We start from the raw sequence: 55480 nt of genomic DNA on the forward strand, positions 1-55480 counted from the left end.
CATTTGCGAGGCCCAGTGAACGACGCCGCCCGCTTGCCCTCCGTCCAGACCGCGCGCGAATGGTGGCGTGGGGCGGCGATCTATCAGATCTATCCGCGCAGCTTCGCCGACACCAATGGCGACGGCATCGGCGACTTGCCCGGCATCGCCGCGCATCTCGACCATGTCGCCAGCCTGGGCGTCGACGCGATCTGGCTGTCGCCCTTCTTCACCTCGCCGATGCTTGATTTCGGCTATGACGTGGCCGATTATTGCGACGTCGATCCGATCTTCGGCACGCTGGCCGATTTCGACGCGTTGGTCGCCCGCGCCCATGCGCTGGGGCTCAAGGTGCTGATCGACCAGGTCTATTCGCACAGCAGCGACCGCCACCCCTGGTTCCTGGAAAGCCGCGCCGATCGCACCAACCCCAAGGCGGACTGGTATGTCTGGGCCGATGCCCGGGCCGACGGTTCGCCGCCGAACAATTGGCAGTCGGTGTTCGGCGGCCCCGCCTGGACCTGGAGCGCCTCGCGGCGGCAATATTACATGCACAATTTCCTGCCCGAGCAGCCGCAGCTCCATATGCATTTGCCGGTCGTGCAGGACGCGATGCTCGATGTGGCGAAGTTCTGGCTTGATCGTGGCGTCGATGGCTTCCGCATCGATGCGATCAACTTTTCGATGCACGACCCCGCGTTGACCGATAACCCGCCGGCGCCTCCGGGTCCGCGCACGCGCTCGTTCGATTTCCAGCTCCACGTCCACAATCAGAGCCAACCGGAAATCCCGACATTCCTCGAGCGGCTCCGCGCCTTGCTCGACCGCTACGGCGCGACCTTCACCGTCGCGGAGGTCGGCGGCCCGAGCCCCGAGGCCGAGATGCACGCCTTCACCCAGGGCGATCAGCGCCTCAATTCGGCTTATGGCTTCAATTTCCTCTACGCCGACAAGCTCACGCCCGCTCTCGTGCGCGATGCGCTTGCGCAATGGCCAGATACGCCCGGGACCGGCTGGCCAAGCTGGGCGTTCGAGAATCACGACGCGCCGCGCGCCATCTCGCGCTGGGCCGCGCCCGAGCATTACGACGCCTTCGCGCGGATGAAGCTGATGCTGCTCGTCTCGCTGCGCGGCAATGTCTTCCTCTACAATGGCGAAGAGCTGGGCCTCACTCAGGTCGACATCCCGTTTGAGGCGCTGCGCGATCCCGAAGCGATCGCCAACTGGCCGCTGACCTTGTCGCGCGATGGCGCGCGCACGCCGATGCCCTGGCGGGGAGATGCCAACGACCATGCCGGGTTCAGCTCTGGCGCGCCCTGGTTGCCGATTGGCACAGATCATCTGGCGCTGGCGGTCGATCGCCAGAATCAGGATCCGAACTCTTTGCTCAACCTGACGCGCCATCTGCTCGCGTTCCGGCACGCCAGCGAGGCATTGATGCGCGGCGATGCGCGCGTAATCGAAGCGAGCGAGACGATCCTGGCGATCGAACGGTCGGCGGACGACGAGACCATGCTGTGCGTGTTCAACCTGTCACCCCGACCGGCCGAATGGCGCCCTGCCCAACCCGATCGCTGGCATGCCGAGGAAACCGTCGGCCAAGTGACCGACTGGCGATTTGTCGGCTACGCGGCGGTAATCGCGCGGCGGATATAAGCGAGCCGGAGCGACCAACCGCTGCGCGGCCAACAGCAGTTACTAACCGCGGTCGGCCTGACGCCCAAAATAGCGTTTGGCTTCCCAATCACATCGTAATCGCTTGCTTGCTTTGCTTTTTGCGGGCGAGCGACTCGCGGCGCGCAATCATTAGCCGACGCGGACTGTCTCATAAAAAGGGCGCTTCATGCTCAAAATAAAGGGAAATAGGTGATTAACGACATCGGGTCGTGGACAGCAAAAGCGCAGAAGAGTAGATTTCCGGAATACCCCCAAAATAATAATTCGGGTCGCACCGCTGATTTTGGCAGGAGGATGAATTCCTTCATAGCCGAAGGAAGGAGTGTGACAGAATTTATCTTGCCATACGGCGCAACTCGCCGGGTAATCTCTCACCTATCGGGTAGAGCGTCGGCAATATATCAAACTTTCCAACATATCTAGATTGCATGTGAGCATCACACAATCATGATGCTGCGCGCCTTTCTCCGAAAGACGCCCCTGTACGCGTGAATACGACGCATACGAGTCGCCGAACAATTATAATCAGATCGTAATGACGCACTTCGTCTGACGAATTGCGACGGGTTCTCTGCGTCATTGCAAATTTTCAAAAAGTACAATGTCAGGAGAAAGTCATGCCTCAGATAACATTGGCCCAACGACTGAAGAGCTTCAACCTGGACCTAGGCACTGCGAATCCGGCCGACATCGACGTTCCGGCCAACCAGGAGCTGGTGCTGGACGCGTCCAACACCAAGCTCAAGGCGAACCTGAAATATCTGGAGCCGAAGAGCCTCGATGACGTGAAGAAGTGGCTCGGCAATCCGGACGACGCCCTTGCCAAGCCGACGGTTGGTGTCCGCACGATCGCCTCGGCGCTCAGCATCGCGCCATCGCGCTCGGTGGCGACATCAATGCTGCCGTCGGCGATCATTCCGGTCCAGCCCAGCTACACCCAGGCGGAATCGGACGACCTCCACTTGTTGGCAGGCGCCTATGTTTACGGCCACAGCGCGAGCGTCGATGTGAAGCAGAAGCCGGCGCTGGACGCCTGGATCGCCAACCTCAAGGTCAGGATCCCGGTGTTCGTCTTCAACAACATCAACGTGGCCGCGGGCGCGACGCTGCACGTCAATATCAGCGCACTGTTCGCCAATTACATCACCGTCGAGAATACCGGCCGGATCAAGCTGCGCGGCGGCAGCAAGACCTCGATTCACGCCGCCGGATTCACCGGCAAGGGGCGCCAGATCGTGCTGCACCCGGGCGACGTGATCCGTCGGCCGCACTGACACGAACCACCTTTAGACGATTGCATTTTTCGCGGGAAGGATTTGAAATGGCGTATAATATATTCATCAACGGCGACAATGGCACACCCGGCAGCAACGGGACGCCGGGCCATGACGGCGGCACCGGCGCCGAGGGCCAGAACGCGGTTTGCCATTGGGACGGCGACGACGCCGGCAAGCCTGGCGGCCCTGGCAACGGCGGCACCAACGGTTCGAGCGGGACTAACGGCTTTGCCGGACAGGATGGCGGTTCGCTGACTGTCTCGGTTACCGAGTTCATCACTGGCTTCAACGTCAACGGGCGTGGCGGCAATGGCGGTAATGGCGGCTCGGGCGGCAGTGGCGGGTCCGGCGGCTCAGGTGGCCCAGGCGGCAATGGCAAGGGCTGCGAGGACGACCAGGACGGCGGCATCGGCGGCGATGGCGGCAATGGCGGTCGTGGCGGTGACGGCGGCCGTGGCGGCAATGGCGGCAACGTCGTGATCAGATATTCGGCCGGCATACCGACTCCCGAATATACTGCCGATATGGGCGGCGGTCAGGGCGGCACCGGCGGCACCGCCGGCGGCGGCGGCGCGCCTGGGCCGGGTGGACGTCGCGGCGGCGACAGCAATGCCAACGCGCAAGGGCATCCGGGGAATACGGGTGCGACCGGCATGAATGGCGGGAATGGCGATCTGGGGACCGCCATCCTGTACCAGGTGCCCTGAGGCGGAGCGGACGAGCGATCGGGGACGGCATCACCGTTCCCGATCGCCACCGCGACCAACCATGCCCGATCCGATCACCCTCTTCGCCACATCGATCCGGCTGTGCCTCGGCTTGGTGTTCGTCATGTCGGGGGCATCGAAGCTGCTGCGCCAATCCTCGATCCGCCACGTGATCGCGCAATATCGGCTGCTACCTCACGATGCGGTTGCGCCGGCCGCGCTGGGACTGGCGATCGGCGAGATTGGCGTCGGACTTCTGCTGATGCTGTCGTTCCTGCCGCCGCTCGCCGCGCCGGCGATCGTATCGGCGGCGGCGCTGTTGTGCCTGTTCAGCGTGGCGGTGGCGTCAGCGCTGGTTCGGGGAATCGTCGTTCCTTGCGGATGCTCGCTGATCCTGAACGGCCATGTCGTGACCTGGGCGACCTTCGCCCGCAACCAGGCGCTGCTGGCGTTGCTGCTGGCTGATCGCCTGATCCAATCAGGAGCGGTTTCGTGACGGCATTGGCCCCCTCTTCCCTTTCCCGCGACGATCCACTCGCCGGCTTTATCCGAAGCGCCGCGTTTCTCTCCGGCACGGAAGAGGAGAGGATCGACCGTCTTTGCGCTCGGATCGGCGTTCCGCGCGACCCCGCCGGCTGGCGATCGACGCTGAACAACGACGGTTCGCCGATCCAGATTTGCCTTGGCCTTCGTCCAGGCTCCGCGGAACCGAACCTACGCCTCATCGCCGACCCGCATCTCGGCGGACGAGATGCTCGGTTGCGGAGCAGCCAATCCCGACGAGCTCTGGCGCAACTCGACGAATGGCATGCGCCCGACATGGCCAGTCTATGCACGTCCGTACTGGAGCACATGGCCCCCTCTGGATGCGGTATTCCTTATTTGCGCAACGGCGGCGACGCCTGGCTGGCGGCAGGGATCGACGGACGCGGCGTGGCGATCTACGCGACCGCGCGGTGGGGCGATCCCGCATCGCGCTGGGCGCGCGCTTTAGCGTGGCTGGTTGACCTCTCCCCCGCGGCGGCACAAGCGGCCGCGGCGCTGACGGATCTCTCCGAGCACAGCACCCTGATCAGCGTGGGCGTGGAGGGCAGCAGCGCGGGCGACGCACGGGCGAAATTCTACTGGCGGCCCAACGGATCGGCGCCGCTGTCCGAGCTGGGGGTTTCGCTGCTGAGGCACGAGGCGCTCCCCGCGTTTCTATCGGATGCAACCGAGGGGATGGCGACTCCGGTCTCGGCGATCGTCGGCAGTGTCGGCGTCAGCGTCGCGACCGGCGCCCTCGCCGACATCAAGCTGGACCTTTGCGGCCATTGCGTCCCTCGTAGCCGGACTGACTGGGCGCACCGGATCGAGGGGTATGCGCGACGCCACCGGCTGACCGCGCCGCCATTCTTTGCGCTGGAGCCCGACGCGCCGGTCGAGATCGCCTTTGTCGGACTGGGCATCGACCGCGATTCGCAGCCGCGCCTCAACATCTATCTCAAGCCAATGGTCCCCGGAGGTCACCGATGAGCCTTCCTGTCTCCGATATCGCGATGATCACGTTCAACGACGTACCGGCGATCAACACCAGTCTCAAATACGAAGTGCTGGGCGTGCTCGCCGTTGAGAACCATCGGCAATATTGTTCGCGCCACGGCTATGATTTCATCTCGGAAGTGCCGATCGCGCGCGACCGTCCAGCCTGCTGGGCAAAGATTCCGGCCATCCTGGCGGCGTTCCAGGATCATGAATGGGTGTTATGGGCGGACAGCGACACGCTGATCTTCGACCAGCGGCCGCTCGACCGGTTCCTCGACACCGCGCATGACATGATCGTGCAATCCCATGACGCGTTCTTCCGCCTGATCGGCGTGCCGATCGAGAGCGGCATGGCGCGGATGCCGATCAATACCGGCGTGTTCCTGATGCGCCGGTCGGCCTGGTCGCGCGGCTTCCTGGAACGGGCCTATGCGCAAACCGGGTTCGTCTCGCACGGCGCGATATGGGACGGGATCGGCGAGCAGGAAGCGATGATCGCGGTCCTCAATGAAGCGCCGTCGGACCGCGTACGGATCGGCCATGTCGACGGCCTCCAGAACCATCCCCTGCTCTATCGGCCAGGCGACATGTTCGTCCACTTCTACGGCAATCATGCGCGCCATCGCATCCCTTCCGATCAGTCCACCGAGATCGTCTCGCGATGGCGAGACGCAGTGATGCACGGCCACGCATTGCCTCGCGACATTGCCCGCTTTCACTGGTGCTGCATCCAGAATGCCAGTCCCGACGAGCCGATGGTGCGCGGAGACCTCGATCATTTCCTCTACCGGCCGGAAGACATTGTCGGCGCGGCCGCCGAACCTGCGATGGAGTGTTGATATGCCTCAAGCCGCAATCCAGCCGACATCGACTTATCGGGAGCGCGTGCCGGCGCTGTACGGTCCTTCCTATGCCCGTGGCTATCCGGAGTTGTATCTGACCGCCTGGCCAGCCAAACATGCGCTGAACCTCGAGGTGCTCGGCAGGTTGCTTGGCGCGCTTGGGCCTGACCCGCGGTGGATCGACATCGCTTGTGGTCAGGGATGGCATTTCTCGCAATTTCCCGGGCAAGCCCGCATGACCGGTCTCGACCTCAGCGAGGCGCAACTGGCGCGCGCTCGCGCCGCGACGCCCGACGCCGACTTCATCTGCGGCGACATGGCGGAGACGCAATTCGCACCGGCGTCGTTCGACCTGCTGACGAATTTTTGGGGCGGTTATTGCTATCTCGCCGACCGCGAGGCGATCGCCGCGTTGTGGCGCCGGGTCGTCGGCTGGATCGCCCCGGGCGGGGCGCTTTATGTCGAATTGCTGCTTGCCGAGGATCTGGCGAGCTTCAACCGGTCGGCCTACGCGGCGAAGACCGGTTTCTCGGTCATGTCACGCGGTTCTGATTTCATCGAATGGGGATATCAAGACAGCGCCGGCATGCACATCATGACCAGCCCGCCGCTCTCAGAAGCGCTCGACATCTTCACGCCGGCATTCCGCAGCGTCGATGTTCACCACGACGGCAGGTTTATGACTCACGTCGCGGCGCAGGGCCGGCTGGGCGAATAGCCGGTGTCCGCTGCGCCGCTTCCGGTTCGAAGGTCGTCAGTCTTACCGGCGGCATTATAGCCGCCCTTCCCCAATCCAGGCAGGATCCGTCGCCTGATCGTGCAACCTATGGTAGCTTGAAGATGGTGCGGGCGGTGGGAATCGAACCCACACTCCTCTCGGAACCGGATTTTGAGTCCGGCGCGTCTACCAGTTCCACCACGCCCGCGTGTCGACGAGGCACATCAGGGGCCACTGATCGACGATTTGAGGGTCTATAAGCGAGCGCTTTTGGGATTTCCATACCGGAATTAGCTGTTTCCAATCGTGCGGGCCTGGTTTCATTCCGGCTGCAATGATCTTTGGGCTCGAGGTCAAACAAGCAGCTGGCGTTGAGCTGACAGCCGTCCATCGGTCGTGCGCGCGCCGCGTAGGTGTACAGACGAAGAGGGCGCCCCTCGGGCGCCCTCTTTAAAAATCAGCTTCGCCGGCGGCGCCGCACCTGGGTCTCTCCGAAAATGACCTGCTGGACCATCGGCAGGCGCATCATCACGTGCGGAAAGCCGGGATCGATGGCGCTCACCGCGTCGAGCCGTGCGCGTTGCTCATCGCTGAACTCGACATCGAGCGCACCGAGATTGTCCTCCAGCTGGTGGAGCGTACGGGCACCGATGATCGGCGAGGTGACCGCAGGGTTGAGCAGGGTCCAGGCGAGGGCCACCTGCGCGCGCGACCTACCCAGTTCTTCGGCGATCTCGCCGACCTCGTCCGCGATGGTGAGGTTGCGCTCGGTAAGCATGTTGTGCGCGAGCACCACGTTGTGGCGGGTGCCCGTCGGGTTTGCCGACGCCTCGGCTTCGAGATCCGAGCGCTTGTACTTGCCGGTCAGTACTCCGCCGGCAAGCGGCGACCACGGGATAACCCCCAGCCCCATCTCCTCGGCCATCGGCGCGAGGTCGCGTTCGACGGTGCGCTCGGCGAGACTGTATTCGACCTGCAATGCGACCAGTGGCGACCAGCCGCGAAGATCCGCGATCGCCTGCATCCGCGAAACCTGCCAGGCGGGAGTGTCGGAGATTCCGAGATAAAGGACCTTGCCTTGGCGCACGAGGTCGTCGAGCCCGCGCAGGATTTCCTCGACCGGCGTCGTAAAGTCCCAGACGTGCAGGTACAGCAGGTCGATATAGTCGGTACCGAGTTTCCTGAGGCTCTCCTCGACCGAACGGACCATCGACTTGCGGTGGTTGCCCCCGGCATTGGGGTCGTCCGGTCGGCGGCTCATCGTATATTTGGTGGCGATAACGAGTTGCTCGCGCTTATCGGCCATGAACGTGCCGAGAAGGCGCTCGGATGACCCGCCCGTATACATGCTCGCGGTGTCGATGAAATTCCCCCCGCGATCGACATAGGTATCGAACAGGCGGCGTGCCTCGTCCTCGTCGGCACCCCAGCCCCAGTCGGATCCGAACGTCATCGTGCCCAATGAGAGCGGCGAAACGCGTAAGCCCGAGCGGCCGAGCAAACGGTAGGATTGAAGGGTCAAACTATTGGTCATTGTCCATTCTCCCACGAACGCGGCGATGCGTCCTCGTGCGAGGGGCGATATGGCTCCTGACCAACAGTTAGATTATCCGCTAGAATACACCTTCTCTATTAAGCTGATGGTGGATAATGCGCGGCACGGATTTTGCGAACCTCAACGCTTTCGCTGCAGTGGCGGAGCATCGCAGTTTCGTCCGCGCAGCGGCGCATCTGGGTATTACGCCCTCGGCGCTCAGCCAGACTATTCGCCAGCTCGAGGAACGGCTTGGCGTTCGCCTGCTCAATCGGACGACGCGAAGCGTGGCTCCGACGACGGCCGGCGAACGCCTCTATCAAAGGCTTCGTCCCGCCGTGGACGAACTCGACGCGGCCGTCGCGGAGGCGGCTTCAACGCGCGAACGTCCGGCGGGCATGTTGCGGATCAACGCGCCGCGAACGGCCGCGATAAGGCTGATCGCGCCCCGATTGGGCCGCTTCCATCGCGACAATCCCGGCGTGATACTCGACGTCACGGTGGACGATGCGCTGACGGACATCGTCGCAGGCCGCTTCGACGCCGGAATCCGGCTTGGCGAGCTGCTCGAGAAGGACATGATCGCGGTGCGCCTGACCGGTGAATTGGAGATGATGGCGGTCGCTTCGCCGGATTATCTCGCGCGTCATGGCACGCCCGAAACGCCGGACGAGCTCCATAACCATGCCTGCCTCAACTGGCGCTGGCCGACCGACGGCAGCCTTTATCGCTGGGAATTCGAAGAAGACGGCAGGGAATTCGAGATTGCGGTGCAAGGGCCGATCATCGCAAACGATATCGAAGTGGTTTTGCAGGCCGCGCTCCAGGGCCTCGGGATCGCCTATGCTTCCCACGAATGGATGGAAGGGTGGCTGAAAGAAGGCAAGTTGGTCCGCGTGCTCGAGCGTTATTCACCTAAATTTCCCGGCGTCTACCTGTACCATCCCAGTCGGCGGCAGCAGCCGCCGGCGTTGCGCGCGTTCATCGACTGCCTGTTGGACCGGCAAGGCTGAGCGTGGCGACGAAGTCGGGCGATGGCAGGAAGCCGCGCACACCAGGGTCTTGTCGAAGTGCGACGCGCGTCGCGCGCAGCTTTACCGTAAGGTGATCGGCAGGCCGACGGCTTGCCTGGACGAGCGATTTCGTCCGGGCAAGCCGCCGCGCAGGGTTATTGGAAGGTCTGCGACAGATTGCCGATACCGCCCAGCGGATCAGGACCGAAGCGGTTCGGCCCACTGGTACCTGGAAGGCACCAGAAGACGAGCAGAACGATCCCGCCGATCCACGACACGAGCGAGAAAATCACGCCGATTCCCGATATGCCGGCGCTCTGGTTGACGGCGCCGCCGACACTAAGCGCCAACGCCAGCAGGTACGGACCCCAGTACAGAAACAGCCACCAGCCCGCCCGATCGGTATCGTGGAGACGCCGCACTTGCACCGCGATAATTGGGATCAGCAAGGCGAGCCAGACGATCCCCAGGATGATGGCGATGATGCCCATGGAGGCGAACATACCCACCATGCCACCGAGCCTTGGCGTGCCATCGGAACTGGTGCCGGCCATGCTCATCGCGCTGCCCGCGATCACTACGATGGTAACGAGCGCAACCAGCCAGATGATGGCCAGCAGCAGCATGAACATCCAGAATTCCTGCCGACGCGAGCGCCCCGAAAATTCGGCATAACGCTTCAACGGCATAAACATCCATTCCATGGAATGTCTCTCCTTGCTCTCGTCTCGATCGACTAACGCAGCCCCCTACTGGAAGGTCTGCCCCAAATTGCCCGCACCGCCCAGAGGATCGGGGCCATATTTGTTCGGGCCCGGCGTACCAGGCAGACAATAGAAGATCAGGTTTGCGATCGGGATCAGAATGAACCAGCCCGATTTATCCTGGTCGTGCATGCGGCGGACTCCAACGGCGATGCTCGGGACGAGAATAGCCAGATAGAAGACCCAGATGATGACGGCGAATATTCCGGCGCCCCCACCACCGGTTACCACGCCCGTCTGGGGATCGACCGACATGGACGACGCGAACATGATACCCATCAGGATCTGAAGGACGACCATCACGATCGTCACGAACAGAGCGAACATCCAGAACTCCATCCGGGTCGAGCGGCCTTGAAAATCCGCATACCGTTTCAGCGGCATAAGCATCCATTGCATCAAACGTCTCCCTGTTAGCCTAGCGTGGGTTTTGCGATCCGTTTCATGACAATTTTCATCCGGCAGAAACGCCGGTGTGCGCCCTTGCGCCATGGTGGAGGAGTTGAAAGCGAAGGATCCCCAGCGTCTTAGCAGCCGCAGTCGATCCGTTCATCGTGATACTCCCCCGAGTCGCGAGGGTAACCTGATCCTATCCCGGTACGATTACAACCAACTCTCGCCGTATCTGTCCCTCAGCTGGACGGCGCACGCCGGCGATAGCTCAGCGCCTCGGCGACATGGACGCGCCCGACATCGGCCGCACCGGCAAGATCGGCGATCGTCCGCGCGACCCTGAGCACGCGGGTATAGCCCCGCGCCGACAGCCGCATCGCTTCGGAGGCCTGGGCCAGCAAGGTGCGTCCGGCATCATCAGGCGTCGCCACCGCTTCGAGCAGGTCGCCATCGGCTTCGGCATTGGTGCGGGCGGTTTCGTCGGCATAACGCCGCGCCTGGACCTGTCGCGCCGCCATCACGCGCCGCGCGACCTCCGCCGATCCCTCGGCCGGCGGCGGCAGGACGAGATCGGCGGCGCTGACCGACTGGACTTCGACGTGCAGGTCGATGCGATCGAGCAGCGGTCCCGACACTTTGGCCTGATAATCGGCGGCGCATCTCGGCGCGCGAGCACAGGCGAGAGACGCATCGCCGAGATGGCCGCAACGGCAAGGATTCATCGCCGCGACGAGCTGCACCCGCGCCGGGAAGGTCACATGTGCATTGGCACGCGCGACGCTGACCGTCCCGGTCTCGAGCGGCTGGCGCAGCGAATCGAGCACGCCGCGCTGGAATTCGGGGAGCTCGTCGAGGAACAGCACGCCGAGATGCGCCATGCTGACTTCGCCCGGCCGCACCTTGAGACCACCACCGACCAATGCCGCCATCGACGCCGAATGATGCGGGGCGCGATAGGGTCTCGCGCGGGTGATCCGCCCGCCGTCGAGCGTGCCGGCGACCGACTGGACCATCGACACTTCGAGCGCTTCGCCGGCATCAAGCGGCGGCAGGATGCCCGGCAGGCACGACGCCATGAGCGATTTGCCCGCGCCCGGCGGCCCGATCATCAACAGATTGTGCGCGCCCGCGGCGGCGATTTCGAGCGCGCGCTTGGCGGTTTCCTGACCCTTCACTTGCCGGAGATCGGGGCCGGCAGCCGGTTCCACGGCCTCGCCGGGCTGCGGCGGACCGATCAACTGATTGCCCTTGAGGTGATTGAGCAGGCCAATCAGGTCAGGCGCGGCGATCACGTCGATCGACCCAGCCCAGGCCGCTTCGGCGCCTTGGGCGGCCGGGCAAACCAGCCCCTTCCCTTCGCTCGACGCATGGAGCGCGGCGAGCAGGACGCCCGGCGACGGCGCGATTCGGCCGTTCAACCCAAGTTCGCCGACCACGACCAGCTCGCTCAGCGTCTCGGCGTCGACCACGCCCATCGCACCGAGCAGACCAAGCGCGATCGGCAGGTCGAAATGCGTCCCTTCCTTGGGCAGATCGGCGGGCGACAGGTTCACGACGATGTGTTTGGGCGGCATCGACAGCCCCATCGCCGCGATCGCGCCGCGCACGCGCTCCCGGCTCTCCGCCACCGCCTTGTCGGCGAGTCCGACGACGATAAACTTGGGCAAACCGGGAATCAGCTGCACCTGCACTTCGACCGCGCGTGCTTCCAGTCCGAGATAGGCGACGGTGGAAACGATGGTGGTCATTGATGCTCCCTGACCCCTACTTACCCTGCTATCCCGCCGGCGCGATTGGCTTTAACGCCATTTTGGCGCCATCTCACGTGTCTTGTATCGCCAAGACACCGCCCCCATCTGTCGACAATGCCGGCTGACCGTTCCGCGTTGACTTCAGCCGCGCTCTCGCTTAAGCGCGCTCCCCACAAGGCCGTCCCCGTGGCGGCCCTTTTCAATTTCGACGTACAGGGAATGAACGATGAAGCGGACCTTTCAGCCGAGCAACCTGGTGCGTGCGCGCCGGCACGGCTTCCGCGCGCGGATGGCGACGGTGGGCGGACGCAATGTGATCCGTGCGCGTCGCAATCGCGGCCGCAAGAAGCTGTCGGCGTAACACCCGACCCTGCTTTGCAAGATGATTCGGCCAGCCCGCCTCCTTCGGGAGCGCGGGCTGGTGCCGTTTCTGCGACCGTTGTGACGCTGACGAAACGGCGCGATTTCCTGGCGGCCAATGCCGGCAAGCGCGCCCCGATGCCCGCCTTCGTCCTGCTGGTCCGCCGTCGCGACGATAAAGATGCGACGATGCGGGTCGGCTATACGGTCACCAAGAAGATCGGCAACGCGGTCGTCCGCAACCGCATCAAGCGGCGTTTCCGGGCACTAGCGCATGATGTGCTGAGCGTCAGTGGCGTCGCCGGCGCGGATCATGTGCTGATCGGACGCGCCGACGCGCTGACTCGTGACTTTGTCCAGCTCAAGGCCGACCTGACCAAAGCGCTGGCGAAGGTTTCGCGATGATCGCCAAAATGCTGATCGCACTGGTTCGCCTGTGGCAAATCGGCCCTTCGGCGATCATGCCGCCGACCTGTCGCTATCAGCCTTCGTGTTCGGCCTATGCAATCACCGCGCTTCGCCGCTATGGCGCGCTGAAGGGCGGGTGGTTGGCAATGAAGCGCATCGCCCGGTGCCATCCCTGGGGCGGGTACGGGCCCGACCCCGTTCCCTGATTTTCTGATCGAAGGTTCCTGAGCGCGTGAAGAACGACAATCGCAATTTTATCATGTTCGCGGTGCTCGCGGTGCTGCTGCTGTTCGCATGGCCGCTGGTCGTGAACCGGATCATGCCGCCGGCAAACCCGCCGGTCACCAAGATCGAGGGCGGCAAGACCCAGGTCCAGCCCAATCCCGCCGCGCCGACCGCCGCGAACCCGGGCGCGGTGCGCGATACCAAGGTCGTGCTGAGCGAGACCGCGGCGCAGCGCGTGCCGATCGACACGCCGACGCTCAAGGGCTCGATCAACCTCAAGGGCGCGCGGATCGATGACCTGCTGCTGACCGAGTATAAGGACACAATCGAGAAGAATTCGCCGCCGATCCGCTTGTTGTCGCCGGCAGGCACAGCCGGCGCCTATTTCGCGGAATTCGGCTGGCAGGATACCGGCATCAAGTCGCCGACTCCCGACACCGTCTGGACCGCGACCGGCAGCGTGCTCGCGCCGGGCAAGCCGGTCACGCTGACCGCCGCCAACGACGCGGGCCAGCGCTTCCAGATCGATCTCGCCGTCGACCAGGATTACATGTTCACCGTTCGCCAGAGCGTCATCAATGGCGCCGCGCAGCCGATCAAAGTCGCGCCCTACGGCCTAGTCAACCGCGCCGAGGCGTCGAAGGACCTCGACAGCTGGTCGATTCAGGTCGGTCCGATGTCGGTCCACAACGGAGCAGCCGACTATGATGTCAACTGGAAGGACGTCGACAAGGCGCCGCAAAAGTTTTCGACCACCGGCGGCTGGCTCGGCTTCACCGACAAATATTGGCTGACGGCCCTGGTCCCCGATCAGGAGGCGGCCTTCGCCGGCGAGTTCCAGTCGACCGGCAAAGGCGGGTACCAGGCCGATTACGCCCGCGTCGCAAAGGAGGTCGCGCCCGGCCAACAATTGTCCCAGACAAGCCGGTTCTTCGCGGGTGCGAAGGAAGTACGGTTGCTAGACCGCTATACCGACAAGGAAGGCATCGCGCTGTTCGATCACGCCGTCGATTGGGGCTGGTTTCGGTACATCGAAAAGCCGATCTTCTATTATCTCGACTGGCTGTTCCGCATGGTCGGCAATTTCGGCGTGGCGATCATGCTGCTGACCCTGACGATCCGCTTGCTGATCTTCCCGATCGCGCAACGCCAGTTCGCCTCGATGGCGCAGATGCGCGCGATCCAGCCCAAGATGAAGGCGCTGCAGGAAAAGCATAAGGACGACAAGCAACGCCAGCAGCAGGAAGTGATGGCGCTGTACAAGACCGAGGGCGTCAATCCGCTCGCCGGCTGTCTGCCGACCTTCCTCCAGATCCCGATCATGTATTCGCTATACAAGGTGCTGATGCTGACGATCGAAATGCGGCACCAGCCGTTCGTCGCCTGGATCAAGGATCTGTCGGCGCCCGATCCGCTGACCCCGCTCAATTTGTTCGGCATCCTGCACTTCACCCCACCGCACATGATCGCGATCGGCGTGGTGCCGATCCTGCTCGGCATCTCGATGTGGCTGCAGTTCAAGATGAACCCGCAGCCGATGGACGAAGCGCAGAAGCAGGTCTTTGCGCTGATGCCCTGGGTGTTGATGTTCGTGATGGCGCCGTTCGCGGTCGGCCTTCAGGTCTACTGGATCACCAGCAACCTGCTGACCGTGCTGCAGCAGCGGATCCTCTACGCGCGGCACCCTGCCCTCAAGCAACCGGTGGTCAAATAACGTGAGCGAATTCGATGAGGACGCGATCGAGGCGGCGCGTAAGATTTTCGCCGGGCCGGTCGCGTTCCTCAAATCCGCCCCTGCGCTCGAGCATCTGCCCGATCCCGTGGTCCCAGAAGTCGCGTTTGCCGGCCGGTCGAACGTCGGCAAGTCGTCGCTGCTCAACAAGCTGACCAATCGCAACTCGCTCGCGCGCACGTCGAACACACCGGGACGGACGCAGGAGCTCAACTTCTTCGACGTGGGCGAGCCCCTCGCCTTCCGGCTGGTCGACATGCCGGGCTATGGCTTCGCCAAGGCGCCGAAGGATGTCGTCAGGAAATGGCGGTACCTGGTCAACGACTTCCTGCGCGGGCGTGACGTGCTCAAGCGCACGCTCGTGCTGATCGATGCGCGGCATGGCATCAAGGATGTCGATCGCGAGATCATGGAGATGCTCGACAAGGCAGCGGTCAGCTATCGCCTGGTCCTGACCAAGGCCGACAAGATCAAGCCGACCGAACTCGACAAAGTCGCGGCCGAGACTGCGGAAGAGGCGCGCAAGCGCCCCGCCGCGCATCCCGACATCCTGTCGACCTCGAGCGAGACCGGGCTCGGCATGCCAGAATTGCGCGCTGCGGTGATCGAGGCACTCGGCTAGATTTCGCGAGCCGCTCTTCCTAAGGGTCGCGCAAACGGACCCCGGGGGAGCTTGCATGAAAAATATCGGCCTTGTCGCGGCGCTGGCGCTCATGGCGTTGCCGGCGATTCCTGCGGCATCGCGCGACAAGGCGTCGCCGACGATCGACCGCGACAAAGTCCTTGCCGAAGAAATTCTTCTCGCTGGACCAGGCTTGCGCGGTCGCGGCAGTGCCACTGCCGACGAGGCCATCGCCGCCGGATATGTCGCTTCGTTGTTCCGCGATTCCGGGCTGCGCCATGCGCCCGGCATGGACTCCTATCTCCAGACGGCGCCGCTGACCCGGCGCGCTATCGCCGGGCCGCCGGTCCTGACGATCGACGGCAAGCCGGTGGCAGGCGCAACGCTGTTGTTGACGGGCGGCGGGACTGCCGGCGGCAAGGCCGTCATCGTGACCCGCCCCGATGGCGACATCCCCTCGGCCGACGTCGTCGTCTATACCGGCCCTGCCGACAGCCTGATGACCTTTGCCCGCAAGCTGCGCGGCAAGGGAATCAAGCTGGTGCTGGCCGCCGAGAGCGACGCCAGCCGCAAGTTCCTGGATATGATCGGCGGCAAGCCATCGCTGCCGACGACGATCGAGGGCACGCCCAGCCGCCGCCCGCCGATGACGGTCGCGACGATTCCCGCCGAGACGCTGGCCGGCATCGCGGCGGGCGCCGATGTGTCGATCCAGGTCCCGATCGCAACCACCAGGGCGACCACCACCAATGCGATCGGCTATCTGCCGGGCACCGATCCCAAGGCAGGCGTGATCCTGCTGTCGGCGCATCTCGATCACCTCGGCGTGCGGCCGGACGGCACCGTCATGCCCGGCGCCAATGACGACGCTTCCGGCACGGTCGCCGTCATCGAACTCGCCCGCGCCTTTGCCGCGATGGGCCGGCAGAAGCGCGGTATTCTGTTCGTCGCTTATGGCAGCGAAGAGATTGGCGGTCTCGGCTCGACCTGGTTCGGCGAGCATCCGCCGGTGCCGCTCACCGATCTCGTCGCCAATATCGAGTTCGAGATGATCGGCGCGCAGGATCCCAAATTGCCCAAGGGCGCGCTGATGATGACCGGTTCGGAGCGTTCCAATCTGTTCGACATGATGAAGAGCCAGGGTGCGCTGATCGCTGCCGATCCTTATCCGGAGCAGAGCTTTTTCGAGCGATCGGACAATTATTCGCTCGCCCTCAAGGGGATCGTCGCCCACACCCTGTCGGGCTGGGCGGTGGTGCCGACCTATCACCAGCCGACCGACACGGTCGAGAATCTCGATATCGATTATATGACGAAGGCGATCCGCTCGCTGGTCGCACCGGTCCGCCTTCTGGCGTCTGGCGGGTTCAAGCCGGAGTGGAAAGCCAACGGCCGCCCGAAATGATGAGGACTTGAACCGATCGCTCCCCAAGCTACATACCGGACAATCGAAAAATAAGGGAGGATCGAATGACCACACCGACCAAGGGCCTCGAACTGCGTTCGCTGGTGTCCGACGGCAAGCTCGAATTGTCGCTGGTCGATGTCGAATTGTCTCCTCCCGGCCCGGGCGAAGTGATCGTTCGGATCGAGGCGGCGCCGCTCAATCCATCCGACCTCGGCCTGCTGACCGGCCCCGCCGATCTCGCCACGCTTGATCAGCGCGGCACGGCTGACCGTCCGCTGCTGACCGCCGAGATTCCCGAGCAGCGCATGCCGATGGTGCGCGCGCGGCTCAATGAATCGATGCCGGTCGGCAATGAAGGCGCCGGAACGGTGGTCGCCGCCGGCGATGGCGCCGAGGAGTTGATCGGCAAGACCGTCGCGGTGATCGGTGGCGGCATGTACACCCAGTACCGCAAGGCGCGATTGAGCGACCTGCTCCCCTTCCCCGACGGTGTCACCGCACGCGAAGGCGCGTCGGCCTTCGTCAATCCGCTGACCGCGCTGGCGATGGTCGAGACGATGCGCGCCGAGGGGCATAAGGCCCTGGTCCATACCGCCGCGGCGTCGAACCTCGGCCAGATGCTCAACCGCATCTGCATTGCCGATGGCGTGAGCCTGGTGAACATTGTCCGTTCGGCCGAGCAGGCGAAGATCCTGCACGATATCGGCGCCAAATATGTGGTCGATTCGACCTCGGAAAACTTCCGCGACGAACTGGTCGACGCGCTCGCCGAGACCGGCGCGACAATTGCGTTCGACGCGATCGGCGGCGGCAAGCTAGCCGGTCAGATCCTCGCGGCGATGGAAGTCGCCGCCAATCGCAACGCGACGACTTATAGCCGCTACGGATCGAACACCTACAAACAGGTCTATATCTACGGCGCGCTCGACCTCGGACCGACCTTGATCGGCCGCGATGTCGGGTTTTCCTGGGGCGTCGGCGGTTTCCTGTTGACCCCGTTCCTGATGAAGGCCGGCGCCGAGGTGGTCGGTCGCATGCGCGCGCGTGTCGCCGCCGAAATCCGCACAACCTTCGCCAGCCATTACACCGCGGAAATCTCGCTGGCGGAAACGCTCGATAAGGACACGCTGCTCGCCTACAGCGCGAAGAAGACCGGCGAGAAATATCTGATCGTGCCGTCCGCGAGCGGCTGATCCGCCATCAATCGCCGTTGATGAAAATCGCCATCATCCACTTGCCGTCGCGCTTTCGAAAGATCGCGCGATAGGCGAGCGGGTTGCGCAGGAAATCGACGCGGACATAACCATCCTTGCCCTCGTCAGTCTTCACGTGCGTCCATGCGCTGTCCTTCTCGTCAATGACGGTCAGGATGTCCCAGTCGAGCAACGCCACGACCGGGCTGTCTGTATTCGGACTGGCGCGCAGATTGACCCGCGGCCGGCTAGGCACGGTGGTCGCGAACGTGTCGCGCGACTGCGGCAGGCGCGCATACATATAAGGAATGCTCGCCTCGCCCCGATCGAGTGCGCAGCCGAGCGACAATGCCAGATCGAGTTCGACCCACAGGTTCGATGACGCGGGGTGGATCAGGTCCCATTCCTTCGCGAACCCCGCTTTGCCCGGGATGCCGACATCGAGCGAATATTCGATGTCCGGCATCGTGAGCGCCAGCAATGCCTTCGCGTCCTTGCGCGCGACGATGCCCTTCAATGTCGTGCGGAACGCGGCGAACGACGCATCCGCGGCACATTCGTCACGTGGCGGCAGCTTGTCCGCGCGTGCCGTGGCGGGAAGGGTCATGGCAGCCAGCGCCGCGAGCAGGGCGATCTTCATACGCCACAAGGCATCATGCGTGGGCACCCAAGTCAATCGCCGCGATCGAGAGCAGCTATACAACTGAAATCATTCACATAAACGAATACTTCGGACCATTCCGCGCAGCGAAAAGGCGCCGCCACGACAAGCTGCGGGGGATCGAAATCGCCAGTCCGGCATTGAGCAACATCAAGTCGTAACGGACGCGATACCGTTAACGGTGGTTGTTTGTAGGATGGAGTCTCGATGGGAAATTGTGCAACCGGCGTCGCCGGGCTGGATGAAATCCTAGCCGGTGGTCTAGCGAAGGGCAGGTTGTTTCTTGTCGAAGGCAGCCCAGGCACCGGCAAGACGACGATCGCCAGCCAGTTCCTCATGTCCGGCGCGGAAAACGGCGAACGGGTACTCTATATCACCTTGTCCGAAACCGAGGAGGAACTGCGCGACGGCGCGGCGTCGCACGGATGGGAATTCCCGGACAATTTCGAAATCTTCGAGCTCGTCCCGCCCGAAAGCCTGCTCAACGACGAACAACAGCAGAGCCTGCTTTACTCATCCGACCTCGAACTGGGTGAAACGACGAAGCGGATATTCGAAGCTTTCGAGCGCGCCAAGCCGGCGCGGGTGGTGCTCGACAGCCTGTCCGAAATCCGTCTGCTCGCGCAAAGTTCGCTGCGTTATCGCCGCCAGATCCTGGCGCTGAAACACTATTTTTCGCACAATGACGCGACCGTGCTGATGCTCGACGATCTGACCGCGGATGTGATGGACAAGACCGTGCACAGCGTCGCGCATGCCGTGATCCGGCTGGAGGAATTGTCGCCCAATTATGGAGCGGAGCGGCGGCGAATGCGCGTGATCAAATATCGCGGCCGCCGCTATCGCGGCGGGTACCACGACTTCGTCATCGAGACGGGTGGCGTCCGCGCCTTCCCACGGCTGGTGTCGGCCGAACATCGGGCCGATTTCAAGCGCGAGACGGTGCCAATCGACAATCAGCGTCTCAACGAACTGCTCGGCGGGGGATTCGAGCGCGGCGCCAGCAATCTGATCCTGGGACCCGCCGGCACCGGCAAGTCGCTGCTCACGCTCAGCTTCGTCCAATCGGCGATCATGCGCGGCGAAAGCGCGGCGATGTTCATCTTCGACGAGGAACTCGGGCTGTTGTTCGAGCGCTCCAAGGGGTTGGGCATCGATCTTCCGGCGATGGTCGACACCGGAAGGCTGGTGATCGAACAGATCGACGCCGCAGAACTGACCCCGGGGGAGTTCTCCGAGCGCGTGCGTGTTTGCGTCGAAACGCATGGCGCGCGGACCGTCGTGATCGACAGCCTCAACGGCTATCAGGCGGCAATGCCCGAGGAGCAGGCACTGATCCTGCACATGCACGAATTGCTGCAATATCTGAACCGCCAAGGCGCGACGACCTTCCTCACGGTCGCGCAGCACGGCCTTGTCGGCGACATGAAGTCGCCGGTCGATGTGACCTACCTGGCCGACACGGTCATCCTGTTGCGCTATTTCGAGGCGTTAGGACGGGTCCGGCGCGCAATGTCGGTCGTTAAGAAACGCACCGGCTTTCACGAGGATACGATCAGGGAGTTCATGATCGACAAAAATGGCATCACGCTCGGCGAACCGCTCACTGCCTTCCAGGGCGTGCTGCGCGGCGTGCCGAGCCTCGTCGGCGATGACAGCGCCAGCCTCCTCGAGGTCAAGCGCGGGTGAGCCTCCCTTGAATCGTACCATCGACGAAGGCGCCGTCATCCTGGCGCCGCACGGGCGCGACGCCATCGTAGCCGAAGCGATGTTGCGCGAGGCGGGTCTCGAGGCAGCCGCCCTTCCCGATCTTCCTGCGTTCGTCCGCGCGTTACGGAGCGGTGCCGGCTTCGCGATCGTGACCGAAGAAACGCTGCGCAGCGCCGATCTGCGCGACCTAGCAGGTTTCATTGCCGATCAGGCCGAATGGTCCGACTTTCCCTTCATCGTTCTGACCGCGCGCGGCGGTGGGCTCGAGCGCAATCCAGGTGCGGTGCGGTTGCTCGAGACGCTGGGCAACGTCACCTTCCTCGAACGTCCCTTCCACCCCACGACGCTGATCAGTCTGGCGCGAGCGGCGCGGCGCGCGCGACGGCGGCAATATGAGGCAAGAACGCGGCTCGAGGACATCCGCGCGGGCCAGGAACGTCTGCGCGTCGCGCTGAACGCGGGCGGGCTCGGCGCCTGGACGATGGAGCTCAGGACCAACACGCTGCACGCATCGCCCGACTGCAAGGCACATTACGGCCGGCGCGCGGACGAGTCGTTTGACTATGATCAACTGATTGCCGCGATCCATCCCGACGACCGCGAGCGAATGCGCGCGGCGGCCGATCGTTCGATAGAAACGGGTGCCCATTTCGACGTCGAATATCGCACCTTGTGGCCCGACGGCTCGCTCCATTGGGTTCAGGTCAATGGGCGGCTCGAGCGTGACGACCGTGGCAGGATCGAGCAGATGGTCGGCGTGTCGCAGGACATCACGGCACGTCGCCGCACGGAAAGCCATCAAGCCGCACTGATCGCGCTAGGAGATGGCCTACGCCAGATGACCGACCCGACCGCGATGTCGTTCCTGGCGGCGCAAATCCTGGGGTCGACGCTCGGCGTCAGCCGGGCGGGATATGGCATCATCGATCCGGTGGCGGAAACCGTCACGATCGAGCGCGACTGGAACAGCGCGGGGACCGAGAGCCTGGCGGGCGTGCTCCACTTTCGCCACTATGGATCTTATATCGAGGACTTGAAGCGCGGCGAATTGGTGGCGATCGCCGATGCCCGCGAGGACCCGCGCACGGCCTCCACTGCGACGGCGCTGGAAGCGATCCACGCGCGCGCGGTGCTCAATATGCCGTTGGTCGATCATAACAACTTCGTCGCGTTGCTCTATCTCAACGACAAGGGTCCGCGCGCGTGGATCGCGGAAGACGTGGCGTTCGTCCGCGACGTCGCCGATCGTACGCAGACAGCAATCGAGCGGCGCCAGGCCGAAATCGCACTAGCAGCGCTGGCGGAGTCGCTCGAGCGCCAGGTCGAGGAGCGCACGCGCGAAAGCGAGGCCGCGCAGGAGCAATTACGCCAAGCACAGAAAATGGAGGCGGTCGGTCAGCTGACCGGCGGATTGGCGCACGATTTCAACAATCTCCTCACCGGCATTTCCGGCGGGCTCGAGTTGATCGAGATGCGCATCAAGCAGGGCCGGACCGCGGAGATCGACAAATATGTCGAGATGGCGCGCAGCGCGACCAAACGCGCGGCCGCGCTCACGCATCGGCTGCTCGCTTTCTCGCGGCGCCAAACGCTCGACCCACGGCCCACCGACGTCAACCGGCTGATCGCCAATATGGAAGAATTCCTACGGCGCTCGGTCGGCCCGGAGATCGAGCTCGAAGTGGTCGGTGCGGGAGGGTTGTGGACGACCTTGATCGATCCCAACCAGCTCGAGAATGCGCTGCTCAATCTCTGCATCAATGCGCGCGACGCGATGCCCGACGGTGGCCGCATCACGATCGAAACCGCAAACAAATGGCTCGACCATGCCAGCGCGCGCGAGCGCGATTTGCCACCCGGCCAATATATCTCGCTATGCGTGACCGACACCGGCACCGGCATGTCCGCTGAGACGATCGAACGCGCGTTCGACCCGTTCTACACGACCAAGCCGCTGGGCGAGGGAACCGGGCTCGGCCTGTCGATGATCTATGGCTTCGTCCGCCAGTCCGGCGGCCAGGTGCGGATCTATTCCGAACTTGGCCAGGGCACGACGATGTGCCTGTATTTTCCGCGGGTGCATTCGCGCGAGGATGCGGAGCAGGAATCGCCCCTTCATGCGCTGCCGACGCCGTCCTCTGGCGGCGAAACCGTGTTGGTGGTCGACGACGAGCCCGCAATCCGCGCGCTGATCGCCGATGCCCTCGCCGATTTGGGCTATACCGCGATCGAAGCGGGAGACGGGGCTTCGGGGCTGGCGATGCTCCAGGCCAACCCCGCAATCCAGCTACTGGTCACCGATGTCGGCCTGCCGCGCGGAATGAATGGCCGTCAATTGGCCGATGCGGCACGAGTCGAACGCCCCGATCTCAAGGTGCTGTTCATCACCGGCTATGCCGAGAATGCGGTGATCGGCAACGGCCAACTCGAGCGCGGGATGCACGTCCTGACCAAGCCGTTCGCGATGGACGCGCTGACCAGCAGGATTCGCGAGGTCATCGGCGACTGAGCAACAGCCGATCAGTCGATCGAGTGTGCATTCACCCGCTTGCCGCGCCCTACCCGTCTCTCTATCCCGCAACGCCATGCTCAAGCTCATCATCGGCAACAAAGCCTATTCAAGTTGGTCGCTGCGCGGCTGGCTGGCGTGCAAACAATCGGGACTGGCGTTCGAGGAAGTCGTCGTGCCGCTCTACGACGCCGACTGGGACAAGCGCCGCCAGGGTGACGAGTTCGCGCCGTCATCGGGCAAGGTGCCGATCCTGTGGGACGGCGACATCGTTGTTTGGGACAGCCTGGCGATCGTCGAATTCCTCAACGACAAAACCGGCGGCGACAAATTCTGGCCCAAGGACGAAGCTGCGCGCGCGATGGCGCGGTCGATGGCCGCAGAGATGCATTCGGGGTTCGCGGCGCTGCGCAACAAGCACGGCATGAATATCCGCCAAGTCTATCCGCCCCAGCGGCCCGATGACGACGTGGTCGCCGAACTGACCCGGCTGATGGAGATCTGGGCGCAAGCTCGCGCACGGTTCGGCGGGACCGGGCCGTTCCTGTTCGGCGAATTCGGCGCAGCGGACATCATGTACGCGCCCGTCTGTACGCGCATCGTGACCTATCAATTGCCGGTCGCGCGGTTCGCAGCGGCCTATGTCGAGGCCGTGCTGACGCACCCATTCATGCAGGACTGGATAGCCGGTGCGCAGGAAGAAGAATGGGTGATCGAGAAATTCGAACACGCCGCGGCGAATAGCTAGGTGCGGATGATGCAGTGTCATTGCCCGCGATCCGGATGACCGCCGAGCGATGGATACCGACCAAGTCAATCTCGTCCGAGACAGTTTTGTCCAGATCGTGCTCGACTCCGATGCTGCCGCGCGGTCGTTCTATGACCGCCTGTTCGAACTCGCCCCTGAAACCCGTCCGCTGTTCAGGAATGAAATGATCACACAGGGCCGGCATCTGATCGAAGCGCTGGGCAGGATCGTCACAGGGCTGAGCAAGCTGGACGACATGCGGCCCGGCCTACGCAAGCTGGCGGAGCGGCATGTCGATTACGGGGTGGAGGACCGCCATTATGCGGTCGCCGGCAACGCGTTGATGTACATGATTACCGTGCATGGCGGCTCTGCACTCGACAGCGCGACGATCGAGGCCTGGAAGACGGCCTACGCGCTGATCGCGGAAGTCATGATCGCTGCCAGCAACGACTATCGCGGATTGCGTACGCCGCCCTGACGGCCGGCCGCGGGTCAGAACAATGTCGTCAGCAAGTAGAACAGCGCGCCGACCGCTGCCGATGCCGGGATCGTGACGATCCAGGCGACGACGACATCGCCCGCGACACCCCAGCGTACCGCGCTCGCGCGCTTGGCGACGCCGGCACCGATGACGCAGCCGGTGATCGTATGCGTGGTCGATACCGGGATGCCGAGCAGCGACGCGGTGAACACCATGATCGTCCCGCCGGCCGAGGCGCTGAATCCCTGATGCTGCGATAATTTGGTGATGCGGCTGCCCATCGTTTCGATGATCTTCCACCCGCCCATCAATGTGCCCAGGCCCATCGCGATATAGCAGCTGATCGCCACCCAATGCGGCACTTCGAACTTGCCGTGGAGATAGCCGGTCGAGAACAACAGCACGGTGATGACGCCCATCGTCTTCTGCGCGTCGTTGAGGCCGTGGCTGAGCGAATAGGTGCCAGACGAGATCAGGTGGAGCACGCGGAAGCTGCGTTCCGCGCCGCGGTTGCTGGCACGCGAGAACATCCAACTCGTCGCCAGCATGATCAGCATCGACAGGATCATGCCGAGCACCGGCGACAGCACGATCGCGATCAGCGTCTTGTTGAGCCCATTCCACTGAATGCCGGTCATGCCGGCATGCGCGACGCCCGCCCCGATGATCCCGCCGACCAAAGCGTGGCTCGAGGATGACGGAATGCCCTTCAGCCAGGTCACGATGTTCCAGAACATCGCGCCGATCAGCGCGCCGAAAACGACCCCCGGCGTCACCAGATTCTTGTCGATCAGCCCCTGCCCGATCGTCGACGCGACCTTGTGCAGACTGGGGAAAGTGATGGTCAGGAAATAGGCGGCGAAGTTGAACACGCCAGCGAAGAGCACCGCATGCACCGGTTTCAACAGCCTGGTCGATACCACTGTCGCGATCGAGTTGGCGGCGTCGTGCAGGCCGTTCAGGAAGTCGAACGCCAGCGCGACGAGGATCAGGCCGACTAACAGCGGAAAGGCAAGGTCATGCATCGACTGGGCTCAGGCGTGATCGATGACGATGCCGTCGATCTCGTTGGCGACATCCTCGAACGCGTCGACGATCCGTTCGAGATGCTTGTAGACTTCGCGCGCGACGATGAATCGCAGCGTATCGTCGCGGCCATATTCGACGAAGCTCCGCTTCACCCCGGCGCGGTGGATGTCGTCGGCATGGCCTTCCATCCGGACCAGGCGCTCGGTCAGTTCATGCAGGCGCCCGGCGTTGCGACCTACATCGCGCAGTAGCGGCATCGCCTCGGCGGTCAGCCGTGCGGCGTCGACGATGATGCCCGCCATGTCCTTCATTTCCTGTTCGAACTCGCGAACCTCGTACAGGTCGATCGCCTGCACTGCGGCCTGCATCTCATCGATCGCATCGTCCATCGAGCCGATCAGGCTGGTGATGGTACCGCGGTCGAACGGCGTCAGGAAGGTTTCGCGCACGGTCTTGAGCACCGCGCGGGTGATCTCGTCGGCGTCGTTCTCACGCTCGATCACTTCGCGAATATGGTCGGACGCCGCGCCCGTTCCATCCTGAAGCAGCCGCGACAGTGCGTCGGCGGCGGCGGTGACCGTCAACGAGTGCGCCTCGAACATCTCGAAGAAGTTGCCAGTCTTGGGCAACAGGCGCTGAAACCAGGCGAACATGGGACTGATCCTCGATTTGGTAGCGGCGGCAAAGCCGGTGCGGCGCGCGGCCGCCTTGAATTCGGACGGGCCGAACGAACGGATGAGGTCGCTGAGATCGGGCTCGTCGACCATCGACGCCGCTTCGGGAAGGCTGACCCAGCGGCGCTCGCGCTCGCCTTGTTCCTTCCACGCCGTCAGCTCGCGATTGACCGCGAGCGGAAAGACCTCGACGTCGATCATCAGCGACGCGCCGTTCTTTTGCCGTTTGCGATAGCGATAGGTGCCGAGCGGTGTCGGACAGACGAGCCCCTGCACCCCCGCTTCCTCCTCGGCCTCGATCGCGGCCGCGGCATGAGCGACCACTCCCGAAGACGGATTGCCCTTGGGAATGACCCAGCGACGGTTTTCGCGCGAGGTGACGAGCAGGATGCGGATCGGAGCGTCGCTGGCGGCGCCTTCGGTCCGGTACGGCAAAGCCGCGATCTGGCGAATTGTCAGAACTCCCTCATTGGCGGCCACGCAAGCGACAACCGGCCGATCGTTCCGCTAGCATCCGGTGCGGCCGCGCGCCATCACAAAACCGCCAAAACGGTCTGCCGATCAGAACCTGCCCCCATCCTTTCGCCGTTGCTCGCCGACCGCCCCAGCCAGATGCATGTCGATATCGGGATAATGGCAATCGCTCGCTCCCCGACCGCCGACTGCGATGAACACGCAGTCGCTCGCCGACCGGTTCTGCAGCACATGGCCGTTGCCGTCACCCTTCGGGAAGGCGGCGATGTCGCCCGCGCGCATGGGAGTTTCGCCCTCGTCGTCGACCAGCACCGCTTCGCCCGATAGCATGACGACGAACTCGTCCTCACCTTCGTGCCAATGGCGCTGCGACGACCAGGCGCCGGGCTTGAGCGTCACATGGCTGAACCCAAAATCGGTGATGCCGCTGGCCGGAGCGAGACGCCGATACCAGCGCTCCTTCACCACGTCAGCATAGATCGGCGGATAGCCGGTGGCATTGGTTTGGGGGATCGCGTCGAGGTCGATCTTGGGCATGGCTATTTTCCCCTGGGAGGATTCGCCGTCAGGCATTGTTCGGCGAATGGCATCGCGTCGCCCCCCGAAATGTCGTCGCGATCGTCATCCGTCGCGACGACCTTCGGGAAGCGCGTTCTGATCGCCGCGGCCACCGCCTGCACCCGCGCAATGCGCGCCTCGGTCGGCGTCCGGTCGGGCCCTCCGGCCGCGCTTTTGCTGTCGAGCATTTCGCGCGCCAGGCGGACGGCGTCGTCGAGCCGGTCGGCAGCGGCGACGCAATGGCCGGGGGTGATGTCGACAGGCGCGTTATCGTCGGATTGCTGCGGCAAGAGCGATGCGGCGGCGAGAAGGAAGAGGATAGGCATTGGTGATTCTCCGCACCCCCGTACGCGCAGACCTTTCCCTTCCCGTCGTTGCAAGGCAAGAGGCGGAGCCTGTCCAACCGGGGAATGCCGTGCCCAACGTCGTCGAACTCACCAAGGCGTTGATCGCCGCCGAAAGCGTGACGCCCGCCCAGGGTGAAGCGTTCGATGTGCTTGCCCAGGCGCTGAGTGTGATCGGGTTCGAGATCGACCGCTTCACCGTCGGCGAGGAGCCCGACGGCCCGGTCGAGAACATGATCGCGATCCGCCACGGCAGGGGCCCGCATTTCGCCTTTGCCGGGCATCTCGACGTGGTGCCGCCGGGCGACGGCTGGGCCAGCGCTGCGTTCGCCCCGGAGGTTCGCGGCGAGCTGCTCTACGGCCGCGGCGCGGTCGACATGAAGGGCGCCATCGCCGCTTTCGTCGCGGCAGCGGCGCGGGCCGAAGGGCCGACGCTCAGCCTGTTGATCACCGGCGACGAGGAAGGCCCCGCCATTTACGGCACGCGCGCGATTCTCGATCGGATGGCGGCGCGCGGATTGACGCCCGATTACTGCCTGGTCGGCGAGCCGACCTCGACCGCGCGGCTCGGCGACATGATCAAGATCGGGCGGCGCGGGTCAGTCAATATCTGGGTCGACGTGCCGGGGCGCCAGGGCCATGTCGCCTATCCGCATCTCGCCGACAATCCGATCCCCAAACTAGTCGCGGCGTTGGCGGCGATCGACGCGATCGAGCTCGACCGGGGCACCCATTGGTTCCAGCCGTCGAATATCGAAGTGACCGATGTGACCGTCGGCAACCCGGCGACCAACGTCATCCCCGCCAAGGCATCGGCGCGGATGTCTATCCGGTTCAACGACGAGCAGAACGGCGAGGATCTGGTCGCGTTGATCGAACGGACAGTGAAGACGCACGCCCCAGACGCGCAGGTGATCGCGCGCATTTCCGGCGAGGCGTTCTTGACCCAGCCGGGCGAACTCTCGGCACTGGTCACGCGCGCGATCGAGAAGGTCGCGGGCGTCGTGCCGGCCTTGTCGACCACCGGCGGGACGAGCGACGCACGCTTCCTGTCGCAACTCTGCCCCACGGTCGAGTTCGGGCTGGTCAACGCGACGATGCACAAGACCGACGAGGCCGTCGCGCTGGCCGATCTCGCCGATTTGGTCGACATTTATGCGGAAATCATCGCGGCCATCAGGTGATCGGCCTTGAGCTTCGAGAAGGTCCGCCGCGGCCGCAAATCGGCGTGTGGTGCGTGACACGCTCGGCTAAGCTGTTCGGAAATTCCTGAACATAGGACGATTCGTGGCCAGCTCACCGATAGCGCCCCAACTTTCTCCAGTCGGCGAGATATTGCGCGAATGGCGCGGCGCGCGGCGCATGAGCCAGCTCGACCTTTCGCTCGATACCGGGATTTCGACGCGGCATCTGAGCTGTATCGAGACCGGCAAGGCCCGTGCAAGCCGCGAAATGGTGGCGCGCCTGGCCGATGCGCTCGACATGCCGCTGCGCGACCGCAATGCGCTGCTCCGCGCCGCCGGCTATGCCGCGATCCATCCCGAAAGCGAGCTCGCCGCCCCCGCGCTCGACCGCGTGCGCCAGGCGATCGACCTGATTCTGGCGCACCAGGAACCCTATCCCGCTTTCGTCATCAGCCGGCATTGGGAAGTGCTGGAGGTCAATCAGGCGGCGATCCGGATGAACAAGCTGCTGCTCGGCGATTGGCAAAGCGCGCACAGCAATCTGATCCACCAATTGTTCGATCCCCATGACTTCCGTCAGGTCATCCTCAACTGGCCCGAGGTCGCGCGGCGGTTCGTCCGGCATCTGCACGACGACCTCGCCGCCAACCCGACCGACCGCCGCTCGCGCGCGCTGCTCGATGCCGCTTTGTCCTATCCGGGCGTGCCCCAGCGTTGGCAACTTGGCGATGCCGACGATGATGGCGACCCGATCGTCACCTTCACCTTCGCCAGCCCGCGCGGCGAGCTACGCTTCTTCGAGACAATCACCACCTTCGCCGCGCCGCACGATGTGACGCTCGACGAAATCCGCATCGACTGCACCTTCCCCGCCGACGATCACACCGCCGCGGTGTGCGCCGAACTGGCGCGGGCGGGTTAGGCGGGAATTAACCTGACCGGCAGGCCGTCCCTGGGTCGCGGGATCGGGAACATCTGCCAGGCATCGCCCGCACCCGGATCGATTTCGATCCGATAGCGCGTCAACAGGTGCGCGATCAGCAGCTTCATCTGCATCTGCGCGAAATGCAGGCCCAGGCACATATGCGCACCGCCGCCATAGGGCACCCAGGCGAAGCGATGCCGGCCTTTCGACGCCTCGGGCGTGAAGCGCATCGGGTCGAACCGCAGCGGATCGGGCCAGATGTCGGCCATGCGGTGCGTCCAGGTGACGCCGATTCCGACATTGGTGCCAGCCGGAATGTCGAAGCCGCCAAAGCTGAAATCGCGCAGCGCGCGACGCGGCAGTGAGGGTACCGGCGGCATCAACCGGAGCGCCTCGCGGAAAGCGTAATCGGTCAAGGTCAGACGATCGAGTTGCTCGGTCAGTGGCAATTGCGCGTCGAGGCCGGCAATTTCCTCGCGCAACCGTTGCTGCCAATCGGGATTGCGCGCGAGCAGCATGACCAGGGTCGTCGCCAACGAGGTGATCGTGTCGTGCGCGGCCATCATCAGGAAGTTCATGTGATCGGCAATCGCGGCCGCCGACAGCTCCTGCCCGTCCTCGTCGGTCGCGCGGCAGAATTGTGAGAAGAAGTCCTCGCCATTGCCGCCCCGCGCGTCTCGCCGCCGCGCCGGGATCTCGCGTTCGAACCAGTCGATCAGATAGGCGCGAGCTTTGACGCCCCGCCGCATCATCGTGCCGGGCAGCGGCGAGCGGATCGGCGCGACGCTCGCCTGGACCTCGTCGACGAATGCCTGGTTGATGCGATCGGCTTCGGCCCCGAGCGACACGCCGAGAAAGCTCGTCGCGGCGAGATCGAGCGTCAGCTTCTTGATCGCGTCGTAGAAGCGTAGGCTGCCGCCCCATTCGCCGATCCGCGCGGCGATCCCGGCATCGAGCTGGGTGGCGTAATGCCGCATCGGCTCAGGCTTGAACGCGACCGACAGCGTCTTGCGGTCGGCGCGATGCTTGTCGAAATCCATCAGCATCAGCCCGCGCGGGAACAGCAGATTGAGCAAGGGGCCCCAACCCTGCTCGGAGGAGAACAAGCGGTCGCGATCGAACAGGACGAGTTCGTTGGCATCGGGGCCGAGCAGAGTTACGCTGGTGCTGCCGAGCGCGCGATTGCGATAGACCGGTCCGAAGCGCTCGAACATCTCGCGCCCGAACTTGACCGGATCGGCCAGCAGGCGAAGCGAATTACCGAGGATCGGCAGGCCATCGTCGCCGGGGATATGCGCCAGCGACCGCGCCGGGTTACGCGGCAGCCAATGCGGATTGGCGCCAAACGTGTGGGCGTAGGCCATGTTGTTGGTTACCGCAGCCGAGCCTCAATAGCCAATCGCCCGGTCGCCCGAAACGCTTAGTGGCCGCTGCCATGATGTCCGCCACCATAATCGCCAGCGCCCCCGTCGCCTCCGGAATACCAATTGTCGTGATCGCCGCCGCTAGCTATGCCGCCCTTGGGTGGCGGCATCTTGACGACGATCGCAATGACCAGAGCAATCAGGCCAACGCCCGTGATGACACCGCCGGCGGCGACGACCCAGATCACTCGACCGTGACAGACTTCGCGAGGTTGCGCGGCTGATCCACATCGGTCCCCTTCACCACGGCCACATGATAGGCCAGCAACTGCACCGGCACCGCATACACCAAGGGCGCGATCAGCGGGTGGACTTTCGGCATCTCGATCGTCGCCAGGCAGCCATCGCCCGCTTCGGCCAGGCCCTCGGCGTCGGAGATCAGCACGATCTTGCCGCCGCGCGCCTGGCTTTCCTGCATGTTACTGACGGTTTTCTCGAACAGCGGCCCGGACGGCGCGATGACGATGATCGGCACATTTTCGTCGATCAAGGCGATCGGCCCGTGCTTCATCTCACCCGCGGCATAACCTTCGGCATGGATGTAGCTGATTTCCTTTAGCTTCAGCGCGCCTTCCAACGCCAGCGGGTAATCAGGGCCGCGGCCGAGATAGAGCACGTCGCGCGCGGGCGCGATCAAATGCGCCATGGCCGCGATCGCATCGTCATAAGCGAGCGCGGCGTTGAGTGCGGCAGGCGCCTCGATCAGGTGGCGGACAACCTGGACCTCTTCCTCGCGGCTCATCTTGCCCTTGACCACCGCCAGATGCGCGGCGAGCGCGGCGAGTACCGCGAGCTGGCAAGAGAATGCCTTGGTCGAGGCGACGCCGATCTCCGGCCCGGCATGCGTCGGCAACAACAGATCGGCTTCACGTGCCATCGTGCTGGTCGGCACGTTGACGACGACGGCGATCTTCTGCGCGGCTTTCTTGGCATGGCGGAGCGCCGCAAGCGTGTCGGCGGTCTCGCCCGACTGACTGATGAATAACGCCAAGCCGCCATCCTCGAACACCGGATCGCGGTAGCGGAACTCGCTCGCGACATCGATATCGACAGGCACACGCGCGAAGCTCTCGAACCAATATTTGGCGACGAGCCCGGCATAGAAGCTGGTGCCGCAGGCGACGATGGTGATGCGCTTCACCGTTGACAGGTCGAAATCCATCTGCGGCAGCGCGACGGTCTGCTCGACGCCGCGGATGTACGAGCGCAAGGTCTGCGCGACGACGATCGGCTGCTCGTGGATCTCCTTGAGCATGAAGTGACGGTAATTGCCCTTCTCGATCATCGCGCCGGTCGCGCCCGAAATGGTGATCTCGCGTTCGACCGGATTGTTCTCGGCGTCGAAGATTTGCGCGCCCTCGCGGGTGATGACGACCCAGTCGCCCTCATCGAGATAGGCGATACGCTGGGTCAGCCCGGCCAGCGCCAGCGCGTCCGAGCCGAGATAGGTTTCGCCCTCGCCATAGCCGACCACCAGCGGCGAGCCGAGCCGCGCACCGATCAGCATCTCGGGATGCTCGCGGAAGGCGATCGCCAGCGCGAAGGCACCACGCAATTGCGGCAGAACCTGCTGGACCGCCTCCTGCGGCGATTTGCCCGCCTCGACCTGCTCGCTGACTAGATGCGCGACGACTTCGGTATCGGTCTCGCTCTCGAACACGCGGCCGCGCGCCTGGAGCGCTTCGCGCAGCGGCTTGAAATTCTCGATGATGCCGTTGTGGACGAGCGCGACTTCCTTCGTCGCGTGCGGGTGGGCGTTCGACGTGGTCGGTGCCCCATGTGTCGCCCAGCGGGTATGCGCGATGCCGGTCGTGCCGGGCGCCGGATCGGCGGCGAGCACCGCCTCGAGATTCTTGAGCTTGCCCTCGGCGCGGCGGCGGATCAGTTGGCCGTCCTGGACGGTGCAGACGCCGGCCGAATCATAGCCGCGATATTCCATCCGCCGCAGTCCTTCGACCAGCCGACCCGCAACCTGTTCCTTGCCAACAATTCCGATGATTCCGCACATGGTTAGGGCGCCTTCTTACAAAACATAGGGAACACGGATACCAGGCATATTGGCCGGGAAATCCTTGGTATTGCGAGTGACGAGGACACGCCCGCGCACCATTGCGCTGGCGAGAATGATAGCGTCGGGTGATTTGAGGCGCGGACGCTCGCGGCGCAAGGCGGCGGCACGCGATGCTATCTCGGCGTCGATTTCGTCGACCCCGAACCCGGAAAGGAACGCCTCGACATCGCGCAGCATCGCGCCCGACCCTTTCGACAGCACTTCTACCCATACCATCCGGCTGATCCAGACGCGCGTGCCCAGACCGATTGCCCGGCGAATTTCGGCGCGCGCCGGATCATAGCCGACGAGCGCGTCGGTCACGATATTGGCGTCGAATGAGTAACCGCTCACTTGATGAGCGGCTTCTTGGGATCGGGATAGCGCCCCGCGAGCATATCGAGATGGATCTGGCGCTGACGATCGTCCTCGGCATCGAACAAATCGGGGAATTCCGCCCTGACCTCTTCGTAATCGTCGTCCCAAGGGCGAGTCGACGCGGCGCGTTCGCGCCGCTGCCACTCGACCGCGTCGCCGATATCGTCCCGGTCCCTCCACGCGCCGAACCCGCGCTCGATCCACTCAGTACCGTTCGTAGGCTGCGAGTGCGCTTTGTAGGTTGCGACCGCTTCACGCAGCACCGACGCGCGCGATCTCCCCAACTCGGCCGCGCGCTGGTCGAGCCATTTCAGGTCTTCATCAGGCAGGTCGGCGAGGATACGCGTCATAACGATATCTAGATATCATATCATGATATCATGTCAACTGGTCGGAAAGTTAGTATCAACGAATTGCCGAGAAAATTCGGCCGGATCTGGCTGCGTTCCATAGGCTTGAACGAACGGCTCACGACCCTTTTCCCAAATCTCGCGGATCCGGCCAGGGAGCGCCGATGGGAACTCCATTTGCTGCGCAACGATTTCGTCCCAGCTCCCTTCGAAGCCAAGGGTCTGGCGAAGCTTTGGCTCCATGGCGGTTAACGTTTCGGCGACTCCCTGATCGAGCTCGCCAATCGCGTGCAATACATAGCAATCGAGAAATCGGAGGAACGGCTTGCCGATGTAGCGATCGCTCATTTCGCAGCCTTCTTCGCCGCCATCATCTCGCGGAACCGCTTCGCCCAGCCCGGCTTGGTCTGCTGGTCGGGGCGAACGAGGCGCAACGCATCGGCCTCGACATCCTTCGTCACCGTCGACCCCGCGCCGACTATCGCGCCCGCGCCGATCGTCACCGGCGCGACCAGCGCCGAGTTGGAGCCGATGAACGCGCCCTCCCCGATCACCGTCTTGTACTTGAAGAAGCCATCGTAATTGCAGGTGATCGTGCCCGCGCCGATGTTCGCGCCCGCACCGATTTCGGCGTCGCCGAGGTAGGTCAGATGGTTGGCCTTGGCGCCCTTGCCGAGCACAGCCTTCTTCACCTCGACGAAATTGCCGACCTTGGATTTCTCGCCCAGCACCGCGCCGGGGCGTAACCGGGCATAGGGGCCGACCTCGGCGCCGCTGCCGATCGTCGCGCCCTCGATATGGCTGAAGCCGCGGATGGTCGCACCGTCCGCAACCGCGACGCCGGGGCCGAAAAAGACATTGGGCTCGATCAGCACGTCGCGGCCGATTTGCGTGTCGAAGCTGAACCAGACGGTCGCGGGATCGACTAGGGTCGCACCGTCGGCCATTGCCTGGACGCGGCGCCTGGCCTGCCAGCTGGCATCGACCGCGGCGAGTTCGGCCCGGCTGTTTACCCCGGCGACTTCCTCGGCATCGGTCTCGACCACTACCGCGCCGCGACCATCCCGGACCGCCAGCTCGGCAAGGTCGGTAAGATAATATTCTCCCGCGGCATTGTCGTTGGTAACCTGCGCGAGCAGCCGGAACAGATCGGTCGAGCGCACCGCCATCAGGCCCGAATTGCACAGGGTCACCGCGCGCTCGTCGGGCGAGGCGTCCTTATATTCGACGATCTTCGCGATGCGGCCATCGGCGTCTGCAATGACGCGGCCATAAGCGGCGGCATCGGCGGGACGGAAGCCGAGCACGACGACGCTCAGGTCACCCTCGCCGTGGAGCCGCTCGGTCATCCGCGCCATCGTGGCGGTGGAGACCAGGGGCACGTCACCGTACAGGATCAGCACGTCTCCGTCGAAGCCGGAGAGCGCCGCCTCGGCCTGGCGCACGGCGTGGCCAGTACCGAGTTGCTCGGCCTGGATCGCGACCTCGACCCCGAGCGGGGTCACCGCCGCCTCGACCTGTTCGCGACGCGCGCCCGCCACGACGACGATCCGTTCAGGATCGAGCACTTGCACATTGTCGATCAGGTGAAGCAGCATCGGCCGCCCCGCGATCGGGTGAAGCACCTTGTGCAAGTCGGATTTCATCCGCGTGCCCATGCCGGCGGCAAGGATGATCGCGGCGATTGGATTGGTCATGACAGGGGTCTCCGTGGCCCGCGCCCTGCCACGAACATATTGCCTTTTCCATAGCGTTGCTGGCAGGCGGCGTCGGGATGAACGATTTCCCCTTTGGCCTGGTCGGCTTCGACCTCGATGGCACGCTGGTCGACAGTGTCGCCGACCTGGCAGCGGCAGTGAACCATGCACTGGCCGAGATCGGGCGGGCGCCGCTGGCAATCGACCAGGTGCGGCCGATGATCGGGGGTGGGTCTGGCGTGATGCTGCAGCGGGCGCTGATCGCGACGGGCGGAGACGAGCAACTCGACGACCTGCTTCCCGGAATGCTTGCCTTTTATACCGCGCATATCGTCGACCATACGCGCCCATTTCCGGGCGTGGTCGAGGCACTGGATGCGCTGCGAAAGCTGGGGATCACCTTGGCCGTGGTGACCAACAAGCGCGAACACTTCTCCTTCGCACTGCTCGATGCGCTGGGCTTTACCGATCGCTTCACCTGCATCATCGGCGGCGATACGCCGGGTCTCACGGCGATGAAGCCCGACCGCGCGCCGATCGACCTCATGCTGCACAGATGCAACAGCTCTGGGCCCGCAGCCTTTGTCGGGGACTCGATCTATGACGTGGACGCGGCGCGCGCCGCCGGTGTCCCGGTTGCGTTGTTCGCTCCTGACGGCGGCGGCATTCCAGGCGCTAACGCCGTTTTCACTGAGTATCGCGACTTGCTTCAGACGCTCGCGCGCATGGCTGAGACCCAGCCAGCTATTTGAGCAAAGCCGCCGATTCGACGTGATAGCCGATCAGCACCGGCTTCCCGCTGTTCAACCGATAGACGAAATTCTCGCTCGCGGGTCCGCTCGAATAGACGCTGGCATAGCTCGCCGTGAACGTGTGATCGCCATTGTTGATATTGTCGTTGAACCCCTGCCGCGCGGTCGACCGGAAAGTGCCGAGCTTGGCGTGGATCTTTTCGATAAAGACAGGAAAGTCGACGCCGCCATTCTTGATTTCCGGTCCGGCCGCGGCGGCGATCGCCGCGAACTGACCGTTGTTCAGCTTGGCGTGGAAATCGGCCACCGCGGAATCGGTGGCGGACATGTCCTGCCCCATCGAACAGCCCGCCAGCGCCGCCGCGGCGGCCAGCACTATCGCGAAACGCATCGTCGCCCTCCTGTCCCTATCGCGATCAGTCTGCCGCAGCGCAGGCGGCGCGGCTAGCGCGGATTGCCTGGCCGCCGCGCGCGCTCTTCGTCATCGGCACGCGCGATCATCAGGCGAGCGATGCGATCCGCCGACTCCGCCATCTCGCTCGACCGTTTCGGCAAGGCGGCCTGCGCCGAGCGATAGAAGCTCTGGGCGTCGGCATAACTGCCCGCCGCTTCCGCGCACACGCCGAGATTGTAGAGCACCGACGGATGATTGGGCAGGCGGCCGTTTAGCTCCGCCCATTGCCGGCACGCCGAGGTCACATCCCTGTTGGACAGCTTCACGATCCCCTTGAACTCGTTGCCGATATCCTTGGGCATGCCGTCGCGGTCCTCGCGAAAGCGGACCTTGTAGGTTTCCACGCGCGGCCGCACGTCGAGGCGGATTTTCTGCGCCAGGTCGGTGATCATCGCCGATACCGCTTCCTCGGTGGTGCGCCATGGCGCCTTGCCCTGGCACCAGGTCGTTTCGTCCCGCGACGGCTTGTTGTCCGACCAGACCGGCATGGTGTCGGCGACGCGGAGCAAGCGGACACTGACCGTCAGGTTGATGACGCGACGGAAGCATGGGAGGTCGACCTTGGCCCGCTTGGTGCACTTTCCGTCCTGCTTGCCGTCCTTCCATTCGACGCAGCGTTCCTCATTGCCCTGATACTTGCTTTCCTCGACCCCGGTGGTGACGCCGCCAGAAAGCACGCCGTCGGGCCGGCCGGCGGGGACGCCGATCGCCTGTTCCAGCGCCGCCTCGAACTGGCGCGCATCGCGGCCGTTGAAGCGATCGACCACGACGTTTTCGAGCAAATCCGCCTCGCGGACATTAGCCGGAAACTTGCCGCGCATCTGCGCGCTTTCGGCCCAAGCTGCGCTGCTGCCTACGCACAGGCCGGCGAGCGCCAGCGCGATCCACATTCTGGTCATGATGATCTCCCCCGAATCGCCGCTTCATATCATCGCGATCCGGTGGTCGTCAGCCCGCCTCTTTGCGCCATTTGGTCCAGAGGTGCCGCGCCAGCATCAGCGGCGGCATGCGCAGCCAGTGCGAGCGCGCATAGAAGCCGAGCCGGGTGACCGGACGGGTCTGCCGCCCCCAACCGTCACGCGCCGTCAGCCTGCGCAGATAAAGCTCGTCGTCGCTTCCCGAGCGCGCCCAGCCGTCCGGCAATTGCGTGTCGTACAGCGCATGAGACAGCCGGAGCGCACGACGCACCGCCGACGTCAAACCGTGTCGCCGCGCACGCTCGGCCAGACCGGTGATGCCGAAGTCGTCGACCAGGCAGTGAATGTCCCACAGATTGCGCATCCCGCCCGACAGGTCGCCATCGGCGAACAGATGCGCGGCGGCGTGGCAGATCATGTCATCGGAGTTGAGCATGCGCAGCCCGTTCGGCAACGCGATGCTGTCGGCGATCAGTGCATCTGCATCGGGCGTCGGGCGCGCGGTCAGCGGCAGGATCGTGTGGTGGACGTCGATCATGCGGTCGCGCTCGCGATGGATCAGCGGCGGCAGTTCGTGCATCCAGCGGCGATAATAAGCGTCGTCATAAGGGTCGGGCTTGACCCATTCCCACCCCGCACCGAGCAACGCCGCTTCGACGCGATCCAGATCCGCGCGCGGCACCAGGATGTCGAGATCGCCGACAAACCGCCCTTGCCCCGCCGCCAGCCCGGCGGCGATGAACGCGCTGCCCTTGAGCAGGACGACCGGCACGCCAAGATCACCGAGCGCCCGCCGCGCCATCTCGACTTCCCACAAAGCGACGAGCCGCCCCTGCGCGCACGACGCTTTGGCATCGTCGAGGAAGCGCTGCGCCGCCGCCGGCTTGGCGATCCCGTCGAGCCGATGCGCCAGCGTCGCGCTCAGCAATTCGGCGCGCGCCATGGTCAGCAAGGCTTGCCAGCCCGCGCCATCGAGCGTCGCGACCGAAGCGGGATCGGCGAGCGCACGCGCGAGCAACATACCCTCCGCCATCCCTAACACGCTTCCCCGGCGAAGGCCGGGGCCCAGTATCGACGAAGTGCGTTGGCTCGGTTTGCGCTCTCCAACGGAGAGAGCGGCGGCTGGGCCCCGGCCTTCGCCGGGGAAGCGTAATTTGGCGCGGTCAAAGCGACGCCCATAACGCCTCGACCTGAGCGATCGCGCTTTCGGTATCCGGATAGTCGATCGCGCGCGCCGGAGTCTCGGCGACCAATCGGGTCAACGCAGAGAAGCCGCGCTCGGCGAGCGCGACGTAATTGGTCGATGCCTGGGTCAGGCGGACGAACACTTCGCTCGGCGCGACCTCGCGTGCTGCGGCGTCATGGCCGAAGGTGGGGAACAAGATCAGCGCCGGCCGGGCGGGCTGCAGCATCGCGCCGACCGATCGCGCATCGGGGACCAGATGCCGGATCGCTCCCTTCGGCGTGTCGGCGAGCAACGGGCCGAACAAGCCCTCGGGAGCTGCCTCCCGCATCAGCGCAATCGCCTCATTCTTCAGGCTGATCAGGCGCGGAAAGGCATGGATCAGACCCGTCGCCGGATCGAGCAACGCGAATTCGTCGCCCATCAGCCGCCAGCCGCGCGTCATCAGCAAGGCCGCGAGCGTCGATTTGCCCGCCCCCGACAGGCCGGTCATCACCAGCGCCTTGCCGTCGCTCTCGACCGCCGAGGCGTGGAGCAGCAGATAGCGCCGCTGGCCGAGCGCCATCTGCAGGTTCATCGCCATTTCCGCCGCGAGCAGCCCGTGCTCGAGACTGAGCGGCGCGGCTTCGGGCAGGACGAAGTCGCCACCGATCATCACCTTGGGCCGATAGAAGCGCCGCCACGGCCGATCGGCGAACAATCGCACGGTGAAATCGGCGATGCCGTCCTGCGGCTTGGGGTAGCTCGCGTAGAGCTGTTCGAGCGCCGCGACCGGCCCGCGCCAATCCGACCCGACGCGGAATCCGATCGGGCCGATCGCAACCGAGAAAGCGTGTCTCATCGCCGCTCGACGAGTCCCGTTTCGACCAGTTCGTCGAGCCGCGCGGTCAGTGCCGCCGGATCGGCATCAACCAGGTCATAATCTGCACGAAGTTTCGCCAGCAACGCCGCGGCGTCGAGCGGTGCTTCAGCCAGTGCCTCGAGGATTTCGGGCGCGGGCGAGGCCATCAGATGCGTCTGGCCCGAGGCGCGATGATAAATGGCGGTCAGCAGATCGACCGGCACGACGATCAGGCTGTCGGGCGATGCGGCGCGATAAAGGGTCGCCATCTCCCGCGTCCGGCGGCTCAGCCGCGGGGCATTTGCAGCGAGGCGAAGCAGGTGAAGCCGGCGGTGCCATGCTGCAGGCGGCGGATATAGGCGGTATAGGCTCGGCTCTGTTCGTAGGTGGTGCCCGGCAAGGTACCGCCGTTGAGCGCGGTGCGGACGTCCTCCGCCTTGAACGGCTTGGTCGCGCCGGGAAACGCGTCCTTGGTGCCGTTGGGGACAAGCGATCCGTCGGCCGAGACATACATGCCGGCGCGGCCGGGATCGGGGACCGGAATCTCGCAGGTCAGTACCGAGGCGCTGGTCTGCGCGAGCGCGGGGCGGATCGAGATAACCACCGACGCGGTCGCGGCGCCGAGCATCAGCGCGCGGCGGCGCGTCGGCTGCGGTTCGTTCGCCTGACGATCGGTCGTGTTCTCGTCCATGGTTGAGACGCCTTTCACATTAGCACGCGACTGGCAAGCCGATGAAATGGTTACCGCGCGCGGAGGGCGCGGGCATTGCCGCTGACCGGCGCACGCCCTAGGAACCACCGGGCAATGACGACCCGCTTCGGCCCTCGCTTCATGCTCGGCATGCTCGCCGCTCTGGTGGCGGCGATCGGCGTGTTCGTCTTGTCGGGCGACGTGGCGAGCGCGCTGGTGACGTTGGTCGGGGCGATCATCGCCGCGCTCGTGACACTGGGCGTCGATCCCAGCCCGGCGGCATCAGCCGAACCCGACATCGGTATCACACCCGCTCCGGCACGATTGGGCTCGGTGCTCGAGGCGATCGTCGAGCCCGTGCTCGTGATCGCCGGTGGCCGGGTCGAGGAAGCCAATGGTGCAGCGCGCGACGTGCTCGGCAACCACATTACCGGCCAGGACGTGCGACTCGCGATCCGCCACCCGGCCGCCGCCGAGCGACTGACCGCACCAGTCGGTGAGGGATCGTCCGAGGCGATCAATCTGGTCGGCCTGGGCACGCTCGACCAACGTTGGGAATTGCGCGTCACCGATCTGCCCGACGGGCGCCGCGTCGCGCATCTGATCGACCAGACGCGCAGCTATGCCGCCGAGCGGATGCGAGTCGATTTCGTCGCCAATGCCAGCCACGAATTGCGCACCCCGCTCGCGTCGATCCTGGGTTTCGCCGAGACGCTGGCCGATGGCGCCGGCGAAGACCCGGCGATGCGCGATCGCTTTCTCAAGGTCATGGCCGACGAAGCCCGGCGGATGCAGCGGCTGGTCGAGGACCTCATCTCGCTCAGCCGGATCGAGGCCGAGAAATACCGCCTGCCCGATGCCTCGGTCGATCTCGCCGACCTTGTTTCGGAAGTTCATTCGGAAATGATGGACAGCGCGGATGGACGCGCGGCGGAGATCGTCACCGATATCGCTGCCGACGTGCCCGCGGTCGGCGGCGACCGCATCCAGCTGAGCCAGGCGCTGCACAACCTTATCGGCAACGCGATGAAATACGGCCGCACCGGAACGCCGGTGACGGTCAAGCTGTCGCGCGATGCCAGCAACATGGTCCGCTTGTCGGTCGGCGACGAAGGCGACGGCATTCCACCTGAACATATTCCGCGGTTGACCGAGCGATTCTATCGCGTCGATTCGGGGCGCAGCCGTGCGCTTGGCGGAACGGGTCTGGGTCTCGCTATCGTCAAGCACATCGTCGAACGCCACCGTGGCCGCCTCGATATTGCCAGCCAGGTGGGGCGCGGAACGGTCGTCACGATCCTGTTACCGGCTGCGTTGTCATCAAAGGGTAACGCGACTGTCACAGAGGGCCCGAAACCGGCGTGATAGCGCGCCGGTAAGGGGCGAGTCGCCCCGGCGGGAAGGCCCATCATGATTCGCACGATCGCGCTGCTCGGCGCGACATCCCTGTTTCTAGCGGCGTGTCAGGACCAAGCGGCGCTGGCAGGCGCCGGGCGCGACCGGATCAGCGTCGTCGGATCGTCTACCGTCTATCCTTTCACCACCCTGGTCGCCGAACAATTCGTCGCGGCCAATCCCGGCGTGCCGGCGCCGGTGATCGAGTCGACCGGCACCGGCGGAGGGCTGAACCTGTTCTGCAAGGGATTGGGCGGCCAATATCCCGACATTGCCGACGCCAGCCGGCGGATCAAGGCGAGCGAATACCGGACCTGCGCGGCGAACGGCGCGAGCGACTTGCTGGAAATCCAGATCGGGCTGGACGGCGTCGCCTTCGCAGAGGCCAATGAAGGCCCCAAGCTGCAACTGACTCCGCTCGACCTCTACAAGGCGCTGGCGGCCGAACCCGGCGGCCAGCCCAATCGCGCCAAGACCTGGCACGACGTCAATCCGGCGCTGCCGGCGATCGCCATCCAGGTCTATGGCCCGCCCTCGACCAGCGGCACGCGCGATGCCGTCGCCGAGCTGATCCTGGCGCGCGGCTGCGCACAAATGATGCCGGACATGGCGGCGATCCGCGAAACGCGCCCGGACGATTTCGCCAAGACCTGCACCCGGGTGCGTGACGACGGCCCCTATATCGACGCGGGCGAGAACGACAATCTGATCGTCCAGAAGCTCCAGGCCAATCCCAACGCGATCGGCATTTTCGGCTATTCGTATCTGGAAGAGAATAAGGATCGGCTGAACGGCGTGCCGCTCAACGGCATCGAACCGACCTATGAGACGATCGCGAGCGGCCGCTATCCCGGATCACGCCCGCTGTTCCTCTACGTCAAGAAGGCGCATCTCAGCGCCATCCCCAACCTGAAGGCATTCCTCAATGCCTATACACAGGCCTGGGCGCCCAACGGACCGCTGGTTCGCCGCGGGCTGATCTCGGCACCCGCCGAAGTGCGTGCGCGCTCGGCGGCGATCGTGCAGCGCCAGACCCTGCTCGACCCGAAGACGTTGAGCTGAATTGCCGACGCTCGCGCTCCTTTTCCTCGTCGCCGGACTCGGGCTGATCGCCTGGCTGTCGGGGCGCGTCCGCGCGATCGCATTCCGCAAGGCGTCGGGGCAGCGTTTCTCGTCGCTGCCGCGGCATCATGGTTCGTTCGCCGCGATGTGGACCGTGCTGCCGCCATTGCTGTTCCTCGCCGTCTGGGGAGCGTGCGCGCCAGGCCTGGCGACGGACGCCGTGCTCAAGACGCCGGCGGCGGCGCAGCTTCCGCCGCCCGGTTTCGAGCGCGCGGCGATCCTGTCGGAGGCGCGCGCGATCGCCAATGATCGCCATCGCACCCCGCTCAATCCGCTCGCGACCCAGCTCGCACCGGCTTATGCCGTGGAGCAGGCCCGCTATGGCTGGATCGGCGGAGCGACCGCTTTGCTGCTCGGCCTTGCCGGCGGGGCCTTCGCTTTCCTGCGCATCCGCCCCGGCTTCAACGCACGGACCAGGATCGAGCGGATCGTGATGGCCGGCCTGCTCGCCGCCTCGCTCATCGCGATCCTGACGACGATCGGCATCGTCGCCTCTCTATTGGTAGAGAGCGCACGCTTCTTCGGCACGGTGCCCATCACCGATTTCCTGTTCGGTACGCATTGGAGTCCGCAGGTCGTCGATCCCAGGAATCCTGGCGCGAGCCTGGGCGCGGTGCCGCTATTCTGGGGAACCTTCTTCATCGGCGCGGTCATCGCGATGCTGGTGGCGATCCCGTTCGGCCTGATGAGCGCGATCTATCTGACGCAATATGCCTCGCCTCGCCTGCGCAGGTGGATGAAGCCGACGCTGGAGATCCTCGCGGGCGTGCCGACCGTGGTCTATGGCTATTTCGCCGCGCTGATCGTCGGGCCGGCACTGCGCCAATTGGGGGTCGCGATCGGAATTCCCGGCGCCACATCGGAAAGCGCGCTGGCCGCGGGGCTCGTGATGGGCGTGATGATCATCCCGTTCGTCTCCTCGATGGCCGATGACGCGATCGCCGCGGTGCCGGCGGCGATGCGCGACGGCAGCCTGGCGATGGGCGCGACGCCGAGCGAGACGATCAGTCGCGTCCTGCTGCCAGCCGCTCTGCCCGGCGTGGTCGGCGGCGTCCTGCTCGCGATCAGCCGCGCGATCGGCGAGACGATGATCGTCGTGATGGCCGCCTCGGGCGCCGCGACGATCAGTCTCAACCCATTCAATTCGGCGACCACGGTCACCAAGCAGATCGTCGACCTGCTGACCGGCGAAGCGAGCTTCGACAGCCCCAAGACGTTGGCCGCGTTCGCGTTGGGGATGACCCTCTTCGTCATCACCTTGCTGCTCAACATCATCGCGCTCACCGTCGTGAAACGGTATCGGGAAGCCTATGAATAGGCCGCTCGATCCCGCAGCGGTCGAACGCGTGCCGACCGACTGGAAGAATCCGCAGATGGAGCGGCGCGTCCGTCGCCGCTATGCCGCCGAGCGCCGCTTCCGGCTGTTCGGGCTGGCGGCGATCGTGCTGTCGGTGAGTTTCCTGCTGTTCCTGCTCGTGACGATGGTGGCCAACGGCGCGCGCGGCTTCGTGACGACAGAGGTCGCGCTGACGATCGATTTTCCGGCCGCCGGACTCGGCCTGACGCCGGATCGGATCAAGGGGCCGGGTGCCGATCTCGCGCTCGCCGGCGCGGAGCTCGACGCGGTCGTCGATCGGGCCGCAGCCGCGCAATATGGCACCGAGGGGCCGGCGTTGTTTTCAGACGGCGCCGACACGATCGTCCGCCGGGCGCTCAAGGCCGATCCTCGACTGGCGGTCGGCCGGGCTAGATTGTGGTTGCCCGCCGCCAGCGACATCGACACCGCGGCCAAGGCAGATGGCACGCCGCTGGCCGAGAAGCGCGCGCAGGTGCTGAGCGACGCCGGACAATTGCGCACCGGGTTCAATTGGGGCTTCCTGTCGGGATCGGATTCGACCGATCCCACCGCGGTCGGCATCTGGGGCGCGCTCAAGGGATCGCTGTTGACGATGCTGGTGACCTTGGTGCTCGCCTTCCCGATCGGCGTGCTCTCCGCGCTCTATCTCGAAGAATATGCGCCGCGGAACCGCTGGACCGATTTGATCGAGGTATCGATCAACAACCTCGCCGCGGTGCCGTCGATCATCTTCGGCCTGCTCGGCCTCGCGGTGTTCCTCAACACCTTCCAGCTGCCGCGCTCCGCGGCCTTGGTCGGGGGGCTGACGCTCGCGTTGATGACGATGCCGGTGATCGTCATCGCCAGCCGCAACGCGATCAAGGCGGTGCCGCCGTCGATCCGCGACGCCGCGCTCGCGCTCGGCGCCAGCCCGGTCCAGGTCGTCTTCCACCACGTCCTGCCGCTCGCGTTGCCGGGCATCTTGACCGGTACGATCATCGGCATGGCGCGCGCGCTCGGCGAAACCGCGCCGCTGCTGATGATCGGCATGCGCGCGTTCATCGCGACCCCGCCGGGCAAGTTGACCGATCCGTCGACCGTGCTGCCGGTCCAGATCTTCCTCTGGTCGGACGAAGTCAGTCGCGGCTTCATTGAAAAGACTTCGGCAGCGATCATCGTCCTGCTCGTGTTCCTACTGGCGATGAACGGCGTCGCCATCTACCTTCGTAACCGTTTCGAGACCCGCTGGTGACCGACAACAAGACTCCCTCTGATCACAAGATGACCGCGCACAACGTCAGCGTCTGGTACGGCGCGGCGCAAGCGATCAGCGATGTGTCGATCGATATCGACCAGGACAAGGTGACCGCGTTCATCGGCCCGTCGGGCTGCGGCAAATCGACTTTCCTGCGCACGCTCAACCGGATGAACGACACGATCGCCTCGGCGCGGGTCGAAGGCGATATCCGGCTCGACGGAGAAGACGTCTATGCGCGCGAAATGGACGTGGTTCAGTTGCGCGCACGCGTCGGCATGGTGTTCCAGAAGCCCAACCCCTTCCCCAAGTCGATCTACGAGAATGTCGCCTATGGTCCGCGCATCCATGGCCTGGCGTCGTCCAAGGCCGACATGGATCGCATCGTCGAACGCTCGCTGGCGCGCGCCGGCCTGTGGGGCGAGGTAAAGGATCGGCTGTCGGATAGCGGCACCGCTCTGTCGGGCGGCCAGCAGCAGCGTTTGTGCATCGCGCGCGCGATCGCGGTCGATCCCGAAGTGATCCTGATGGACGAGCCGTGCTCGGCGCTCGACCCGATCGCCACCGCCAAGATCGAGGAACTTATCCACGAATTGAAGGGCCGCTACGCGATCGTCGTCGTCACCCACAACATGCAGCAAGCCGCGCGCGTGTCGCAGCGCACCGCCTTCTTTCACCTCGGCCAGCTGGTCGAATACGGTCAGACGTCGGATATCTTCACCAACCCGCGCGAAGAGCGGACGCGCGATTACATCACCGGCCGTTATGGCTGAGGAGTTTGAGCGAATGGCAACCGGCCAGGAACATACGGTCAAGGTTTTCGACGACGAGATCGGTCAACTGCGTGGCCTGATCAGCCAGATGGGCGGTCTGGCCGAGCGCGCGATCCACGACGCGATGAATGCGTTGCAGCGGGTCGATCTCGACCTGGCGCAGCAAGTCCGCCTCGCCGACAAGCAGATAGACGTGATCGAGGCCGAAGTGGAAACGCTGGCTGTCCGCATCATCGCGCTGCGCGCACCGATGGCCAACGACCTGCGCGAAGTCGTCGCCGCCTTGAAGATCGCCGGCGTGATCGAGCGGATCGGCGATTACGCCAAGAATATCGCCAAGCGGGTGCCGATGATCGAGAGCGAGCATCGTATCGAGCCGATTTCGGTCATCCCGGCGATGGGCAAGATGGCCGCCGAAATGGTGCACGACGCGCTCGACGCTTTCGCCGCGCGAGACGCGCGGGCCGCGGTGGATGTCTGCATGCGCGACCAGGCGCTCGACGATTTCTACGACAGCATCTTCCGCATGCTGGTGACCTATATGGTCGAAAATCCCGCGACGATCGGTCAGGTCGCCCACCTGCTGTTCGTCGCCAAGAATCTGGAGAGGATCGGCGACCACGCTACGAACGTCGCCGAGATGATTTATTTCGCCGCCACCGGCACGCAAATGACCGAGCGTGAGCGCGGCAAATCAGGGGAAATGTGATGGCACGCGCCAAGATGTTGTTGGTTGAAGACGACGCCGCGCTGGCGGAATTGCTGGTCTATCATTTCAAACGCGAGGATTTCGAGGTCGCGCACACGCCCGACGGCGAAGAGGCGTTGCTGCTCGCCAAGGAAGCGACTCCCGACATCGTCCTGCTCGACTGGATGGTCGAGGGATTATCGGGAATTGAGGTGTGCCGGCGTCTCCGCCGCATGCCCGAAACCGCGAACATCCCGATCATCATGCTGACCGCGCGCGGTGAGGAAGAGGATCGCGTCCGCGGGCTCGAGACTGGCGCCGACGATTACGTCACCAAGCCTTTTTCCCCCCGCGAACTGGTCGCGCGGGTCGGCGCGGTGCTGCGCCGCGTGCGCCCGGCGCTGGCCGGCGAGCAACTGACTTATGGCGATATCGAGATGGATACGGTGGGGCATAAAGTGCGCCGCAGCGGCGAAGTCGTGCCGCTCGGCCCGACCGAATTCCGCCTGCTCAAGCACTTCCTCGAACATCCGGGCTGGGTGTTCAGCCGTGAGCGCCTGCTCGACGCGGTATGGGGGCATGACAGCGACATCGAGAGCCGCACGGTCGACGTCCACATCCGGCGCCTGCGCAAAGCGATCAATCGCGGCGACAGACCCGACGTCATCCGGACGGTGCGATCGGCGGGCTATGCCCTCGATTCGGGGGCGTAAAGAATCGCATCCGAAACGAGGGAGCAAATTCGGGTGTGGCGCGTTTGGCCCCTGTCACGCTGAGATCGTGCAGAACCAGGAGAGTCGCATGAAGTTGATACTCGTTGCGGCGGCCGCCATGATCGCGATGCCCGCCATTGCGCAGAATACGCCCGCGCCACCACCTGCCCCCGATCCCCAGACCGCGCCGGCTCCTGTCGACCCAACTCCACCGCCGCCAGCGCCGATGCCCGCACCGCCGGGGCCGCCCGCTGGCGCTGCAACCATGACTATGGGACCGCCGACGCCTGTCGTGCAGCCGCTGCCTGACGCTGCTGCCCCCGCTACCGGTGCTGACGTGCCGTGGTGCACCAAGACCGTCGTCGATCATTGCAAGGAGCATTCGGCGCCAAACGGCGCGCGCCTGCACACCACGCCCCGCCCGCCGGGAAAATGAGCGCTCTGATCGCCTGAATGAAGCGGAGCCGGTCGACGCCCGGCTCCGCCGTACCTGAGGAGGTCGGGATGAGATTGATCCTTTTGGCCGCCATCGCTGTGACGATGCCTGCGTTGGCGCAGGAGAATCCGGCGTCGACCCAGCCGCCCCCCGCGCAAAGCGCGGGCGATCCCCCGGAGGGCTATGCCCCGCCGCCGGCGCCCCCGCCCCCGCCCCCGCCGGGCGCGACAATTGTGTTTCAGCCGGCGCCGCCGCCCGACGTGGCGTTTCCGCCGCCCGCACCACTGGCAAGCTACCCGCCCTGCAAGCGCGGTCAGTTCGACAAGTGCGTCCAGCGGCGCGATCCCAAATAAGTATAAGAAACGGGTCGTAAGCTCCCTCTCCCGGCGCGGGTCGGCACGCCCGCGCCGGGTTTTTCGTATTTTGGGTACGGACTATTGCGCAGCGCAGCAAAAACCCTAGGAAGCGTGCGAAACATTAGGGAGCGATTGAATGACCATCCGTTTCGATGACAAGGTAGCCATCGTGACCGGCGCAGGCGGTGGCCTGGGTCGCGAATATGCGCTCGCGCTGGCGGCACGCGGCGCGAAGGTCGTCGTCAACGACCTGGGCGGCGCGCGCGACGGCACCGGTCATTCGGACGCCGCGCTCAAGGTCGTCGAGGAGATCAAGGCGGCGGGTGGCGCCGCGATGTCGAACGGCGGCAGCGTCACCGAGTACGAGCAGATGATCGAGATGGTCGCCAAGGCGAAGGAAGCCTGGGGCGGTGTCCACATCCTGATCAACAATGCTGGCGTGCTGCGCGACAAGAGCTTCGCCAAGATGGAGCCGGCCGATTTCAAGTTCGTCGTCGACGTCCATCTCAACGGATCGGCCAATTGCACCAAGGCGGTATGGGAGACGATGCGCGAGCAGGCCTATGGCCGCATCCTGATGACGGCGTCGTCGACCGGGCTGTTCGGCAATTTCGGTCAGGCCAATTACGGCGCCGCCAAACTCGGCCTCGCCGGGCTGACCAAGACGCTCTACCTCGAAGGCGCGAAGTACAACATCAAGGTCAATACGATCGCCCCGACCGCCGGCACGCGGATGACCGAGGACCTGTTCCCGGCCGAGGCGTTCAAGGCGTTCGCGCCGGAGAAGGTCGCACCGGCCGCTTTGTATCTGGTCAGCGAGGACGCGCCGACCAATGCGATCGTCGGCGCCGGCGCCGGCGTCTTCCAGGCGGCCTATGTCACGCTGACCCAGGGCAAGCTGCTGACCGGCGACGAGCTGTCGCCCGAAGGCGTCGCGGCGCACTGGGCCGAGATCACCGACCGCACCGGCGAACTGACCCCGCAATCGGGCAACGAACAGTCGATGTCGATCATGAAGAAACTGACCGGGGGCTGAGGCACTAAAATCCTCCCCGGTACGGGGAGGGGGACCGCCGCCGAAGGCGGTGGTGGAGGGGGTTCTCCGCACCTACATCGCTTGAGGCCCGCCCCCTCCACCAAGCCGCTGCGCGCCTTGGTCCCCCTCCCCATGAACGGGGAGGATTTTCCTCCTCAATCCCCCACTGTTCGCTGGATCAGGTCGCGTAGCCACACCGACGCCGCATCGGCGTCGCGTTCGACCGGATGGAACAGGAAATGCCGGTCGATGCTCTGCTCGATCGGCAGCTCGACCGCGCGCACGTCGAGCTTCGGCCCGTAAGCGGCAATCAGTCGCGACGGGAGGATGGCGACGAGATCGGTCCGCGCGACCGCCATCAGCGCCTGCAGATAATGCGGTACGACCGCGGCGATGCGGCGGTGCAGGCCCTGCGCCGCCAGCCAGTCGTCGACCGGGTCGCTCGTCGCCCCCGCGCCGACCACCGCGACATGCGGCGCATCAAGCATTTCGAGCACCTGCCGCCAGGTTGCCGGCTGGCCGACATGGACCGCGAGCAGATCATGGTCGTCGAACAATGGCGCCATGCGCAGCCCAGCGAACAATACGGTATCGGTACTGATCGCGAAATCGAGCGTGGCGATCACCGGGTCGTTCGGCCGCGGCCAGGGAATAAGGTCGATCCGGCAGCCGGGCGCCTCGCGCGCCATTGCCTCGATCAACGGCGCGAGCACCGTCGCGGCGACGACGTCGGGAATCGCCGCCCGGAACACACGCTGCGCCCCTGCGGGGTCGAACTCCTCGCCCTCGTACAACGCGGCCGCTTGCTTGAGCAACGCACGCACCGGATCGGCAAGCGCTTCCGCGCGCGGTGTGCGCTTCATCCCCGCGCCGCTGCGCACCAATAACGGGTCGCCGAAATCCTCGCGCAGCCGGGCGAGGATGCGGCTCATCGCCGGCTGCGACACCGATATTATCTGCGCAGCCCGGGTAACGCTGCCGCTTTCAATCATCGCCAACAGGGCACGCAACAAGTTCAGGTCGTAGCGACCGATATCCAATTCCGACATGCGTAATATCAGAACTATTCATTTTCAGGATAGTCAACCCAAGCCCATGACGTTGCGGGATAAGGAGAAAGTCATGAGCGCCGAGCGGAACAAGCAGGTGATCGAACGCATCTATGCCGCCATGGCGCAGGGCGACCGTAGCGTCTTCGCGGCATCGGTCCATCCGGATTATGTCTGGCGTTTTCCCGGTCATTGCAGCTGGTCGCGACGGTTCGATGGCCAGGAGGCGATCCATCGCGACTTGCTGCGCCCCCTCTTCGGCTTGTTCGCGACCGACTATATCGCACATGCGATCAATCTGGTGGCCGAAGGCGAGATGGTGGTTGCGGAAGTGCGCGGCGACGTGATGCTCAAATCCGGCGAGCGGTACGACAACCATTATTGCTTCATCTTCCACTTCCGCGACGGCAAGATCGCCGAAGTGGTCGAATATTGCGACACCGACCTCGAGGAGCGCGTGCTCGGCAATTACGATATTGTGTTGGCCGCGTACCGGGCCAGCGGACCGCATTGAACCGCCCCTTTGGTGTATTGCTACACTAAATCACCTATGGTACATGATCTCCTCAGAGGAGGAGTGCCATGTATAGTGAAAGCGATCTGGAGGGCGCGGTGGCGGCGGGTGTGATCCCGCAATCGACCGCTGACGCTTTCCGCCAGCATACCGCCGCAATGCGCGCGTCGCCCGCGGTCGACGAGGAAAGCTTCCGGTTGTTGACCGGGTTCAACGATATATTCGTCGCCATCGCCATCGCGCTGTTGCTGACGTCGATCGGCTGGCTCGGCGGTTGGGTAAAGACAGGCTTGGGCGGGCTTGGGGTCGCCATCGCGGCCTGGGCGTTGGCCGAATATTTCACCCGCGTCCGGCGCATGGCGCTTCCCAGCATCATTCTGCTGCTGGCGTTCGCCGGCGGCGTCGCGGCGACGATGGTCGGCACGCTGGTCGACATTAATCCCGACTGGAGCGATCAGACGAACGCGCTCATCGCGACCGGTATCGCGTTGGTGACCGGTGGTGCGACCTGGCTGCACTGGAAGCGGTTCATGGTGCCGATTACCGTTGCCGTGGGCGCGGCAAGCGGAGTCGCTGCCCTGGTCGCGCTGTATGTCGCGGTAACGCATGTCAACGAGGATGGCATTTTCCCGCTGGTGCTGGTCGGCGGCATCGGCACTTTCGCGCTGGCGATGTGGTGGGACGGATCGGACCTGACCCGCACGACGCGGCGCAGCGACGTCGCCTTCTGGTTGCACCTCGCCGCCGCGCCGATGATCGCGCATTCGGTGTTCCACATGCTCGGCGTGTTCCAGGGCCAGATCGGGGTTGCCCAGGCGCTGATCGTGATGGCGCTATACCTTGTATTCGCCTTCATCGCGCTAGCGATCGATCGCCGCGCCCTGCTGGTATCGAGCCTGGCCTATGTTCTCTACGCCCTGTCGATGCTGTTCCAGCAGGCGGGTGCGGTCGAACTGTCGATGGCCTTTACCGCGTTCGTGATCGGATCGGCGCTGCTCACGCTCTCCGCCTTCTGGCACCCGATGCGGCGTGCGGTGATCGGCACGTTGGGCAATCTCGGCAACCGCCTGCCGCCGGTGCAGATGCCCGTCGCGGCCTGACGCTCAACGCTTGCGCGCCCCTTGTCATCAGGCGCGAACCTACCCGGCGGCCCACCCGGCCGCCGGGCTTTTTCTTGTCCGGCATATCGATCGATCCGCGGGCCCCTATCTTGCTAAGCGAATTGGAAATTTGGCATAGCTTGCACGCAACGTGCTGGGGGGTTCTGATGGGCGCGACGAGTCTGATTGCATTGTTGGGCGCGCTGGCCGCCCCAATCCCGCCCGCCAGCAAGTGCCAAGCGGCAAAGATCGCCGAATTCCCGATCACGATGACGGGGCGCTCGCCGATCGTCGATGCCCGCTTCGGTGACAAGACCGCGCGCTTCATCCTCGACAGCGGCGCGTTCTACAGCACCATCTCGCGAGCAAGTGCTGCCGAATTCGGGCTGAAAGTGTCGGCGGCACCACCCTGGTTCAGGCTGAGAGGAATTGGCGGGGACACGTCGGCAGGCATCGCGGAAACCGACACTTTCTCGCTGGCTGGGATCAAGCTTCCGAAAGTCGAATTCGTCGTGGGCGGCAGCGATATGGGATCGACCGGCCTGATCGGGCAGAACATCCTCGGCCTCGCCGATGTCGAATATGATCTGCCGCACGGCGCGGTGCGGCTGATGAAGACCAATGGCTGCGGTCGCACGGGTCTCGCCTATTGGGCCGGTGATAAGCCGTATACGATGCTGGATCTCGAGGGAAATCCGGACGGTATGTTCCGCCCCCACACGATCGCCACCGTCATGCTCAACGGCGTCAAGATCAAAGCCCTGTTCGATTCCGGAGCACAGAGCTCGCTCCTGTCGTTGGCGACTGCCAAGCGACTGGGCGTCACGCCGGACACGCCGGGCGTGGAATTCGTCGGCAATGGCGGCGGACTTGGCACGCGCAAGGTGCCGACCTGGCTCGCCACGTTCGACAAGATCGATATCGGCGGCGAGGCGATCAACAAGCCCAGGATTCGCATATCGCAACTCGATCTCGGCAATGCGGACATGCTGATCGGGGTCGACTTCTTCCTGACCCACCGGATGTTCGTGTCGAACGCGACCCACAGGATGTTCGTCACCTATGAAGGCGGCCCGGTGTTCGGCCTGTCGCCCAAAGGCGCGCGGTCGGTCGACGGCAAGCCGCTCGACCTTACCGACAAGGCCGCCGACCCGACGACGGCGGAGGAATATTCGCGGCGCGGCGCGACCTATGCTTCCAATCACAAGCTGACCGAAGCGCTGGCCGATTTCGACAAGGCGATCGCACTTAGCCCCAAGGAGAGCCGCTATTTCTATCAGCGCGCCGAGGCCCGCTTCGCCAATGGCGACCGCGCCGGCTCGCTCGCCGATCTCGACCGCACGATCAGCCTGTCTCCCGATTATGCCGATGCCAGGCTGCAGCGCGCACAATTCCGGCTGCGCGGTGGCAACGAGGCCGGCGCGCTGGAGGATGTGAAAGCGGCCGATAGCGCCCTCGCCCCCTCGTCCGACAAGCGCCTGACCGTGGCGTCGTTATACGATCGCCTCGGCGCGCCCGACGCCGCGCTGCCCAGTTTCGACTCGTGGCTCAAGAGCCACCCTGAAGACAGCAGCCGGGGAATCGCGCTCAATGGCCGCTGCTGGGTGCGTGGCCTGCTCAATCGCGAGCTCGACAAGGCGATGGATGATTGCAACGCCGCGCTTCGCGCGCTGCCCCGCGAGGCCTCGATCCTCGACAGCCGCGCGCTGATCCGGGTGCGGCGCGGCGAATGGAAACAAGCGCTGGCGGATTATAACGCCGCGCTGACGATCAACCCGCGCAGCGCCTGGTCGCTCTATATGCGTGGGCTGGTCGAAGCGAAATCCGGTCAGGACGCCCAGGCCAAGGCCGATCGCGCCGCGGCGATCGCCATCGATCCCAAAGTAGTCGACCGCGCGAAGAAATACGGCCTCGAGGGATAGCGGCGCCAATCGAAAAATTTTCCGGCACCTGTCGAATCCGCTCCCCCTTGCGCGTCTCCGCGGTACGATCGCATTCCGGCGGTCGCGGGAGATATAAGATGCATTACATGATCCTGATCTACGAGGACGAGAGCGTCTATGGCGACAAGAACGATACGCCAGAGATGCAGGCGATCGTCGCCAAGCACTGGGACCTCGTCAGCGACCTGGGCGACCAGTATAAGACCGGCGCCGGGTTGGCGATGACCTCCTCTGCGACCACGGTCCGCACCGTTAACGGCAAGCAGACGATCCATGACGGCCCCTTCGCCGAAACGCGCGAACAGCTCGGCGGCTATTACGTGATCGAGGCGGACAATCTGGACGACGCGATCGCGGTCGCGCGCCGCGTGCCCGTCCGCTTCGACGGCTCGATCGAAATCCGGCCGTTGCTCCACCCGCCGGGCAAGTGATGATCGAGGCGGTGCTGCGGGCGGACGGCGGACGGATCACTGCCGCGCTCGCCGCCCGCTTCCGCGACCTCGACCTTGCCGAGGAAGCGCTGGCGGAGGCGTGCGCCCGGGCGCTTTCCGCCTGGGCCGACGCCCCGCCGGCCAATCCGGCGGGCTGGCTCTATCGTGTCGCGACCCGTGTCGCGCTCGATAGCTTGCGGCGCAGCGCGGTACGCCATGCGACCGCCCTGCCGGAGCCGGAGCCCGAACCGACCGTGGAGGAGTTGATGAGCGCCGCGCCGCTGATCCCTGACGAACGGTTGCGGCTGATCTTCGTCTGCTGCCACCCCGCCATCCATCCCGACGCGCGCGCCGCGCTCACGCTCAGGCTGGTGTGCGGCCTGTCGGCGCAGGAGATCGCGCGCGCTTTCCTGATCGCCGAACCCGCGTTGCTGCAGCGGCTGACCCGCGCCAAGCGAAAGATCGCCGATGCTGGCGTTCCGTTCGAGGTGCCCGGCCCCGATCACTGGAGCGAGCGGCTCGATGCCGTGCTGTCGACACTGGAAGTCGCCTATGCCCATGCGCACGCCGACGGCGCCGGAACCGGACGCCATGCCGGTTATGCCGAAGAGATGCTGGGGATCACGGCGGCACTCGCGGCGATGCTCCCGAGCGAACCGGAAGTGCAGGCGCTCGCCGCGACCGTCCGCTTCGCCGAAGCGCGCCGGCCGGCACGGGTCGATGCTGATGGCATGATGGTGCCACTCGCCGAACAGGATCCGATGTTGTGGGATACCTCGCTAATCACCGAAGGTCGCCGCTATCTCGCCCGCATCCTGACGCATCCACTTCCAGCGCGCGGCGTGCAGGCGCTGATCCATGCTGAATGGTGTGCAAGAGGGTCGCTCGCCGATGCGCCGCCCTGGCCCGCGATTCTGACCCTTTATGACGCGCTGCTCGCCTGCCGTGACGATCCCGTTACGCGCCTCAACCGCGCGGTAGCATTGGCCGAAGTGCGTGGACCGGCGATTGCGTTCGAGGAGGTCGACGCGCTCAGCCACGCCGGCCTGGCTGATTACCTTCCCTATCACGCGTTGCGCGCCGACCTGTTGGCGCGGCTCGGACTCGCTGATACCGCGCGCCGGGCCTATGACGCCGCTCTCGCCCTCGCACCGGCAGGCGCGGAGCGC

At 64.7% G+C, this 55480-nt stretch carries 61 protein-coding genes and 1 tRNA gene (2 of these 62 running past the window's edge); 38 read left to right on the plus strand and 24 right to left on the minus strand.

The window, feature by feature from the left end; genetic code table 11:
• From AC1DSD_RS07555 to AC1DSD_RS07590, 8 genes are all read left to right on the plus strand, one after another.
• On the plus strand, positions 1–19 hold the end of the coding sequence (locus AC1DSD_RS07555; RefSeq protein ID WP_478029320.1) for an alpha-amylase family glycosyl hydrolase. Its footprint begins 1817 nt before the window's first position; 19 of the gene's 1836 nt are visible here — the last part of the coding sequence; its start codon lies beyond the left edge, outside the window; it ends in the stop codon at positions 17–19.
• The gene (locus AC1DSD_RS07560) at positions 16–1635 is read left to right on the plus strand and encodes an alpha-glucosidase (protein WP_478029321.1); all 1620 of its coding nucleotides are present in this window, start codon (positions 16–18) and stop codon (positions 1633–1635) included. The genes AC1DSD_RS07555 and AC1DSD_RS07560 overlap by 4 nt, the downstream gene beginning before the upstream one ends.
• A 638-nt stretch (positions 1636–2273) precedes the next feature.
• Positions 2274–2930, plus strand: a complete 657-nt coding sequence (locus AC1DSD_RS07565; RefSeq protein ID WP_478029322.1) for a hypothetical protein — start codon at positions 2274–2276, stop codon at positions 2928–2930.
• Between the two features lie 47 nt (positions 2931–2977).
• Positions 2978–3640, plus strand: coding sequence for a hypothetical protein (locus tag AC1DSD_RS07570; protein WP_478029323.1), 663 nt, complete (start codon positions 2978–2980; stop codon positions 3638–3640).
• 61 nt (positions 3641–3701) lie between these two features.
• Positions 3702–4136: a MauE/DoxX family redox-associated membrane protein gene (locus AC1DSD_RS07575; RefSeq protein WP_478029324.1), complete on the plus strand. Its 435-nt coding sequence runs from the start codon at positions 3702–3704 to the stop codon at positions 4134–4136.
• A gap of 323 nt (positions 4137–4459) precedes the next feature.
• Positions 4460–5155, plus strand: coding sequence for a hypothetical protein (locus AC1DSD_RS07580; protein ID WP_478029325.1), 696 nt, complete (start codon positions 4460–4462; stop codon positions 5153–5155).
• Positions 5152–6003 carry a glycosyltransferase family protein gene (locus AC1DSD_RS07585; RefSeq protein WP_478029326.1) on the plus strand — a complete coding sequence of 284 codons (852 nt, stop codon included), beginning with the start codon at positions 5152–5154 and terminating at the stop codon, positions 6001–6003. Before AC1DSD_RS07580 ends, AC1DSD_RS07585 begins: the two co-directional genes overlap by 4 nt.
• 1 nt (position 6004) lies before the next feature.
• Complete coding sequence (locus AC1DSD_RS07590; protein ID WP_478029327.1) at positions 6005–6724, plus strand: class I SAM-dependent methyltransferase; 720 nt, start codon at positions 6005–6007, stop codon at positions 6722–6724.
• A 123-nt stretch (positions 6725–6847) separates the two neighbouring features.
• Here the strand turns inward: AC1DSD_RS07590 and AC1DSD_RS07595 are convergent.
• Both AC1DSD_RS07595 and AC1DSD_RS07600 read right to left on the minus strand, forming a co-directional pair.
• Positions 6848–6932, minus strand: a tRNA-Leu gene (locus tag AC1DSD_RS07595).
• Positions 6933–7181: 249 nt separating this feature from the next.
• Positions 7182–8258, minus strand: coding sequence for an aldo/keto reductase (locus AC1DSD_RS07600; protein WP_478029328.1), 1077 nt, complete (start codon positions 8256–8258; stop codon positions 7182–7184).
• Positions 8259–8374: 116 nt separating this feature from the next.
• Between AC1DSD_RS07600 and AC1DSD_RS07605 the strand changes: the two genes are divergently transcribed.
• Positions 8375–9271, plus strand: coding sequence for a LysR family transcriptional regulator (locus AC1DSD_RS07605; RefSeq protein ID WP_478029329.1), 897 nt, complete (start codon positions 8375–8377; stop codon positions 9269–9271).
• 155 nt (positions 9272–9426) lie between these two features.
• On the opposite strand, the gene AC1DSD_RS07610 is transcribed toward AC1DSD_RS07605, so the two are convergent.
• The 3 genes from AC1DSD_RS07610 to AC1DSD_RS07620 all read right to left on the minus strand — a co-directional run bounded on the left by AC1DSD_RS07610 (position 9427) and on the right by AC1DSD_RS07620 (position 12176).
• Positions 9427–9975 carry a DUF805 domain-containing protein gene (locus AC1DSD_RS07610; RefSeq protein WP_478029330.1) on the minus strand — a complete coding sequence of 183 codons (549 nt, stop codon included), beginning with the start codon at positions 9973–9975 and terminating at the stop codon, positions 9427–9429.
• A gap of 45 nt (positions 9976–10020) precedes the next feature.
• Complete coding sequence (locus tag AC1DSD_RS07615) at positions 10021–10434, minus strand: DUF805 domain-containing protein (protein WP_478029331.1); 414 nt, start codon at positions 10432–10434, stop codon at positions 10021–10023.
• 233 nt (positions 10435–10667) lie between these two features.
• Positions 10668–12176, minus strand: a complete 1509-nt coding sequence (locus AC1DSD_RS07620; protein ID WP_478029332.1) for a YifB family Mg chelatase-like AAA ATPase — start codon at positions 12174–12176, stop codon at positions 10668–10670.
• A 229-nt stretch (positions 12177–12405) separates the two neighbouring features.
• Between AC1DSD_RS07620 and rpmH the strand changes: the two genes are divergently transcribed.
• The 7 genes from rpmH (at position 12406) to AC1DSD_RS07655 (ending at position 18127) form a co-directional block, all read left to right on the plus strand.
• Positions 12406–12540 carry a 50S ribosomal protein L34 gene (gene rpmH / locus AC1DSD_RS07625; RefSeq protein ID WP_066589281.1) on the plus strand — a complete coding sequence of 45 codons (135 nt, stop codon included), beginning with the start codon at positions 12406–12408 and terminating at the stop codon, positions 12538–12540.
• A gap of 80 nt (positions 12541–12620) precedes the next feature.
• Complete coding sequence (gene rnpA, locus AC1DSD_RS07630; RefSeq protein WP_478029333.1) at positions 12621–12944, plus strand: ribonuclease P protein component; 324 nt, start codon at positions 12621–12623, stop codon at positions 12942–12944.
• Positions 12941–13153: a membrane protein insertion efficiency factor YidD gene (yidD, locus tag AC1DSD_RS07635; RefSeq protein WP_478029334.1), complete on the plus strand. Its 213-nt coding sequence runs from the start codon at positions 12941–12943 to the stop codon at positions 13151–13153. The genes rnpA and yidD overlap by 4 nt, the downstream gene beginning before the upstream one ends.
• 26 nt (positions 13154–13179) lie before the next feature.
• Positions 13180–14886: a membrane protein insertase YidC gene (yidC, locus tag AC1DSD_RS07640; protein ID WP_478029335.1), complete on the plus strand. Its 1707-nt coding sequence runs from the start codon at positions 13180–13182 to the stop codon at positions 14884–14886.
• 1 nt (position 14887) lies between these two features.
• The gene (yihA, locus tag AC1DSD_RS07645; RefSeq protein WP_478029336.1) at positions 14888–15526 is read left to right on the plus strand and encodes a ribosome biogenesis GTP-binding protein YihA/YsxC; all 639 of its coding nucleotides are present in this window, start codon (positions 14888–14890) and stop codon (positions 15524–15526) included.
• 55 nt (positions 15527–15581) lie between these two features.
• Positions 15582–16931 carry a M28 family metallopeptidase gene (locus tag AC1DSD_RS07650; RefSeq protein WP_478029337.1) on the plus strand — a complete coding sequence of 450 codons (1350 nt, stop codon included), beginning with the start codon at positions 15582–15584 and terminating at the stop codon, positions 16929–16931.
• Between the two features lie 65 nt (positions 16932–16996).
• Positions 16997–18127 carry a zinc-binding dehydrogenase gene (locus tag AC1DSD_RS07655; protein ID WP_478029338.1) on the plus strand — a complete coding sequence of 377 codons (1131 nt, stop codon included), beginning with the start codon at positions 16997–16999 and terminating at the stop codon, positions 18125–18127.
• Positions 18128–18134: 7 nt separating this feature from the next.
• On the opposite strand, the gene AC1DSD_RS07660 is transcribed toward AC1DSD_RS07655, so the two are convergent.
• Entirely contained in the window at positions 18135–18767 is a 633-nt protein-coding gene (locus AC1DSD_RS07660; protein WP_478029339.1) for an SH3 domain-containing protein, read from the minus strand.
• 228 nt (positions 18768–18995) lie between these two features.
• On the opposite strand from AC1DSD_RS07660, the gene AC1DSD_RS07665 reads away from it, so the two are divergent.
• From AC1DSD_RS07665 to AC1DSD_RS07680, 4 genes are all read left to right on the plus strand, one after another.
• Positions 18996–20477 (plus strand): ATPase domain-containing protein, encoded by a 1482-nt coding sequence (locus AC1DSD_RS07665; RefSeq protein ID WP_478029340.1) that lies wholly within the window; start codon positions 18996–18998, stop codon positions 20475–20477.
• Between the two features lie 7 nt (positions 20478–20484).
• Entirely contained in the window at positions 20485–23007 is a 2523-nt protein-coding gene (locus AC1DSD_RS07670) for an ATP-binding protein (RefSeq protein WP_478029341.1), read from the plus strand.
• Positions 23008–23083: 76 nt separating this feature from the next.
• Positions 23084–23755 (plus strand): glutathione S-transferase family protein, encoded by a 672-nt coding sequence (locus AC1DSD_RS07675; RefSeq protein WP_478029342.1) that lies wholly within the window; start codon positions 23084–23086, stop codon positions 23753–23755.
• A 49-nt stretch (positions 23756–23804) separates the two neighbouring features.
• On the plus strand, positions 23805–24236 hold the full coding sequence (locus tag AC1DSD_RS07680) for a globin domain-containing protein (protein WP_478029343.1): 432 nt from the start codon (positions 23805–23807) through the stop codon (positions 24234–24236).
• Positions 24237–24250: 14 nt separating this feature from the next.
• On the opposite strand, the gene AC1DSD_RS07685 is transcribed toward AC1DSD_RS07680, so the two are convergent.
• The 4 genes from AC1DSD_RS07685 to AC1DSD_RS07700 form a co-directional block, all read right to left on the minus strand.
• Complete coding sequence (locus tag AC1DSD_RS07685; protein WP_478029344.1) at positions 24251–25264, minus strand: inorganic phosphate transporter; 1014 nt, start codon at positions 25262–25264, stop codon at positions 24251–24253.
• Positions 25265–25273: 9 nt separating this feature from the next.
• Entirely contained in the window at positions 25274–26377 is a 1104-nt protein-coding gene (locus AC1DSD_RS07690) for a DUF47 family protein (protein WP_478029542.1), read from the minus strand.
• Between the two features lie 126 nt (positions 26378–26503).
• Entirely contained in the window at positions 26504–26953 is a 450-nt protein-coding gene (locus AC1DSD_RS07695; protein WP_478029345.1) for a cupin domain-containing protein, read from the minus strand.
• Between the two features lie 2 nt (positions 26954–26955).
• Positions 26956–27300, minus strand: a complete 345-nt coding sequence (locus tag AC1DSD_RS07700; RefSeq protein ID WP_478029346.1) for a hypothetical protein — start codon at positions 27298–27300, stop codon at positions 26956–26958.
• 89 nt (positions 27301–27389) lie between these two features.
• Here AC1DSD_RS07700 and dapE point away from each other — a divergent pair, with 89 nt between their 5' ends.
• Positions 27390–28502 carry a succinyl-diaminopimelate desuccinylase gene (gene dapE / locus AC1DSD_RS07705; protein WP_478029347.1) on the plus strand — a complete coding sequence of 371 codons (1113 nt, stop codon included), beginning with the start codon at positions 27390–27392 and terminating at the stop codon, positions 28500–28502.
• Positions 28503–28680: 178 nt separating this feature from the next.
• Complete coding sequence (locus AC1DSD_RS07710) at positions 28681–29424, plus strand: helix-turn-helix domain-containing protein (protein WP_478029348.1); 744 nt, start codon at positions 28681–28683, stop codon at positions 29422–29424.
• Here AC1DSD_RS07710 and AC1DSD_RS07715 read toward each other — a convergent pair.
• Genes AC1DSD_RS07715 through glmU form a run of 7 tightly spaced genes read right to left on the minus strand, consistent with a single transcriptional unit; the run spans position 29421 to position 35326 of the window.
• On the minus strand, positions 29421–30791 hold the full coding sequence (locus AC1DSD_RS07715; protein WP_478029349.1) for a cytochrome P450: 1371 nt from the start codon (positions 30789–30791) through the stop codon (positions 29421–29423). The genes AC1DSD_RS07710 and AC1DSD_RS07715 overlap by 4 nt on opposite strands.
• A gap of 56 nt (positions 30792–30847) precedes the next feature.
• A complete protein-coding gene (locus AC1DSD_RS07720; protein ID WP_478029350.1) occupies positions 30848–31039 on the minus strand; it encodes a hypothetical protein in 192 nt (63 codons plus the stop codon).
• Entirely contained in the window at positions 31036–32859 is a 1824-nt protein-coding gene (glmS, locus tag AC1DSD_RS07725) for a glutamine--fructose-6-phosphate transaminase (isomerizing) (protein WP_478029351.1), read from the minus strand. Before glmS ends, AC1DSD_RS07720 begins: the two co-directional genes overlap by 4 nt.
• A gap of 15 nt (positions 32860–32874) precedes the next feature.
• Complete coding sequence (locus AC1DSD_RS07730; RefSeq protein ID WP_478029352.1) at positions 32875–33255, minus strand: PIN domain-containing protein; 381 nt, start codon at positions 33253–33255, stop codon at positions 32875–32877.
• Positions 33252–33629, minus strand: coding sequence for a ribbon-helix-helix protein, CopG family (locus AC1DSD_RS07735; RefSeq protein ID WP_478029353.1), 378 nt, complete (start codon positions 33627–33629; stop codon positions 33252–33254). The genes AC1DSD_RS07730 and AC1DSD_RS07735 overlap by 4 nt, the downstream gene beginning before the upstream one ends.
• A gap of 33 nt (positions 33630–33662) precedes the next feature.
• Entirely contained in the window at positions 33663–33977 is a 315-nt protein-coding gene (locus AC1DSD_RS07740) for a hypothetical protein (RefSeq protein WP_478029354.1), read from the minus strand.
• A complete protein-coding gene (glmU, locus tag AC1DSD_RS07745; RefSeq protein WP_478029355.1) occupies positions 33974–35326 on the minus strand; it encodes a bifunctional UDP-N-acetylglucosamine diphosphorylase/glucosamine-1-phosphate N-acetyltransferase GlmU in 1353 nt (450 codons plus the stop codon). Before glmU ends, AC1DSD_RS07740 begins: the two co-directional genes overlap by 4 nt.
• 77 nt (positions 35327–35403) lie before the next feature.
• On the opposite strand from glmU, the gene AC1DSD_RS07750 reads away from it, so the two are divergent.
• Entirely contained in the window at positions 35404–36078 is a 675-nt protein-coding gene (locus AC1DSD_RS07750; RefSeq protein WP_478029356.1) for an HAD hydrolase-like protein, read from the plus strand.
• Here AC1DSD_RS07750 and AC1DSD_RS07755 read toward each other — a convergent pair.
• The 6 genes from AC1DSD_RS07755 to AC1DSD_RS07780 all read right to left on the minus strand — a co-directional run bounded on the left by AC1DSD_RS07755 (position 36071) and on the right by AC1DSD_RS07780 (position 40164).
• Positions 36071–36469, minus strand: a complete 399-nt coding sequence (locus tag AC1DSD_RS07755; RefSeq protein ID WP_478029357.1) for a hypothetical protein — start codon at positions 36467–36469, stop codon at positions 36071–36073. The genes AC1DSD_RS07750 and AC1DSD_RS07755 overlap by 8 nt on opposite strands.
• A 53-nt stretch (positions 36470–36522) precedes the next feature.
• Positions 36523–37431, minus strand: a complete 909-nt coding sequence (locus AC1DSD_RS07760) for a tetratricopeptide repeat protein (RefSeq protein ID WP_478029358.1) — start codon at positions 37429–37431, stop codon at positions 36523–36525.
• 49 nt (positions 37432–37480) lie between these two features.
• Positions 37481–38482: a nucleotidyltransferase domain-containing protein gene (locus tag AC1DSD_RS07765; protein ID WP_478029359.1), complete on the minus strand. Its 1002-nt coding sequence runs from the start codon at positions 38480–38482 to the stop codon at positions 37481–37483.
• A gap of 130 nt (positions 38483–38612) precedes the next feature.
• A complete protein-coding gene (locus tag AC1DSD_RS07770) occupies positions 38613–39473 on the minus strand; it encodes an HprK-related kinase A (protein WP_478029360.1) in 861 nt (286 codons plus the stop codon).
• Positions 39470–39742: an HPr-rel-A system PqqD family peptide chaperone gene (locus AC1DSD_RS07775; protein ID WP_478029361.1), complete on the minus strand. Its 273-nt coding sequence runs from the start codon at positions 39740–39742 to the stop codon at positions 39470–39472. The genes AC1DSD_RS07770 and AC1DSD_RS07775 overlap by 4 nt, the downstream gene beginning before the upstream one ends.
• 17 nt (positions 39743–39759) lie before the next feature.
• Positions 39760–40164: a hypothetical protein gene (locus AC1DSD_RS07780; protein ID WP_478029362.1), complete on the minus strand. Its 405-nt coding sequence runs from the start codon at positions 40162–40164 to the stop codon at positions 39760–39762.
• Between the two features lie 114 nt (positions 40165–40278).
• Between AC1DSD_RS07780 and AC1DSD_RS07785 the strand changes: the two genes are divergently transcribed.
• The 10 genes from AC1DSD_RS07785 to AC1DSD_RS07830 all read left to right on the plus strand — a co-directional run bounded on the left by AC1DSD_RS07785 (position 40279) and on the right by AC1DSD_RS07830 (position 49274).
• Positions 40279–41529, plus strand: coding sequence for an ATP-binding protein (locus tag AC1DSD_RS07785; RefSeq protein ID WP_478029363.1), 1251 nt, complete (start codon positions 40279–40281; stop codon positions 41527–41529).
• Positions 41530–41574: 45 nt separating this feature from the next.
• Positions 41575–42621, plus strand: coding sequence for a substrate-binding domain-containing protein (locus AC1DSD_RS07790; protein WP_478029364.1), 1047 nt, complete (start codon positions 41575–41577; stop codon positions 42619–42621).
• A 1-nt stretch (position 42622) separates the two neighbouring features.
• The gene (gene pstC, locus AC1DSD_RS07795) at positions 42623–43999 is read left to right on the plus strand and encodes a phosphate ABC transporter permease subunit PstC (RefSeq protein WP_478029365.1); all 1377 of its coding nucleotides are present in this window, start codon (positions 42623–42625) and stop codon (positions 43997–43999) included.
• Complete coding sequence (gene pstA / locus AC1DSD_RS07800) at positions 43992–45269, plus strand: phosphate ABC transporter permease PstA (protein WP_478029366.1); 1278 nt, start codon at positions 43992–43994, stop codon at positions 45267–45269. Before pstC ends, pstA begins: the two co-directional genes overlap by 8 nt.
• Positions 45270–45298: 29 nt before the next feature.
• Positions 45299–46045 carry a phosphate ABC transporter ATP-binding protein PstB gene (pstB, locus tag AC1DSD_RS07805; protein WP_478029544.1) on the plus strand — a complete coding sequence of 249 codons (747 nt, stop codon included), beginning with the start codon at positions 45299–45301 and terminating at the stop codon, positions 46043–46045.
• Between the two features lie 13 nt (positions 46046–46058).
• Positions 46059–46754: a phosphate signaling complex protein PhoU gene (gene phoU, locus AC1DSD_RS07810; RefSeq protein ID WP_478029367.1), complete on the plus strand. Its 696-nt coding sequence runs from the start codon at positions 46059–46061 to the stop codon at positions 46752–46754.
• Positions 46754–47446, plus strand: coding sequence for a phosphate regulon transcriptional regulator PhoB (gene phoB / locus AC1DSD_RS07815; protein WP_066809495.1), 693 nt, complete (start codon positions 46754–46756; stop codon positions 47444–47446). Before phoU ends, phoB begins: the two co-directional genes overlap by 1 nt.
• Positions 47447–47534: 88 nt before the next feature.
• A complete protein-coding gene (locus tag AC1DSD_RS07820; protein ID WP_478029368.1) occupies positions 47535–47882 on the plus strand; it encodes a hypothetical protein in 348 nt (115 codons plus the stop codon).
• 68 nt (positions 47883–47950) lie between these two features.
• Positions 47951–48235, plus strand: a complete 285-nt coding sequence (locus tag AC1DSD_RS07825; RefSeq protein WP_478029369.1) for a hypothetical protein — start codon at positions 47951–47953, stop codon at positions 48233–48235.
• Positions 48236–48374: 139 nt separating this feature from the next.
• Positions 48375–49274 (plus strand): SDR family NAD(P)-dependent oxidoreductase, encoded by a 900-nt coding sequence (locus tag AC1DSD_RS07830; RefSeq protein ID WP_478029370.1) that lies wholly within the window; start codon positions 48375–48377, stop codon positions 49272–49274.
• A 155-nt stretch (positions 49275–49429) separates the two neighbouring features.
• Here AC1DSD_RS07830 and AC1DSD_RS07835 read toward each other — a convergent pair whose 3' ends face one another.
• A complete protein-coding gene (locus AC1DSD_RS07835) occupies positions 49430–50323 on the minus strand; it encodes a LysR family transcriptional regulator (RefSeq protein WP_478029371.1) in 894 nt (297 codons plus the stop codon).
• 73 nt (positions 50324–50396) lie between these two features.
• Between AC1DSD_RS07835 and AC1DSD_RS07840 the strand changes: the two genes are divergently transcribed.
• The 5 genes from AC1DSD_RS07840 to AC1DSD_RS07860 all read left to right on the plus strand — a co-directional run.
• Entirely contained in the window at positions 50397–50837 is a 441-nt protein-coding gene (locus AC1DSD_RS07840) for a nuclear transport factor 2 family protein (protein ID WP_478029372.1), read from the plus strand.
• A gap of 68 nt (positions 50838–50905) precedes the next feature.
• The gene (locus tag AC1DSD_RS07845) at positions 50906–51937 is read left to right on the plus strand and encodes a hypothetical protein (protein ID WP_478029373.1); all 1032 of its coding nucleotides are present in this window, start codon (positions 50906–50908) and stop codon (positions 51935–51937) included.
• A gap of 167 nt (positions 51938–52104) precedes the next feature.
• Positions 52105–53859, plus strand: a complete 1755-nt coding sequence (locus tag AC1DSD_RS07850) for an aspartyl protease family protein (RefSeq protein ID WP_478029374.1) — start codon at positions 52105–52107, stop codon at positions 53857–53859.
• A 98-nt stretch (positions 53860–53957) separates the two neighbouring features.
• Positions 53958–54311 carry a YciI family protein gene (locus AC1DSD_RS07855; RefSeq protein WP_478029375.1) on the plus strand — a complete coding sequence of 118 codons (354 nt, stop codon included), beginning with the start codon at positions 53958–53960 and terminating at the stop codon, positions 54309–54311.
• A protein-coding gene (locus tag AC1DSD_RS07860; protein WP_478029376.1) for an RNA polymerase sigma factor crosses the window boundary here: on the plus strand, positions 54311–55480 show its 5' portion. The gene runs 39 nt beyond the window's last position; only the first 1170 of its 1209 coding nucleotides appear in the window; the start codon lies at positions 54311–54313; the stop codon falls past the right edge of the window. The genes AC1DSD_RS07855 and AC1DSD_RS07860 overlap by 1 nt, the downstream gene beginning before the upstream one ends.

The sequence above is a fragment of the Sphingomonas sp. P4_D12 genome, assembly GCF_056401895.1.

Bases quoted from the DNA above. Each gene is read 5' to 3' on its own strand.
- AC1DSD_RS07565 (WP_478029322.1), top strand. From the start codon at position 2,274: ATGCCTCAGATAACATTGGCCCAACGACTGAAGAGCTTCAACCTGGAC.
- AC1DSD_RS07570 (WP_478029323.1), top strand. From the start codon at position 2,978: ATGGCGTATAATATATTCATCAACGGCGACAATGGCACACCCGGCAGC.
- AC1DSD_RS07575 (WP_478029324.1), top strand. From the start codon at position 3,702: ATGCCCGATCCGATCACCCTCTTCGCCACATCGATCCGGCTGTGCCTC.
- AC1DSD_RS07580 (WP_478029325.1), top strand. From the start codon at position 4,460: ATGGCCAGTCTATGCACGTCCGTACTGGAGCACATGGCCCCCTCTGGA.
- AC1DSD_RS07585 (WP_478029326.1), top strand. From the start codon at position 5,152: ATGAGCCTTCCTGTCTCCGATATCGCGATGATCACGTTCAACGACGTA.
- AC1DSD_RS07590 (WP_478029327.1), top strand. From the start codon at position 6,005: ATGCCTCAAGCCGCAATCCAGCCGACATCGACTTATCGGGAGCGCGTG.
- AC1DSD_RS07600 (WP_478029328.1), bottom strand. From the start codon at position 8,258: ATGACCAATAGTTTGACCCTTCAATCCTACCGTTTGCTCGGCCGCTCG.
- AC1DSD_RS07605 (WP_478029329.1), top strand. From the start codon at position 8,375: ATGCGCGGCACGGATTTTGCGAACCTCAACGCTTTCGCTGCAGTGGCG.
- AC1DSD_RS07610 (WP_478029330.1), bottom strand. From the start codon at position 9,975: ATGGAATGGATGTTTATGCCGTTGAAGCGTTATGCCGAATTTTCGGGG.
- AC1DSD_RS07615 (WP_478029331.1), bottom strand. From the start codon at position 10,434: ATGCAATGGATGCTTATGCCGCTGAAACGGTATGCGGATTTTCAAGGC.
- AC1DSD_RS07620 (WP_478029332.1), bottom strand. From the start codon at position 12,176: ATGACCACCATCGTTTCCACCGTCGCCTATCTCGGACTGGAAGCACGC.
- rpmH (WP_066589281.1), top strand. From the start codon at position 12,406: ATGAAGCGGACCTTTCAGCCGAGCAACCTGGTGCGTGCGCGCCGGCAC.
- yidD (WP_478029334.1), top strand. From the start codon at position 12,941: ATGATCGCCAAAATGCTGATCGCACTGGTTCGCCTGTGGCAAATCGGC.
- AC1DSD_RS07650 (WP_478029337.1), top strand. From the start codon at position 15,582: ATGAAAAATATCGGCCTTGTCGCGGCGCTGGCGCTCATGGCGTTGCCG.
- AC1DSD_RS07655 (WP_478029338.1), top strand. From the start codon at position 16,997: ATGACCACACCGACCAAGGGCCTCGAACTGCGTTCGCTGGTGTCCGAC.
- AC1DSD_RS07660 (WP_478029339.1), bottom strand. From the start codon at position 18,767: ATGAAGATCGCCCTGCTCGCGGCGCTGGCTGCCATGACCCTTCCCGCC.
- AC1DSD_RS07665 (WP_478029340.1), top strand. From the start codon at position 18,996: ATGGGAAATTGTGCAACCGGCGTCGCCGGGCTGGATGAAATCCTAGCC.
- AC1DSD_RS07675 (WP_478029342.1), top strand. From the start codon at position 23,084: ATGCTCAAGCTCATCATCGGCAACAAAGCCTATTCAAGTTGGTCGCTG.
- AC1DSD_RS07680 (WP_478029343.1), top strand. From the start codon at position 23,805: ATGGATACCGACCAAGTCAATCTCGTCCGAGACAGTTTTGTCCAGATC.
- AC1DSD_RS07685 (WP_478029344.1), bottom strand. From the start codon at position 25,264: ATGCATGACCTTGCCTTTCCGCTGTTAGTCGGCCTGATCCTCGTCGCG.
- AC1DSD_RS07695 (WP_478029345.1), bottom strand. From the start codon at position 26,953: ATGCCCAAGATCGACCTCGACGCGATCCCCCAAACCAATGCCACCGGC.
- AC1DSD_RS07700 (WP_478029346.1), bottom strand. From the start codon at position 27,300: ATGCCTATCCTCTTCCTTCTCGCCGCCGCATCGCTCTTGCCGCAGCAA.
- AC1DSD_RS07710 (WP_478029348.1), top strand. From the start codon at position 28,681: ATGAGCCAGCTCGACCTTTCGCTCGATACCGGGATTTCGACGCGGCAT.
- AC1DSD_RS07715 (WP_478029349.1), bottom strand. From the start codon at position 30,791: ATGGCCTACGCCCACACGTTTGGCGCCAATCCGCATTGGCTGCCGCGT.
- glmS (WP_478029351.1), bottom strand. From the start codon at position 32,859: ATGTGCGGAATCATCGGAATTGTTGGCAAGGAACAGGTTGCGGGTCGG.
- AC1DSD_RS07735 (WP_478029353.1), bottom strand. From the start codon at position 33,629: ATGACGCGTATCCTCGCCGACCTGCCTGATGAAGACCTGAAATGGCTC.
- AC1DSD_RS07740 (WP_478029354.1), bottom strand. From the start codon at position 33,977: ATGAGCGATCGCTACATCGGCAAGCCGTTCCTCCGATTTCTCGATTGC.
- glmU (WP_478029355.1), bottom strand. From the start codon at position 35,326: ATGACCAATCCAATCGCCGCGATCATCCTTGCCGCCGGCATGGGCACG.
- AC1DSD_RS07750 (WP_478029356.1), top strand. From the start codon at position 35,404: ATGAACGATTTCCCCTTTGGCCTGGTCGGCTTCGACCTCGATGGCACG.
- AC1DSD_RS07755 (WP_478029357.1), bottom strand. From the start codon at position 36,469: ATGCGTTTCGCGATAGTGCTGGCCGCCGCGGCGGCGCTGGCGGGCTGT.
- AC1DSD_RS07760 (WP_478029358.1), bottom strand. From the start codon at position 37,431: ATGACCAGAATGTGGATCGCGCTGGCGCTCGCCGGCCTGTGCGTAGGC.
- AC1DSD_RS07765 (WP_478029359.1), bottom strand. From the start codon at position 38,482: ATGGCGGAGGGTATGTTGCTCGCGCGTGCGCTCGCCGATCCCGCTTCG.
- AC1DSD_RS07770 (WP_478029360.1), bottom strand. From the start codon at position 39,473: ATGAGACACGCTTTCTCGGTTGCGATCGGCCCGATCGGATTCCGCGTC.
- AC1DSD_RS07775 (WP_478029361.1), bottom strand. From the start codon at position 39,742: ATGGCGACCCTTTATCGCGCCGCATCGCCCGACAGCCTGATCGTCGTG.
- AC1DSD_RS07780 (WP_478029362.1), bottom strand. From the start codon at position 40,164: ATGGACGAGAACACGACCGATCGTCAGGCGAACGAACCGCAGCCGACG.
- AC1DSD_RS07785 (WP_478029363.1), top strand. From the start codon at position 40,279: ATGACGACCCGCTTCGGCCCTCGCTTCATGCTCGGCATGCTCGCCGCT.
- AC1DSD_RS07790 (WP_478029364.1), top strand. From the start codon at position 41,575: ATGATTCGCACGATCGCGCTGCTCGGCGCGACATCCCTGTTTCTAGCG.
- pstA (WP_478029366.1), top strand. From the start codon at position 43,992: ATGAATAGGCCGCTCGATCCCGCAGCGGTCGAACGCGTGCCGACCGAC.
- pstB (WP_478029544.1), top strand. From the start codon at position 45,299: ATGACCGCGCACAACGTCAGCGTCTGGTACGGCGCGGCGCAAGCGATC.
- phoU (WP_478029367.1), top strand. From the start codon at position 46,059: ATGGCAACCGGCCAGGAACATACGGTCAAGGTTTTCGACGACGAGATC.
- phoB (WP_066809495.1), top strand. From the start codon at position 46,754: ATGGCACGCGCCAAGATGTTGTTGGTTGAAGACGACGCCGCGCTGGCG.
- AC1DSD_RS07820 (WP_478029368.1), top strand. From the start codon at position 47,535: ATGAAGTTGATACTCGTTGCGGCGGCCGCCATGATCGCGATGCCCGCC.
- AC1DSD_RS07825 (WP_478029369.1), top strand. From the start codon at position 47,951: ATGAGATTGATCCTTTTGGCCGCCATCGCTGTGACGATGCCTGCGTTG.
- AC1DSD_RS07830 (WP_478029370.1), top strand. From the start codon at position 48,375: ATGACCATCCGTTTCGATGACAAGGTAGCCATCGTGACCGGCGCAGGC.
- AC1DSD_RS07835 (WP_478029371.1), bottom strand. From the start codon at position 50,323: ATGTCGGAATTGGATATCGGTCGCTACGACCTGAACTTGTTGCGTGCC.
- AC1DSD_RS07840 (WP_478029372.1), top strand. From the start codon at position 50,397: ATGAGCGCCGAGCGGAACAAGCAGGTGATCGAACGCATCTATGCCGCC.
- AC1DSD_RS07845 (WP_478029373.1), top strand. From the start codon at position 50,906: ATGTATAGTGAAAGCGATCTGGAGGGCGCGGTGGCGGCGGGTGTGATC.
- AC1DSD_RS07850 (WP_478029374.1), top strand. From the start codon at position 52,105: ATGGGCGCGACGAGTCTGATTGCATTGTTGGGCGCGCTGGCCGCCCCA.
- AC1DSD_RS07855 (WP_478029375.1), top strand. From the start codon at position 53,958: ATGCATTACATGATCCTGATCTACGAGGACGAGAGCGTCTATGGCGAC.